This window comes from Shewanella sp. 38A_GOM-205m, from assembly GCF_000518445.1.
GTDB lineage: Bacteria > Pseudomonadota > Gammaproteobacteria > Enterobacterales > Shewanellaceae > Shewanella > Shewanella algae.
On record NZ_JADP01000002.1, the window covers coordinates 204,746 to 262,416 of the forward strand.

Consider the following 57,671-nt stretch of genomic DNA (forward strand, 5'->3'; position numbering starts at 1 on the left):
AGCTATGCGCCGTATAGCAAGAGTCATTGTGCGGTAGTACTGGAAACGGCTGATGGCGCCACCTTCTGTGGCCGTTACGCCGAGAACGCCGCCTTTAACCCATCCATGATGCCAATGCAGATGGCACTGTCGACCCTGCTGCGCCATAACCGCAGCTTCAGTGAAATCAAACGGGCACTGCTGCTGGAATCGGCCGATGGCAAAATCTCTCTGGTGGGAGCCAGCATGGACGCCCTGCACGCTGTGGCGCCTGTAGAGCTGGAACATATAGTGGTCAGCCCCGAGCCCAACTGATAGCAGACTCAAAACCCAAAAAGGACAGCAGAAGCTGTCCTTTTGTTATCTCCAATCGCCTGCCTTACTTGCTACGGCACTTCTCTTGGCGAGCCATCAGACTGGAAGTATCCCAGCGGTTACCGCCGATGGCCTGTACTTCACCGTAAAATTGATCAACCATGGCGGTCAGCGGCAAATGCGAGCCATTGCGTCTGGCTTCATTGAGGGCTATGCCTAAGTCTTTGCGCATCCAGTCCACCGCAAATCCAAAATCATACTCACCCTTCAGCATGGTCTTGTGACGATTTTCCATTTGCCAGCTCTGGGCCGCGCCTTTGCTGATCACCTCAACTACCTTCTCGCCATCGAGCCCGGCGCTCTTGGCAAAATGCATGGCTTCGGCCAAACCTTGTACCACACCGGCAATGCAGATTTGATTGACCATCTTGGTCAACTGCCCGGCGCCAACATCTCCCAATAGTTCGGCGCAGCGGGCATAGGCAGCCATCACAGGTTTTACCCGCGCAAATACCGCCTCAGAGCCGCCGGCCATAATGGTCAATACCCCATTCTCGGCGCCGGCCTGACCGCCGGAAACCGGCGCGTCCATAAAATCGATGTCCTTCTCGGCCAGCAAAGCGGCCAACTCCCGCGCCACGTCGCATGAGGCAGTGGTGTGATCGACAAAGATACTTCCCGGAGCCATACCATGTACTGCGCCCTCTTCACCCAGTACGACCTGGCGTAAGTCATCATCATTGCCGACACAGGCAAAGACAATATCCTGTCCCTCGGCGGCTTGGGCCGGAGTCGCGCAGCAGCGCCCACCAAACTCTGCCGCCCAGGCTTCAGCCTTGGAGAAAGTACGGTTGTAAACAGTGACCTGGTGCCCCTGTTTTTGCAGATGCCCAGCCATGGGATACCCCATAACACCTAGACCGAGAAATGCGACATTCGCCATGATATTTCCTTGATTGTTTTAAGTGCGGGAACAGGCTGGCCCGATTGCCGACCATGCTTCAAAACCTTTGGCGTAAAGCCAAGGTTTTGGTTTAAAGCAAAATTCTTAGTTTAAACCAAAGCCGAGAGTGACAATTCGAGCCGATGTTTAAGCCGCATTTTGCCATGGGGCAGCGTAAAGGAGAAGTTGATACGGGCAAACTCAGCATCCCGCATACAGAAAAGAGCCACGAATGTGGCTCTTGAAATCAACACTTAAGGATGAACGTGCGCTTCCATTTCCGCGCCGATTTTCTTGCGCATCTCCATCAACTTGATTGCCGAATCCCTGAGCTCTATGTCTCTTGCCGATGTCGGCTGCCATTCAGGTACAGGCGTAGGTTTACCTTCATCGTCTACCGCCACCATGATGACAATACAGTGAGTGGTCAGATGGCGCTCGGAATCCTTGGGATCGCCGGCCTTTACGTCCAAACCTATGTGCATGGAGGTGCTGCCGGTATAGATCACCTTGGCGCTCACCTCCACTATATTGCCCACATGAATAGGTTTGACAAATCTGATCCCACCGGCGTAAACCGTGATGCAGTATTTACCGCTCCAACCGGCCGCACAAGCATAGGCCGCCAAGTCAATCCACTTCATTACTGCGCCGCCGTGTACCTTGCCGCCAAAGTTGACGTCAGCGGGCTCGGCCAAAAACCTCAGGGTTATCTGTCTCTCTGTTCCTGCCATGGGATCCTCTCATCAGGCTTGGCGATCTGCTGACCGCACCTGGCTGAGAGTGTACGCGAAAATTTCGCAATCACCCAAACTTACATACCAGGAAACTTCCGCCAATCACCAGAGGTAAGGCCAGCCGATAAATCCAAAGCTGCAATTTGCTGCTGATAAAACGGGACAGATGAAACAGTGAGTAAATGCCCATCGCCAGCAGGAAGATGCCAAGCACCTCTACCCCGGCTATCACATCGGCATCGCCGCCGGCATAAACCGCTGCTGTCAACAAGGCAAACCAGAGCACTGTATAGGCAGCTATGGCCAAACTAAAAGTGCGAACACCAATTTCCATCGCCGGTTGCCAGCGGCTGTTTTCGCCCCGCACCAACTCGGTTAAATTGGCAGCAATCGCTCCGACTACGGCCATAACAGGAAACATTGCAGGATTGAGCATAGTGAAAACTCCAGAATCATTTGGCGGGATTCTGGCGCTATATTCAGGGAATGCCAATAGAGATGAACAAAGGTTAATTCTGGGTTTAGCTTGAGAATATGACTAACTGATTTTAAAGATAAAAAAAGCGCCATCTGGCGCTTTTTCAAGAGGTTGAATCTTAAACTCGCTTCAGCAACAAAGAGCCATTGGTGCCACCGAACCCGAAAGAGTTACATAGCACATGCTCTACTTTGGTCTGACGTGCGGTATGGGCAACAAAGTCCAGATCGCAACCTTCGTCCGGATTGTCCAGGTTGATGGTAGGCGGAACTACCTGATCTTTAAGGGCCAACACAGAGAAAATGGTTTCCACTGCACCGGCAGCCCCGAGCAAATGACCCGTCATCGACTTGGTGGAGCTCACCATCAGCTTATAGGCATGATCGCCAAAGATGGACTTCACTGCCGCCGCTTCGGCCTTATCGCCTGCCGGCGTAGAAGTACCGTGAGCGTTAATATAATCTATGCTTTCGGGAGCCAGGCTTGCATCTCTCAGCGCATTTTTCATGGCTGCCGCAGCGCCGGCGCCATCGGCTGGCGGCGAGGTCATATGGAAGGCATCGCCGCTCATACCGAAACCAACCAGCTCGGCATAAATCTTGGCACCGCGAGCCTTGGCGCGCTCATACTCTTCCAGCACCAGTACCCCGGCGCCGTCGCCGATAACAAAACCGTCTCTGTCTTTATCCCATGGGCGGCTGGCCGCCTGAGGGTCATCATTACGGGTAGACAAGGCCTTGGCCGCGGCAAAGCCACCCACGCCCAGAGGACAAGTCACATCTTCAGCGCCACCGGCAACCATCACATCGGCATCGCCATAAGCTATGGTACGGGCTGCGAAACCTATGTTGTGAACCCCGGTGGTACAGGCAGTTGTCACCGCAAAGTTAGGGCCGGTCATGCCGTACATGATGGACAGATGACCGGCAATCATATTGATGATGGTGCTGGGCACAAAGAAAGGGGAAATTTTACGTGGGCCACCGGCCATCAAGGCGCTGTGGTTTTGCTCAATCAACCACATGCCGCCCATGCCGGCGCCGATAGCGGTTCCGACTCGGGTCGGATCTTCTTTATCCATCTCCAATCCGGAATCACGCATGGCCTGAATGCCGGCAGCCATACCGTACTGAATAAAGAGGTCCATCTTGCGGGCGTCTTTACGGGACAGGTACTGCTCTACGTCAAAATCTTTGACTGAGCCTGAAAAACGGGTGCTGAATTCGCTGGCATCAAACTTGGTGATAGGCGCGATACCGCTCTGACCTGCCAGCAAGGCTTGCCAGGTGCTGTCCACTGTGTTGCCGACCGGGGTCACCAGACCCAGGCCAGTGATAACGACTCGACGTTTAGTCACTGTGTCCACCTTAGATTAACGGGTGAGTTACCATGATAGGCCAGGCTGTTGCAGCCTACCATTGCCGCCGGCCAGCAGCCGAATGGTCACAAGACACGATAATGCATCGGCTGATACTGGTACAACCAGAAACTGACGGGGCGAAAACAAAAACAGGCGGCAATTATGCCGCCTGTTTTCTGGAATTCTGGATTACTGATTCTTGGAAACGTAATCGATCGCTGCCTGAACGGTAGTGATTTTCTCAGCTTCCTCATCAGGGATCTCGGTATCAAACTCTTCTTCCAGAGCCATAACCAACTCAACAGTGTCCAGAGAATCTGCACCCAGATCGTCTACGAAAGAAGCTGCTGGCTTAACGTCTTCTTCTTTAACGCCCAGTTGCTCTACGATGATTTTCTTTACACGTTCTTCGATGTTGCTCATTAGTTTTCTTTCCTATTCAAATTACGCACTTGCGTAAGATTGCGAGTAGTTTATTAGATTTGACCAACATTGCAAGCCTAGAATTCGTGGTCTAACCACGATTTTAGGCCCTCAATTGCTGCAGATCACCACCCAATTGCGACAGTATCCCTGCCATTCGCCCTTAAACCATATACATCCCGCCATTTACATGCAAGGTTTCCCCTGTGATGTAAGCGGCGGCATCCGAGGCCAAAAAGAGCACGGCGTTGGCAATTTCCTGTGCCTGACCCAAGCGTCTCATTGGAACCTGGGACATGATGGCCTGTTGCTGATCTTCTGTCAGCTCATCCGTCATATCTGTCTGGATAAAACCAGGAGCAATAGCATTAACTGTAATTTGACGAGATGCAACCTCTCTGGCGAGAGATTTTGTAAATCCGATCAAACCCGCTTTGGCCGCAGAGTAGTTCACTTGGCCCGCATTGCCCATGGTACCTACCACAGAGCCGATATTGATGATACGACCATGACGTTTCTTCATCATTGAGCGCATCACTGGCTTGGATAACCTGAAAAGAGATGTCAGGTTGGTGTCCAGGATATCCTGCCACTCATCCTCTTTCATCAGCATCAATAAATTGTCACGGGTGATGCCAGCATTGTTTACCAGAATATCAACATCACCGGCTTTTTCTTTGATCGAGGCAAATAAATTTTCAACAGATTGTGGATCTGTGACATTCAGCACCAAACCATGGCCCTTATCGCCCAGATAAGCCGAGATGGCTTCAGCGCCACGCTCACTGGTTGCGGTACCGAATACTGTGGCACCGGCCTCGGCCAGAGTAGTGGCAATCGACTTGCCAATGCCACGACTGGCGCCGGTAACCAGGGCAATCTTGCCGCTTAAGTCTAATGTTACGCTCATGAAAAGCTCCTTATTCGATCAATGCAGCCAGAGAAGCGGCATCGTTGACTGCCTTGGCAGTAAGGGATTTATTAATGCGCTTGCAAAGCCCGGTCAAGACTTTACCCGGACCCACTTCATAGAGCTCAGTGACCCCCATGGCCGCCATGGCTTCAACGGTTTCAGTCCAGCGCACCGGGCTGTATAGCTGACGTACCAAGGCATCACGGATATCAGCGGCAGCTTGTGGCTGGGCGACATCCGCATTGTTAATCACGGGAATTTGCGGCTGGCTAAATTCGATGTTACCCAGTGCACTGGCCAGTTTATCGGCGGCAGGCTTCATCAAAGCGCAATGGGAAGGCACGCTCACAGGCAAGGCAACCGCCATTTTGGCGCCTGCTGCCTTACAGGCTGCGGCGGCGCGCTCAACCGCGGCTTTTTCACCGGCAATCACGACCTGGCCTGGGCTATTGTAGTTAACCGGGCTAACCACAGCGCCTTCGGCGCTGTCTTCACAGGCCTTGGCAATGGCGTCGTTATCCAGGCCTATGATGGCAAACATGACGCCGGTTCCGGCAGGAACCGCTTGCTGCATCAATTGACCACGCAGTTCAACCAACTTAACTGCATCGGTAAACTTGAGCACCCCGGCACACACCAGCGCCGAGTATTCACCCAAACTGTGGCCTGCCATCACGCTGGGCGCGGATTTGCCGGCCGCTTGCCAGGCGCGATACAGGGCGACACTGGCGCTCAGCAAGGCAGGCTGGGTCTTGTCAGTCTCGTTAAGAGTTTCGGCCGGTCCCTGCTGCACCAGTTGCCACAAGTCGTAACCCAGTACTTCACTGGCTTCACGAAAAGTCTCGGTCACGACCGGATAGCCTTCGGCAAGATCGGCAAGCATGCCAACAGCCTGAGAACCTTGTCCCGGGAACACGAAAGCGAAGTTTTCCATATTCATTTACCTATGATTGCAGGCAGCAAAGCTGATGCCGCTGCCCGAGTCCACTGATCTGCCCGGCAGATCAACTTGTATGCATTGAGACGTCCCGCTCACTTACGCGAAGAAAGCAGGCACTGAATATCAGAAGCGAACCAAGGCGCTACCCCAGGCAAAACCGGCACCGAAGGCTTCAAGCAGCAAGAGTTGCCCGCGCTTGATGCGGCCATCGCGCACCGCTTCGTCCAGTGCAATCGGCACTGAGGCAGCTGAAGTATTGCCATGTTTGGCCAGCGTCAGCACCACTTTATCAAGACTCATGTCCAATTTCTTGGCTGTAGCATTAATAATGCGGAAATTGGCCTGATGTGGCACCAGCCAATCTATTTCTGACTTGTCGACGTTATTCAATCTCAGGGTTTCTGTCACCACATGGGACAACTGAGTCACGGCGACCTTGAAGACATCGTTGCCCTTCATGGTCATAAAGCCCACGGCTTCGGAGGTTTCTCCGGCTCTGGGTGGAAAGGCACATTTGAGCAGATCGCCCTGACGGCCATCGGCGTAGATATGGGTAGAGATGATCCCCGGCTCTTCACTGGCGCCCACCACGGCGGCACCGGCACCATCACCAAAGAGAATAATGGTGGTCCTGTCTTCCGGCTCACAGAGTCTGGAAAGAACATCGGCGCCTATTACCAGCACTTTCTTGGCCGCACCGGTTTTCACGAACTGATCGGCAACCGACAGCGCATAGACAAAGCCGGAACAAGCGGCAGCGACATCAAATGCCGGGATGGTATGAACCCCCAACATGGCCTGCACTTCACAAGCAGCTGCCGGAAAAGCGTTTGCCGCACTTGTGGTGCCGCAGATAATCATATCGAGTTCACCGGCTTCGATGCCTGCCATTTCAATGGCCTTCAGCGCCGCCTGATAACCCATAGTGGCAACCGTTTCACTGGCATCAGCGATCCGACGCTCAGAAATACCCGTGCGCTCAACAATCCACTGGTCACTGGTTTCCACCATTTTTTCCAGATCCTGATTGCTACGCACCTGCGCCGGCAGATAACTGCCAGTTCCAAGAATTTTTGTATGCATAAGGAGAAATCAGCTGTTTATATCTAAAAGTATCGACTCGAGACGCTGCTTGATCATCTCAGGGAGTCGACGTCTTGCTTCAGTGACTGCCAAGCTAATCGCTTGTAAATAGGCAGTTTCATCCGCATTCCCATGGCTCTTGACGACTATTCCGCGCAATCCTATCAGACTTGCTCCGTTATAGTGGTCGGGGTTCATCTGTTTGAGCACGCTTTGAATACTGGGAGCCAATAATTTGGCCAACATGCGTACAAAAAAGCCTCGGGTCAGCCCTTCCTTAAGCTGATGGATCAACAGTCTGGCAATGCCTTCTGAAGTTTTCAGGGTAATATTACCGACAAAACCGTCGCAGACAATCACATCGACTTTGCCTCGGTAAATCTCATCCCCTTCGATAAAACCTTGATAATTGATTTGAGGAGTATGTTGCAACAACTGGGCAGCCTGCTGCACCTGATCGTTGCCTTTGATCTCTTCGCTACCGACATTGAGCAGCGCAACCTTGGGTCTGGGTTGTTTGGTCACTGCTTCGCAGAGTACTGAACCCATGACGGAAAACTGGAACAGAGTATCTGAATCACAGGAAACATTAGCCCCGAGATCCAGCAGATAGACTGGCTTATGATTGATGGTGGGAAGACAACTGACCAAAGCGGGTCTGTCTATACCCGGCAGCGTCTTTAGTACCACCTTGGCCATCGCCATCAGCGCGCCGGTATTTCCCGCACTGACACACGCCTGGGCCTCGCCTCTATGCACAGCATCCAGCGCCTGACGCATTGAGCTGTCACGCCGGCAACGCAAAGCATGCACTGGCCTGTCGGACATACTGACCACTTCAGTGGTATGCCTGAGTTCTATTCTATCTGTAATGTCTTGCCCGGATTGGGCGAGATATGGCTGTATCTGGTCTTGGTCACCAACCAGAATAAACCTGAGATCTGGATATAATTTAAGTGCCTGCAGGGCTGCAGGCACAGTCACGTGGGGGCCATGGTCGCCACCCATCGCATCTAACGCAAGCGTCAGACTCGTCATAAGACAATCAACAACTTACTTGTTGATTACCTTTTTGCCACGGTAGAAACCGTCAGCAGTCACATTGTGACGACGATGCAGTTCACCGCTGGTAGCGTCTACAGACAGCTGAGCAGTGCTCAGTGCATCGTGTGAACGGCGCATACCGCGCTTTGAACGAGATTTTTTATTCTGTTGTACAGCCATTGATCTGTCTCCTGGATTACTTGCTCTTCAGTTTTTCTAACACTGCAAACGGATTTGGACGCTCCTCTTGAGCGGCTTCAATCTCGCCTATAGCCACATCCTTGGAACCTGTATGACATTCATCTACGTCATGGGTAGGTATCAAGGGCATAGCCAGTATCAATTCATCTTCAATCAATTGATGCAGACGAACTTCGCCAATTTCATTACACTCAATAGGGTCATACGCATCCGGGAGCTCATCGATTTCAGCTTCATTCCGGCAAGGACTGAAACTAAACTCGACCGTAACCTCTGTGGTAAATAGTGTCATGCAGCGTTGACATAGCAGAGTGAGCTCCGTCACAGCCTTCCCTTTCAGGTAGACTATCCCCTGTAAATCCACACCACACTCAATTGACACTGTCACATCGGAACAGTCGCCGGCACATAATTCATTCAATCGCTTCAGTTGCGTACCAGGAACAACACCTTGATAGCTAAGGCGGCTGGTCGCAGCACGAATGGGATCAATTGAAACCGGTATCTTTACTGTTTGCATAAGGCGCGCATATTATAGTTTGAAACCGCCGGAGTCAAAGGAAAAATGATGATGAGGCTCGCAAAGGAAACAAAACCTGTGCGCTCCCAGCCATCATAGGCCTGTTCCAACGGGTTCGAAATTGACGGACGCAGAATTCTACCCAAGCATAGGGCTCTTCACAAGCCGTTGCCGCGCAAAATAAAGCCAGTCATCTCATCCCAAAGCCACTCTTGCCAGGCATTGGCAAATTTGGCGACAATATCCGGCTCCCACATCGCTTTGGAACCCAAGATATGACCCACCAAGATGACAGCACCAAGGCTGCGGTATCACCCACAGAACCTCAGTTGATTTTAGCCTCAACCTCCAGCTATCGAAAGGCACTATTGGCAAAATTGGATTTGGCGTTTGAGTGTGTAGCTCCCGAAGTGGATGAAACGCCCCAGCCTGAAGAAACCGCCTTTGATTTGGTCAAGCGTCTGGCGGCAGCCAAAGCGCAGGCCGGGGCAAAGCAGCTATGCAACGCACTGGTGATAGGTTCTGATCAGGTCGCTGTGATTGATGGTCAAATCGTCGGCAAGCCACTGACTGAAGAGAAAGCCTGCAAACAATTACAGGCTGCCTCGGGGAAAAGCATCACCTTTTATACCGGGCTGGCGCTCTTTGACAGCCGCAGCGGCCAAACTCAGGTGGAAGTCGAACCCTTCACTGTGCATTTCAGAAACCTGAGCCAAGATGAAATCGCCGACTATGTTCGCCGCGAGCAACCGCTCTGGTGTGCCGGCAGCTTTAAGTGTGAAGGCTTGGGCATCGCCCTGTTTCGGGCCCTTGAAGGACGGGATCCCAACACACTAATAGGTTTACCCTTAATCCTGCTCATCGAAATGCTCTCCCGTCAAGGTATAAAAGTATTGGGAGATGCTGCGGCGCCAGGAAGATGAAGGCTCAGGCGCTGCCTCTTACCTGTACCTATTCTCTCCTACAGACTTGCCAAAGCACATGTGGCACTGTGATGCAAGATGATACGGGTGTCGGATGGGTCCGAATCTTATCTCAACAAGGTAAATTGAAGTGCGTCAGCGCGGCTTTCGCTCTACACTAATAACAATTAATCAACATATCTCTTTTGATGATCCCTTGTAGAGTGAAAAGATGACAGATACCGAAGAAGCCTTGGCTCTACTGGCTGCTCCCTGCACAGATAAACGCTTTTTTCAACGGGCACTGCGCGCACTCGCCTTGGTGACCCAATGTCGCTGGGCCGGCTTTGGCCGACTCAAAAACGATTTCCAAGGCGAGATCATCGCCTTTTGTGACAACAAACAGTCTCTGCCTGCTTTTGAGTTTGAATTGGCTGGCTCTCCCTGTGAGTCCCTCTATCAACAACAGGAAACCAGCACTCACATACTCCACGCCCGTGATCTGCAGAAACGATTTCCCCATTTTGCCATGATCCGCGAGATAGGCGCCCAGAGTTATCAGGCCGAGTTGATCCTCGGCAGTGATGGCAAACCGGTCGGCCATATTTTTGTACTCGACACCCTCCCCCAGGCCGAAAGCGCCAAGTCAAAAGAGTTTTTCCGGATCTTGGCCCAGCGTATCGGTCTCGAATATCACAGAATGTTGGTCAGTCGCGAGCTCGCCATGCACAAGCAGATGATAGCCACCACAGATCATCTGTTGGCATTTATCGGTACCGATTACTGTTACCGTATGGTCTCCAAAGGGTATGAGCAGCTTTTCAACCGCGTTCAAGAGGAGATCATAGGTAAGCATATTGCTGAACTGCACGGTGTAAGCGCGTTTGAGAAGAAGATCCGGCCGCTACTTGAGCGGGCCTTTAACGGCGAAACGCTGGAAGCCAATCAGTGGTTGCATCCACCGCATCTGGCCGCGCCGATACTGATGAGTGTACGACATTCACCCTGCATCAATGATGCCGGCGAAATTTGCGGCGTCATAGTCTCGTCCCACAACATCACCCGTCTGTCGGCGCTGGCCTTGTCCAGCCTGGGCACTGAGCCATTGGATCTTAATAGCGGGAGCCTTGGTGCAAAGGACTTGAGCACAAAGAACCTGAACAAAGAGAATTTGAGCGCAGAGCCCCCAAACGCGAATAACCTGAGTACCCAATTGGGCCAGGAGTTGAAAACCGCCAATTCCTGAACTTGCACTTCACTTTATTTAGGGAAGGTGCGAACAAGTCCCATGTGTGCTCTGCGTCGGCTTACTGGCCTGGATGCAAGGCGTGGTTCGCAAGCAAATGGCCCTAGTCCTTTGCAAGAAGCACAACACAGCAGGCAGGCTTGTAAGCCACGCCCTTCGGGGCTTTCACAGCAACCGGCTTTCTGCGTTATCCGACTTCGACAGGCCCCGGCATGCCTTCAGTCAGATGCCTTGAACGCCAATTGTTGTGCAAGCCACTCTCTACAAAAGAGAAGGCCACGAGGACTTATTCGCACCTTCCTTAGCAGAATACAGAAAGTAAAAGGCCTGCATCTGCAGGCCTTTTCACTGTTCACTAGGGACTGTATTCCCGTAAGCATCATAGGTGATGTAAAAGCCCCAATGGCGTGTCGATAATAGCTTTGGGCGCTGCTTCATGTAAGCGTTCGCGACTATGGGCGCCATAACTGACCCCTATGGCATCCATACCGGCGCTGGCAGCCATATTGAGATCGTGTACCGAATCACCCACCATCAAGGCTCTCTCAGGCGCTATCTTTAATTCAGCCAATAGCTGTTGCAGCATGTCCGGGTGTGGTTTACTTCTCGCCTCATCGGCGCTGCGACTGGCATGAAAAAACTCTCCAATCCCAGTTTCCCGCAGTACACGTTCAAGACCTGCCCTTGCCTTACCTGTCGCCACCGCCAGCAGATACTTCTCACTGCGCAGCTGTGACAGCAGTGCCGGAGTTTCACTGAAAAGTGGGCTAGGCGTGGTATCAAGCTGCAGGAACTGCTGCTTATATTCCTCTCTGAGCGCCTGATATTCGCCAACGCTTCCCGCTGGATAGAGGCATTGCAAGGCCTCTGTCATAGATAGGCCAATAATGTCACGTACTGCCTGCTCCGAGGGTATAGGCAAGGCCATTACCCTTGCCGTATTTTCCATACAGCGGACAATCTTGCCTATTGAGTCCATCAGGGTGCCGTCCCAATCGAATATCAGCAGCTCGTATGCCTTCATGGCCTGTTTCCTTATTCTTTGCTATACCCGAGTAAGTTTCTCCAACAACTCAAGTAACTCAGGATCCAAAGGAGCCTGCACTGTCATTTCAGTCTCTGTGTCAGGGTGAATGAACTTAAGTTGCGCCGCATGTAGAAACAGGCGATTCAACCCGAGTGCCCGCATACTGTCATCAAACTTTTGCTCACTGTACTTTTCGTCACAGGCAATAGGATGACCGGCATACTGGCAGTGTACCCGGATCTGATGAGTACGACCGGTAACCGGGCTGGCCTGCACCAGTGTGGCACCGTCATAACGCTGCAAAATTTTGAAGCGGGTTTCCGAGGCCTTGCCTTCGGTATTTACCCGCACAATGCGTTCACCCGATTTGAGCGTCAGCTTCAGCAATGGCGCCTTAACCACCTTGTCGTGCTTTTGCCACTCACCGCGAACCAGCGCCTGATAGTCTTTTTGCATCTGCTTGTGCCTGAGCTGGTCATGCAAGTGCTTTAGCGCGCTGCGCTTCTTGGCAACCAAAAGCACTCCGGAAGTATCTTTATCCAGACGGTGCACCAACTCGAGAAACTTTTGTTGCGGCCGCAGGGATCTCAGCGCTTCAATCACGCCGTAATCCACACCACTGCCACCGTGTACGGCGATGCCGGCCGGTTTGTTCAGTACCAGAATATGCTTGTCTTCAAAAAGAATTCTGTCTTCTAGGCGCGATACCCGCTCCAGGTTGGCGGAAGGCGCCGTGCGGTAGTTTTCTTCACTGACCCTAACCGGCGGAATGCGTACCTGGTCCCCTTCGGCCAATTTGTATTCAGGCTTTATCCTTTTCTTGTTGACCCTGACTTCGCCCTTGCGCACTATGCGATAGATCATGCTCTTGGGCACGCCTTTGAGCTTGCTGAGCAGAAAATTGTCAATGCGCTGGCCAACATTGTCTTCGTCAATGGTCACCAGGCGAACTTGCTGATTGGGTGATGGCGTCTCGGTATTCATAACACTTATGTTGCGGTTCGGGGCGCGCTATTGTACAACATGTTGATGCTTTTGATTGCCGATTTTTTTGAATTCAGCTATATTTCAGCGGCGAACCCTGCGTATTGATGAGCCATTGCTCAATCTATGAACGGTTCGAACAGTGGAAAGCGCTTGAGCGATGTCTGACCTCCGAGGTCGCAAATAGTTGATTTGCAAACCGTACATAAAAGAACACTACTGAAAAAATTGTTTTTACGGTTAAACCTGGACGGAAACACGAAATTCAGACCACTTTCAAGCCGCCACTATGCTGTTTTCGAAAGTTAATGTTAACTCGTCATCAAACGACAAGGCTCGACTTCGGCATTACCGGATTATTATTGAAGAATTTATGGGGTTGGTTGATGTTTTACAACGAATTCCTTGTTTTTGTAATCATTGAAAAATAAGCCATAAATAGGATGCGACACGCAGCGAATGCGTCTAACAGCAATGCGCACCTCCCAGCCTGGAGGAACGCCGAGAGGCGTCGCCCGAATGAGACCAGGCCCGTAATGCAGCGACCAGTACGTTTGATGACCTCTTATTAAGAAGAATGACGTCATCATGAAACGGATGTTAATCAATGCGACTCAATCCGAGGAGTTGCGCGTTGCCCTGGTTGATGGGCAACAACTCTATGATCTGGATATCGAAAGCCCAGGCCATGAGCAGAAGAAAGCCAATATTTATAAAGGTAAAATCACCCGCGTAGAACCCTCTCTGGAAGCGGCTTTTGTTGACTATGGTGCCGAACGCCATGGCTTTCTGCCCCTGAAAGAGATCGCCCGCGAGTACTTCCCCAAAGGTTACTCCTTCCAGGGTCGTCCCAGCATTAAAGAAGTAGTCAGTGAAGGCCAGGAAGTCATAGTTCAGATAGATAAAGAAGAACGTGGTAACAAGGGCGCCGCCCTGACCACCTTTATCAGTCTGGCCGGCTCTTACCTGGTACTCATGCCCAACAACCCTCGCGCCGGTGGTATCTCCCGTCGGATAGAAGGTGATGAGCGCACTGAGCTGAAAGAGGCCATGGAAAACCTGGAAGTGCCCAACGGCATGGGGCTGATTGTCCGCACCGCAGGTGTTGGCAAGGCCGCCGCCGATCTGCAGTGGGACTTGAAGGTATTGCTGCACCATTGGACAGCGATTCAGGAAGCGGCCGAGAGTCGCCCTGCTCCTTTCCTGATTCATCAGGAAAGCAATGTTATCGTTCGCGCCATCCGTGATTACCTGCGCCGTGATGTAGGCGAAATTCTAATCGACCACCCACAAATTTATGCCGATGCCAAGCAGCATATCGCCCTGGTACGTCCTGATTTTGTCGACAGAGTCAAACCCTACTCATCTGAAGTGCCGCTCTTTACCCACTATCAGATTGAGTCACAGATAGAATCCGCATTCCAGCGCGAAGTTAGACTGCCTTCCGGCGGCTCTATCGTTATCGATCCCACCGAAGCACTGACCTCTATCGATATCAACTCCGCCAGAGCCACCAAGGGTGGCGATATCGAAGAAACCGCACTGAACACCAACCTGGAAGCCGCCGACGAGATTGCCCGTCAGTTGCGTCTGCGAGACTTGGGCGGCCTGGTGGTTATCGACTTCATCGATATGACTCCGGTCAGACACCAACGCGAAGTGGAAAACCGTCTGCGTGACGCAGTTCACCATGACCGTGCCCGTGTGCAATTGGGCCGTATTTCCCGCTTCGGTCTGATGGAAATGTCCCGTCAGCGTCTGCGTCCGTCTCTGGAAGAGTCCGCCGCTCACATCTGCCCACGCTGTAACGGCCAGGGCACCATTCGTGGTACCGAGTCGCTGGCTCTGTCGATTCTGCGCCTGATGGAAGAAGAAGCCATCAAGGAAAACACCTCTCAGATTGAGGCCATAGTGCCCGTGGATGTCGCGGCTTACCTGCTGAACGAAAAACGCAAGGCCATACGCATCACCGAGCAGCGCCATGATGTTGAAGTCTATGTGATCCCGGATCCACACATGATGACCCCGAACTACCGCGTGGTACGTCATCGCAAGGACGACCAGATCTCTGAAGTCAGCTACCAGCGTGTGGAAGAGCCGGAAAACAAACTGTATGAACCACGTAAACTGGAACGTGCTGCTGCACCCAAGCCAGCCTTGAGTGGTTTTGCTACACCTCTAAAGCAGGAAACTGCCGAAGCACCGCAGACAGCCAAACCGGCGGCCAAAGCCGCAGCGACTGAAGCGACCAAGCCCGGAATAATTTCCCGTTTCTTCGCCGCCCTGGGTGCCATCTTCTCCTCTTCCGAGCCACAAGCCGACAAGAAGCAGGAAAAGAGCACTAAAGACAATCAGGAAGGCAGTGGCCAGAACAACCGCCGTAACCGTCGCAATGACCGCAACGACAGACGTCGCAAGAGTGGTGATGACAAAGACGGTAACCGCGATTCACGCAGCCGCAACCGTAAATCGTCCGCCAATGAGCGCCCTGCCCGTGATAAAGACGAGCAAAGCAACAAGCGTCAGGCAAACGACACCGGCAAACCAACCCGTGGTGACCGTAACGACAAGGCTCCCAAGTCAGAATCGGTTGATGAACGCAAGAGCCGCAGTAAGGCCCGTGACGAAAGCGAGCAGGAACCAAAACAGGAAGCCGCCCGTGAGCGTCGCCAACGTCGCAACCTGCGTCGTAAGGTGCGCATTGAGGCCAGCGATGCACAGGAAGCCGTTGACAATACAGCAGAGGCAACCAGCGCCGAAGTGAAAGCCAGCGCCCAGGCCAAACCTGAAGTAAAGGTTGAGGCAAAAACCGAGGCCAAGCCAGCTCGCACCAAAGAAAGCGATGCCAAGGATAACGCCGAGCAAACCGACAAGCCGCGTCGCAGCCGTCGTAAGCCTGCCGCAGCTCAGGCTGAGTCCAAGGAAATGGAAGTTCAGGCCGAAGTTGAAGCCAAGTCAGAAGCCAAGAGCGAAACCGCTGCCGAGCTGAAGGGTGAAGAGTCAACTCAGGTTGCCACTAAAGCCCAAGGTGCAGAGGTTTCACAAGACGTTCAGGCTAGCACCGACGTCAGCACTGTTGCCAATGCCGAGCAAATCGCTGAAACCAGCGTTCAAGCTAGTGGTGTTCAAAGTGATGCCGAAGCCATTGAGGGCACTGAAGAAGACGACAAGCCCAAGCGCGAAGGCCAACGCCGTAGCCGCCGCAGCCCTCGTCATCTGCGCGCAGCCGGTCAGCGTCGCCGCCGTACTGAACAGGAAGGCGAAGAGTCTGAAAGCACTGAAAAGGCAAGCACTGAAAAAGCAGCCTCTGAAGTAGCAAATAACGCTAAAGAAGAGGTTGTCGCCGAGGCATCAGCGCCTGCCGCTGCCGTTGAAGTCGCCGCTGAGCAAGCAAAGCCTGCCGACAAAGCTCAAGAGCAAGCTGAACCTCAAGTTGTTGCCAAGCCGGCTCCTCAGGTTGAAGCCAAAGCTGAAGCAACAGCCGAAGCTCAGGTTGAGACCAAGCCTCAAGCCGAGGTCGCTGCCAAGGTAGAAGTCGTTGCCGATGCAAAAGCCGCCGAAGTCGAGGTAAAAACTGAGCCCAAAACAGCAGAAGCCGAGCCAGTGACAGCGCCTGAAGCCCAAGCTGAAAAAGCTGAAGTTGCAAAAGAAGCTGCGCCATCAAAAACGGCAGAGAAAGCGAGCGAAGCGCCTAAGGCAAAAGCTGCTGAAGAGATTGCATCCAAGCCCAAGGCAGAAACTGCATCGGCAAGCGTCGCCGCCTCTGCCCCTATGGCCAAGCCGGCTGCTATCAGCCGCCCTGCGCGTCAGGCAAGCAATGAAGCCAAGGAAAGCCCGGCAGCAACACCTGCAACAACCCAGGCAAGCGCCGCACCAAGAGTCAGTCGCTTCAGCACTATGGTTGGCTCAGATACAACCAAGCCACAGGTGGATCAACGTGCTCACGTTGAAGTGCCCAAAGGCCGTGAGTATCAGGCCAATGGCGAAAGCGCGCCACGCAAGAGCCATGGTAACAGCGCCGAGTCAGATATGGCCCGTCCCTGAACCTAAGTGTTGCTGAGAAAAAACCATGCCCTCGGGCATGGTTTTTTATTTTGATCTGCTTCACACTTCTGTCACAACAGAAATTTTGCTAGTATGCGCAACTTTGTTTTTAACCCTCAAGATGGGATCCCAAGCTGAATGTTTGAACTGATACGCCATAAAACCAGCAGTCACAAGGCGGATATACTCTCCGGCCTAACGGTTGCTATGGCGCTGGTGCCCGAAGCGGTAGCCTTTGCCTTCGTTGCTAAAGTAGAGCCTATGGTGGGCCTTTATGCCGCCTTTATTATGGGACTGATCACAGCCCTCATCGGCGGCCGTCCCGGCATGATCTCAGGCGCCACCGGCGCGATGGCCGTGGTCATGACCAGTCTGGTGGTGTCCCACGGAGTCAGCTATCTGTTTGCCGCCGTGGTGCTGGCCGGAATAATTCAAATTACCGCCGGAGCACTGCGTCTTGGTAAGTTCATTCGCATAGTGCCTTATCCTGTGATGATAGGCTTCGTCAACGGCCTGGCCATAGTAATATTCCTGGCGCAACTGGGGCAATTTCAAGTCAAAGTCGGCGAAGAGGAGATGGCCTGGCTACCCGGTGCAGATATCTGGCTGATGCTGGCGCTGATAGCCATGACCATGGCTATCATACATTTTCTGCCTAAGCTGACCACAGCCGTGCCTTCATCCCTGGTGGCCATACTGGCAGTAACCGCTCTGGTGGTGGGCCTGGATCTGGATACCCGCAACGTGCTCGATTATTTGCGCAATATGAGCGGTAATCCTGAGGCTACTATTGCCGGCACACTGCCAAGCTTTGCCATTCCGGCCGTGCCCTTCAATCTGGAAACCCTTTATATCATAGCGCCCTATGCCGTTATCCTGGCAGCTGTTGGCCTGATTGAATCTCTGCTGACCCTGACTGTGGTCGATGAGATGACCCAGACCCGCGGCCGTGGCAACAAGGAATGTGTCGGCCAAGGCGTGGGTAACGTCACCAGTGGCTTTTTCGGTGCCATGGGTGGCTGCGCCATGATTGGTCAGTCGATGATTAACATCAACTCAGGGGGCCGCGGTCGTCTTTCCGGGATCACCGCCGCCCTCACCTTGCTGTGCTTTATTCTGTTTGCCGCCGCCTTTATCGAGATGATCCCGCTGGCCGCCTTGGTCGGGGTCATGTTTATGGTGGTGCTGGGGACCTTTGAATGGGCCAGCTTTAAAGTGATGCGCAAGGTGCCCAAGCACGATGCCTTTGTTATCGTGCTGGTGACTGTGGTGACGGTATTTACCGATTTGGCGATTGCGGTATTTGTCGGGGTGATAGTATCTGCGCTGGTATTTGCCTGGGAGCATGCCAAACAGATCAGTGCTCAAAAGAGTATAGATGCCAACGGTTGGGCGGTTTACCGCCTCAATGGCCCACTGTTTTTCGGCTCGGCGGCTTCGTTCCTTGAGTTGTTTGATGCCAACAATGACCCCAAGGATGTCGTGGTCGACTTCCAGTCATCCCGGGTCTGTGACCACTCGGCTCTCGATGCCATAGACACCTTGGCCGAGCGCTATGTGAACCAAGGCAAACGCCTGCATCTTCGTCATCTTTCCAACGACTGCAAGCAGTTGCTGCACAAGGCCGGCGATCTGGTGGAAGTCAATCTGATTGAAGATCCCAGATACAAGATTGCCGACGACAAGTTAGACTCGTAAATTAACACTGTCCAGACCATAGAAAAACGGCAAGCTGAGGCTTGCCGTTTTTTTATTCTACTTCAGCTTGGCACTGAAACGCCGTCGCACCTTATCCAGCTTGGGTTTAATCACCAAGGCACAATAGGGCTGCTCACCATGGAGCGCAAAATAGTCGTTATGATAGTTCTCCGCCGGATAGAAACCATCAAAGGCGGTCAACTCTGTCACTATCGGCGCGCTAAAGACGCCTTCCTCATCCAGCGCCTTAATCATGGAGGACGCCGTCTCAATCTGCTTATCCGAGTGCGCGAAAATCACCGAACGATACTGAGGCCCCACATCGTTGCCTTGGCGATTCAAGGTGGTGGGATCATGACTGGCAAAAAATACCTCCAACAGCTCGGCATAGCTGATGACAGTGGGGTCAAAAACTATCTGCACCACTTCGGCATGGCCGGTTGCGCCGCTGCATACCGCCTTGTAGTTGGCATCTTTTGCCGCGCCGCCGGCATAGCCGGAAGTCACTTGCGTAACCCCGGCCAAACTTAAAAATACCGCTTCTGAGCACCAGAAACAGCCGCCGCCCAGGGTGGCCGTCTCCAAACGCTTTTCAGTTGCCGGCTGCTGAGCCTCGGCATCATCTATGGCCTCAAAGACCATGGAGACAGAATTGACGCAATGTCGCAAGTTCTTGGCCGTTAACCCCTCTCCTTCAAACACATGTCCCAGATGACCACCACATTGACTGCAAACGATTTCGGTTCTGCGACCATCGGCGTCGGGTATCCGGGTGACGGCACCAAAGATTTCATCGTCAAAGGCGGGCCAGCCACAATGGGCATTGAATTTATGCTCGGACAAATACAAGGGGGCACCGCATTTACGGCACAGATATCGCCCCTTGGCATTGTGTTGATACAGCTCTCCACTGAAAGGGCGCTCTGTGCCTTTTTCCTCTATGACATAACGCTCAAACTCGTTCAGGGGTTTCATTTAACGCTCCTCGATTGCTCTGCGTAACCCATAAGACCCGAATTGCAGCGGTTACCGTTCACTCTAGTTACATAGAGCCATAAAAGTGACTTGGATCACTTTACGTTGCCCCTATAAAGACATCAAGGTAGACTTGCGCCCGGGTCACCCAACTGCCAACAAAATGTCCATAGAGACACGAGTATCGGGTCAATAAAAAATAACCAAGAAAGATGATGATGAAACTGGAAACCATAGACTATCGCGCCGCAGATGCTGCCGAGCGCTTTGTAGAATCCCTGCGCAGCACCGGCTTTGGCGTGTTGCGCAACCACCCTATTTCACAACAGCTGGTGCAGGATATCTACCGCGACTGGCAGGACTTCTTCAACAGTGAAGAAAAGCAGGCCTTCATGTTCAAGCCGGAAACCCAGGATGGTTTCTTTCCGGCGAGCATTTCAGAAACCGCCAAAGGCCATACGGTCAAAGACATCAAAGAGTACTTTCACGTCTACCCCTGGGGCCGCATTCCTGAGCAATTGCAGGACAATATCCTCACCTACTACCAAGAAGCCAATGCGCTGGCCGCCGAGCTTCTGGACTGGGTCGAGGCGCACTCGCCTGCCGAGGTGGCAGCCAACTACCGCACTGCGCTGTCGCAAATGATAGCCAATAGCCACAAGACGCTGCTGCGGGTGCTGCATTATCCGCCAATGACAGGTGATGAGACTCCGGGCGCCATTCGCGCCGCCGCCCATGAGGATATCAACCTGCTTACCGTATTGCCCGCCGCCAACGAGCCCGGGCTGCAGGTGAAAAGCCTCGACGGGGAATGGCTGGATGTTCCCAGCGATTTTGGCAACCTTATCATTAACATAGGCGATATGCTCCAGGAGGCTTCCGCCGGTTACTTCCCATCGACCACTCATAGGGTGATCAACCCGGAAGGTGCCGATATGAGCAAGTCGCGGATCTCACTGCCGCTTTTCCTGCACCCTCGCCCCGACGTTGTGCTGTCAGAGCGCTATACCGCCGACAGCTACCTGATGGAGCGCCTGCGCGAACTTGGGGTTATCTAGCGCCTGCGGGCGCTTTTTTCAGTTCGGAATGCTACAATAGCGCTCTTTTTTCAGTTTTCAGCAGGATAAGCAATAGATGGCGATTCAATGGTATCCGGGACACATGCACAAGGCCCGCAAAGAGATAGAAGAGGTGATGCCTCAGATAGATCTGGTGATCGAAGTGCTGGACGCCCGAATACCCTACAGCAGTGAAAACCCCATGGTGGCCAAGCTGCGCCAGGACAAGCCTTGTATCAAGTTGCTGAATAAGTCTGATCTGGCCGATCCCGAGATAACCAATCGCTGGATTGAGTACCTGGAGCAGGAACAAGGAGTGCGGGCGAAAGCCATCACTACCCTGCAACCTGCCATGGTCAGAAAGATCCCCGAGCTGTGCCGCAAACTGGTTCCCGTGAGCGAAGGTGCGCTCAAGGATATTCGCACCATGATCATGGGCATCCCCAATGTGGGCAAGTCCACCATCATCAATACCCTGGCCGGCCGGGTGATTGCCAAGACAGGTAATGAACCTGCGGTGACCAAGGCGCAGCAAAGGATCAACCTTAAAAACGGCATAGTACTGTCCGACACGCCGGGGATCCTTTGGCCCAAGGTGGACAATGAAGCCTCGGGTTATCGCCTGGCGGTCACAGGTGCCATCAAGGACACCGCCATGGAATATGAGGATGTGGCCCTGTTTGCCGCAGCTTACTTCCTGCATGCCTACCCGGAGGCGATGATGGAGCGTTATAAGCTGACCTCCCTGCCCGCCACCGACATCGAACTGCTCGAAGAGATAGGCCGCAGGCGCGGCGCCCTCAGAAGCGGCGGTCATATTGATTTGCACAAGGCCTCGGAACTGCTGTTACATGAGTTCCGCTCAGGGAAAATCGGCCAGCTGTCCCTGGAAACGCCGGAAATGGCCCAGGCAGAAGAGGTCGAAGTGGCCAAGCTGCTGGCGGAGAAAGAGGCCCTGAAGCAGGCAAAGAAAGAAGCCGACAGGCTGAAGCGCTCCGGCAAACGCCATCAGGGTTAAGTTTCCCTCAAGAAGCAAACTTAGCGAAAACGGGCCACCATTTGTGGCCTGTTTTTGTTTGTCACTTATCCGACCAATTATCCAACTAAATTCCGCATAAGCTTAATGTTAGTCCTTTGCAGAACCGCTCAACGCACTGGCGGGATACTCTTGGGCCTGGCGGCCAGGATCCGGGCAAACAGTCCGGCAATGCTCAACTCCAACAGATCCAAAACCTGCTCAAATCCGCTGTCGCCACCATAGTAAGGATCCGGGACTTCCCTGATGGGAGTATCGGCAAAGTCCAGCATCAAGGCCAGCTTGTGTTTGTAAATCTGCGGACAAGCCTCATCTAGGGCCTGAAGATTCTCACAATCGGCCGCCAGAATAAGATCGAAATGAGCAAAGTCCCGCGCGCACACCTGCCGGGCTTTGATCCCTGAAAAATCCAGCCCGCGCCGCTCACCGGCAGCGCGGGCGCGCCTGTCCGGCGATTCCCCTGCGTGATAACCTATGGTGCCGGCAGAATCCAACTCCAGTGTCAGTCCCATGGCCTGAGCCTTGGCCCGGGCTACAGCTTCAGCACTTGGTGAGCGGCAGATATTGCCCATACAAACCATCAAGATACGGTTGATTTCACCCTCATTAACACTTGGCACACTTTGAAATTCCACCTTAAGGTTCCTTATTGGCTGACACGGAAGGATTGAGTTCTGCATCCGGGTCGGCTGCAGAGACTTTTGCCTCAATAACCCCTGCCGGGAAGCTGAGTCGATAGTCGGATCTTACCCTAAGGAAGCGGGCAAACCTAGGCTTGCCGCCCGAGGTCAGCCCGGAGAAAGCAAAGGTCACCCAGGTTCCGGGAAGTGGCGGTGAAGCCCTCTCGGCATCGGTGAAACCTGTTCCCAGACGAAAGCTTACCCCAGCCTCGGTTTCCACCAGCAAGGCGCCCATCATACCTTGATACTTGCCCTTTCCCGGAAGTATCGCCAGCACTCGCGCCTCGGCATCTTCCACAGGTTTGAGTTTTAACAAGGCATCACTGCGCCCCGCCAGATACATGGCATCGATGCGGTGCGCCATCAGGCCTTCGCCCCCTTTGGCCACCACCTGCTGTAACCACAGATGTAACTCTTGCGTGCTGCTCAGACGCCGCTGCTCGATGACATAGAGATAAGGGGTCAGTTGGTGATACTGCTTGAACGCCTGATAACGTTCGGCAAAAGCCATTTTCAGCCCAGGGGCATCGAACAGATAAAAACCCAGCTGGCGCCAGGAGTCTGCTTCGCCTAAACCTCTGGCCAGCAGCGATGCAGTATCAAAGCTGTGATAGCCGCCCCAAAGCTCTCCTTCGAGTGCCACGGCAGGAAAGTCCTTCACAAACCAAATTGGTGCAGGAATCACTCTGCCCGAGCGGCTCAGCAAACGCCTGCCGTCCCATCTGGCGCGGACACCATCGAGTTTTTCACTGACAAGAAAATCCTTGATTTCGGCCTTTTGTTGTTGCCAACGACCGGCCAGCTCCGGGGCCGGTAATTCTCGTTCGGCGCCCGCCGGAAACGAGAGCAGAAAAGACAAGGCCAGCAGAAAAGTTTGCAGCAGTAACAGCATGGCCGAAAAACGTTTAAGGTATGCTGTTGTCGGTAAAGATTGCGGATATTGCATAAGCCCTCCCTGGCTATCGGCCAATTGCCTGCTACATCCTATAGCAGAGACCAAAACTACAAAGATCAAAACTACCAAGAGTATAGAAAGTCGTGGCGGTTATGGTGATAACTAGTGTAACGATTATCGAAACGGCCCTCCCCCTTTGCCAAACCTTCCGCCTTGGCATAATAACGGCCAAACACCCGTGGTAGGTGCAGTAACTGTTATATCAGCGGCAAGATGAGCTGCTATAATGCCGCCGCACCTTGGAAACCTCAGCGCCACTGCACTAATAGCCAAACTAGTCACGAGTGACCAACGCGAGGTCAATAAAGGAAGTGACAAGTTGCAACCCCATTAACCCAGGAACCTTTCACGGTTCAGCGGGTCTTTATACAGCAACCGGCCATAGCCACAGATCAAGAATTGAGAGAATATGAAACCCGCCAACAATCACGGACTGAAACGCATTTTCCGCGCCACCGGCTTTTCCATCAAGGGCTTATGCTCAGCCTGGAAACATGAAGCCGCCTTTCGTCAGGAAGCCGTACTGGCATTGTTAATGATCCCGCTGGCGTTATATCTGGATGTGGCCAAGACAGAAAAATTACTGCTGATAGCGACGGTATTTATCGTCATTATTACCGAGCTGTTGAATTCGGCCATTGAAGCCGTGGTCGACAGAGTGGGCGATGAAATCCACCCCTTGAGCGGCCAGGCCAAAGATATTGCCTCGGCGGCAGTCTTTATCAGCCTGTGTTTATGCGGCCTGACCTGGGCCGTGGTTATCTGGCCTCTGGTGTTCTAAAGCGCTTTGGTATGTTGATGCACGCTTTGGTATTTTGAATGCTTCAGTAAGGAAACCGGGCAAAGAATCAAAACGCTCAATGCCCGGCCAAATTTAGAACTGACTTCTGAGGTAGTTGACCGCTTGCAGTATCTGCTCCAGGCGGTCGTTGCCCGGCAAGTAGGCTACGTAAACATTGCGCCTGAGCGGTGTTTTATCATCAATCACAAACAGCTCCCCTTTCGCCAGATAAGGTTCAATCATGTTTTGCGGCAAAAATGCACTGCCGCCATTATTGAGCAGAAAGTCCAGCGCAATACGGGCCGAGCCGGTATGCAGTACAGGAATGGGTAACTCGGCATAATCTCTGGCATGTTGGATATTGAATGCCGTGCCCCAATCGACCTTGATGTAATGCCTGTCCGTCAGTTCATCGACGGAGGAAGCCGCCTCTGTGCTCACCAGATGCAGCGACACCTCCCCTATCTGCAACAGCTCGAACTCTTCCAGCTTAGGGGGATCAAAGGCAATGGCCAGATCCAGCGTTCGGTCCATCAACTGTTTGGTCATCGCCGCCGGTGCCAGAATTTCGGTGCGCAGCGCCACTCCGGCAAGCCCCTGATGTAAGCCTTGCATATATCCCTGCAGATAAGCGTCCCAGATATTGGGCGCCGCGCCGATAACCAATTGCACCGATTGGTGCTCGCTCAGTGAAATATCCTGTTTGGCTCGCTCCCAGGCGGTCAGTACCGCTTCGGCATGCGCCAGCATCCGCACCCCGGCCGGGGTCGGTTGTATGTTATTTCGCTGCCGTTCAAACAGCTCGACCCCGAGAATGCTCTCCAGCTGCTTCACCCTGAAAGATACGGCACTGCGGGTCAGATAGAGGTTTTCGGCGGCCTTCCCAAAATGGCGGGTATGGGAAACTTCCAGAAATGTCTTGAGTAAATCCGTGTCCATAAAAAATTCTTTATCGTCATAGACAAATTTTTTTGATTTATAAATCAATCATACTAGCCAATACTCTGCTTGCAAATCTCCTCAAGAACCATTTTGTAAGGAATATCGCCATGTTGACCACGACTCCTTCACCATCGGCACTGCAAAGTGCATCTATGCAACAAGCCGCCAATGAGAGTTTCGTCAGCGAACGCCGTTTCTATGACGACAAGAACTTCCCCAAAGGCTTTCGCCGCAGCGGGGATTTTACTTACAACGAAGCAGAATTACTCGAAAAACATGGCGTTGCCATGCAGGCTCTGGCGGAGGGACGCCAAGCCCCCCGGAATCCGGAGGAGAGTCATTTTGTTGAAGTTGTCCGCGGAAATTCCGCTCCCGGTAGCTTGTTGGAAAAGATCTGGGTAAAGTATGTCAAGTTGGCTTCTGGGAAGCCTTTCTACGCAGTAGTCGGCACCACTTTAGTGAAAAAGGCCGATGCTGAGTATATCGACGATATGATAGATGACGATGTTCAGGATGAGCCTGAACTTGAGGATGACCAATGAAAATTAGGGTTTGCGACTAAATGCGTGGTTGGATTTTATATAAAGAGACCGCGACTCAGCTAAAACCTGAATTGTATGAAATAAACCGATTGTTGGAGGCCGCCAAGGCCGACAATATCGAACTTGAGGTCTATGCTCCCGATGAGTTTGACCTCACAGTGACCCGAGAGGACAACAAGAGTATTTTACTGAACGGGCAACCAGTAGAGTTGCCCGATTTTATTATTCCCCGTATGGGCTCGGGTACCACCTATTTTGCCTTGGCGATTATCCGCCACCTGGAGCGTCTTGGTGTTTATTGCCTCAACTCTTCCAAGGCGATAGAAACCGTTAAGGACAAGCTGTTTTCCCAGCAACTGTTGGCTGAAAAGAATCTGCCAACGCCCAAGACCATGCTGGTGAAATTCCCGGTGGATGTTGACTTGGTTGAACGTCATTTGGGTTTCCCTGTGGTGATCAAGACACTGTCCGGCTCGCAAGGCAGCGGCGTGTTTCTGTCACACAAGGCACGTGAGTTCGATGATCTGATGCAGCTTATCGAGGCTACCAACAAGAATGCCAACATCATTCTGCAGGAGTTTATCTCCAACAGCCATGGCCGGGACTTGCGAGTCTTCACCATAGGTGGCCGGGTAGCGGGTTGCTACGAGAGACGCGGCCAAGAGGACAGTTTCAAAGCCAATGTCAGCGCCGGTGGCTCAGCCAGCCCCTTTGCGGTCACACCTGAAATCGAGTGGCTGGCAACCCAGACAGCCAACATACTGGATCTGGATGTTGCCGGGATAGATCTGCTGTTTGACAACGGTCACTACAAGATTTGCGAGGCCAACTCCTCGCCGGGCTTTGAAGGACTGGAGTCCTGTCTCCACCTGGATATAGCAGCACAAATACTGCACTTTATCCGTATCCGTTTGGGCATGTTCAACAAGGACTCCAAGAAAAGCGACAGCAGCGAGTCCGAGGCCTGATCCGAACACGAGCTTTAATAACAGACTGAAGCGCTCCTTTATGGGGCGCTTTTTTGTGGTAGATCATAAAAAACCACACATTTGTAAACATTCTATTCACAAAAACCATCATTCTGGTTTAGACTCTTTGCAGTCGCGCGGATTTTCAGCATTCGAAAATACAAGAAGTGTCATCCTGCAAACTACAGCCGGCAAGCACTCGAACCGCGCACGTGCCGATTTATCCCGGAAAAGGAATCTCTGAGAAGGCACTTGGATTATCTGAGTAACGAAAAGAGATTACCCATTGTTGACACCACACTCTATTAACAATTCAGGTTTGAGACTGTCGCTGACACTCGCCCTGCTCTGCTGCGCCACAACCCAAGCCCAAGCCGGTGAGTGGAGCTTGAATATTGGTGGTTTCTACTCTCAGTCCGACACCAATATGCAAGTTACCGATCCCTTGGTCGGCAACGATTTCGATCTGGATTTTGAGTCTGATCTGCAGTTGGCGGAAAACGAGTTTCTGCCTCTGTTTGAATTGGGATACCGTTTCAACGATAGACACCACATCTATTTTGACTGGAAACAACTGCACCGCAGCGCCGAAACTCAGGCGGTCAGTCGGCCATTTCAGATCCAGATTGACGATACTGTCTATGACGTCAAGGCCGGTGGCCAGCTGGGCACCACGCTCAATATCGATATTGCCCGCATCGGCTATGGCTATGATCTGTTTCAAGGCAACGGCTATAACATAGGGGTCAGTGTAGGGCTGCATACCATGTTCATTGAAAGCAGCTTCGAAGGTTCAATCGGGGCCTGTGCCACCTCAGAGCTCAGCGGCAATATCTGCAGCGCCCAGCCCATTCCCAGAGTGGTGGATGAAAGCGTTACCGCACCTTTACCGAATATTGGCCTCTTTGGTGACTATGAGCTGGCACCCGGTTGGCAATTTAATCTGCATGCCCAATATTTTTCCGTGCGCCTTGATGATCTCAAGGGCTCACTGGTCGATATCAGAGCCGGCATGAAAACCACCCTGAGTGATCGTTGGGACATCACCTTGGCCTACAACTATTACAAAGTGGATGTGGATGTGCGTCAGAGCGCATCGGACGCCGCGGTAAAAGTGGCCGACTACAACCTCTACTATAGTTTCATCGGCCCCATGTTATCGATCAGCTACCGTTTCTGAACTTGTTCTCCGCTTGACGATACAATCACGCTTTTTCCTGACGCTTTTTGCTGACGCTTTTTCCTGCCCCCTTTCCCTGACCATAGTCGCTTATTGGCAGCTCGAGTCAAAGCTGTCATCCACTATCTTTTGCCGACAATCACCAAGTATTCCAGTCCTCTCGCCTGCCAAGCCTCTCAAAAAGTGAGTTTGATAAAAATCCACTCTTGCTCACAGTTACGCATCTGATAATGGTTATCATTTAACAGAAAGGATGAGGGAGGAGGCAAAGATGAGTAACAAGCTGGCAGTCACAGGGCTGAATGATCCTATCGCCCAAACACTTTTTATCCCGCTCTATATGAAGTCGTGCCAATCCAAACTGAAAGATGCCTTCTTCTCCGATCCTTGGGCCTGCGCGCTTATCGAACAATTTGATTATGATTTCTCAAGTTTTGACCAATCTGTATTGAGCTCAGTAGGGGTCGCCATCCGCGCGGGTTACTTTGACAGACTCACGGCGGATATTATCGCTGCGGCGCAGTCCTGTGTTGTAGTCAACCTCGGAGCCGGGCTCGATGCCCGCTTTCAGAGGGTTCAAAAGCTGATGGGAAACACGATGGAAGACAAGGCCTGGTTTTACAACCTGGATCTGCCTGAAGTGATTGCCCTCAGAGAGCAGCTCCTTCCTGCGGACAGTTGTGAGACATGCATCAGTGCTTCTGTATTTGATAGCGATTGGATGGATGAACTCAATGCCCGTCATCAGGGCGCAACCTTTGTTTTTATTGCTGAAGGCCTGCTGATGTACTTCGACAATTGTCAGGTACAACAGTTGCTTCAAGAACTGGCCAGCCGCTTTCCTGGTTGCCATATTCTATTCGACGGTATCAGTCGCTGGATGAGGGACAATTCAGATAACCACGACAGCGTAAAATATGCCGGTGTCGGTTTTAAGTTGGCGCTCGACTCGCCACGGGAGATTGAGCAATGGCATGGAAAGCTAAAGGTGATTTCAGTCGCGCATTACGCCGATTTCAAAGAGTGGAAACGAGTGGGTTTCTTCAATTATCTGCTGTCCAAATACATTCCCAAATACTTCCACTCCAGTTTTCTGGTGCATGCCTGTGTCGAGCAGCCATAAAAATAAAGGCATTCAATTAATTACGCTTTCAAAGTGACAAGAAGCATGGACAGGTGTAACCCTTTTTGAGTCACACCTGCCACCAAACTCAGCGCTGATCCTGAGCCCGGCGCTTCTTGAAGTCCGAATCTTCAAGCCATTGGGGCCAGTCATTGTTATTGGCCAACCGCGCCAGGATATCGCTTATCAAGGCCAAGTCCTGCCGAACCCCATCCAGACTCCAGCTTGGGTCATAATCATCGGCTGCCTTATGATATTTGTGGGCAATATAATCCGGGTCTGTATCCCCCAAACTCATAAACAGCAAGCCGGGTACCCCTTCCTTGGCCAGAGCGAAATGGTCCGAGCGGAACATCAAGCCATTTTGCGGTCGGGGATCGGCCTTGACACTGCGTCCCTGCCCTTTGGCAGCATCATTCAAATACTGCTCCAGCTCTGACACACCCTGACCATAACGCAGGATGTAATCCACGCCTTTACCCATATTCATGCCATCTATATTGAGAAATGCCACCAGCTGCTTGGTGGGAACCGGAGGATTTTCGGCAAAGTACTGGGCACCAATGAGTCCGGTTTCCTCGGCAGTAAAAGCGCTGAACAGAATCGAGCGTTTCGGGGCATCAATGCCCTTTTGCTGTTTGAAGTGCTTTGCCAGTGCCAGAACACCGGCCACACCTGAGGCGTTATCCACAGCGCCGTTGAGCACCACTTCCTTGCCATCTTCAAAGGTCTTTCCCAGGTGATCCCAGTGAGCGTGCATCACCAAGTATTCATTTTTGTGCTCGGTTCCAGGCAACAGGGCCGCCACATTGTGGGATTGCGCCAGTTCTATCTTGTTGTTCAAGGTCAGATTGGCCTTGAGTTTCAACGGCACCGCCTTGAAGCCTTTATTGACCGCCTGTTGCTTCAAGGTGTCAAAGTCCAGACCCGCCTGGCTGAACAGCTTCTTGGCGCTATCGTGCTGGATCCACCCCATCACGCCAACCGATGATGCGTTATTGTCTTTATCCACGAGGGTGTACTTGGTATTGGTGTTGCTGTTACGCACCACCCCCCAACCGTAAGCGGCGGGCGCAGTTTCATGCACAATAAACACGGCTTCGGCGCCCTGGCGGGCCGCTTCTTCATATTTATAGGTCCAGCGACCGTAATAGGTCATGGCATTGCCCTTGAATACCTGGGGATCCTGAGTGGCAAAGCCGGGATCATTGACCAGTACAATCAGGGTCTTACCACGAACATCCAAGCCTTCAAAGTCATTCCAGCCGTATTCCGGGGCATTGATACCGTAGCCGACAAATACCACCTCGCTGTCTTGCAGCTGCACCTTGGGTGTCACTCTTTGAGTGCGGGCAGTGAACTCCTCGCCGTTGCTGAAACTCATTGAGCCCAGCTTTAACTGCATATTCTGATCTGCGGTGATCCTGGCCATGGGAACGGCTTGCAGGTAACTGTTGCCAAACCCGGGCTCAAGCCCCATCTCCTTGAAGGCCTCGGTAAGGTAATCCAAGGTCAGCTGTTCACCGGTCGACAGAGGCGCACGGCCTCCAAAAGCATCGCTGGCAAGGGTTTTCACATCCTGGCGATAGCTGGATTCATCCAGTTCAAAGGGGGCGGCCAACGCCAGAGCCGGCGTTAACAGTGTGGCCAACAGGCCACACACAGAGGTAAATTTCACGACTTCATTCCTTGCTATTATCTATTTTGTTCAGCCATTGTAACAGCGGGGCAGCATTCGGCAATCAGCGCAACAAGGTGACATTCTGTGAGCCTTTGGATCCACAAGCGGCTTAATTTATGTCAAGCTGAATAGGTAATTGCATTGACAATGAGTTCCCCTATGACCATGACTCTGCTTCAACAAGCCGCCCAATACCTGAAAAAAGCCTTGCCGTTGATGTTAAAACATCAGATACCGACAACGCCGGTCAACTATGCGCTCTGGTATGCCTATGTCAGCGAGCGCAACCCGGCACTCAATGCCAGCCTGGATGAAGCCGTCAGCCAGTACAACACCTGTCCGCCCTCCACGGCGGAACTCCTCTACCGTCATCATCTGGCCCCGGAAGATGAACTGGATGTCAGAGATATGCGCCAGAGTATGGAGGCGATAGCGACCGAGCTGTCTCAGTCACTCAAGGATACCAGCTGCGATGCCGACAGTTTTCGCGCCAAAATCGAGCGTAACTTTGGCCTTATCAGCCGCTTGGATCAGGACGCCATGGATCTTGAGCAGGTAATGGGCATGGTCCGAGCCCTGGTGAAAGACTCGGATGATATTCGCAGCAGCACGGATTATTTGAGCTCGCAACTGAGCAAGGCCCAGCAGGAGATAGACAGTCTGCGGCTACAGCTGCAAAACACCGAAAAAGACATATTGTTTGATGCCCTCACCGGCTGCCTTAACCGCCGTGCCTTCGATGCCGACTTCGATAGCTTGTTGAGTCAGTCGCCGAAGGGCTGCTGCCTTATTCTGGTGGATGTGGATCACTTCAAGCGTTTCAACGATGAATATGGGCATCTTTTGGGGGACCAGGTGCTCAAGGCGGTGGCCAAGCGTCTGCAGGATAGTTGCCGTGACGGCACCAAGTTGTATCGTTTCGGTGGTGAAGAGTTCGCTATTCTGGTGCCGACCAGTCAGCTGAGAGTGGCCCGCCAACTGGCCGAAGCCATGAGACGGGCACTGGAGAAGGTTAGCGTAAGAGACAGGCGCAAAGGCCAGCTCCTCAGCAATATCAGCGCCTCCTTCGGGGTTGCCGAGTGGCAGCAACTGGATACCCGCCAATCCCTTACCGAACGCGCCGACACCTTGCTCTATGAAGCCAAGCGTTTGGGCCGCAATCGGGTGATGCCGATATCAGGCTGAAACCGCCAGTGTCTGCAAGGCTTCTGCCTGCACCACAAATCTGAGCTCGGCGCCGCCGCTCAGGCTGTCGAAGGGATAACAGGTGATCAGCGTCAATAGCCGCTCATCACTGCCCATCAACCAACGTGTCTCAGATTCATGCACAACTGCGGTAGCCCGTATTCGATAAAAATGGATCTGGCCGTCCATGCCCTGCAAGCGGATCTCCTGCCCCACCCTGGCCCCGGCCAGAATCGCGAAATGGGTATCCCTGTGACCAGCAATCACGGTATTGCCTGTCTCTCCGGCGCCGGCTCCCGAGAGCATCTGCGCCGGTCCAAAGGCCAAGTTACGGCCACTGGCCCCGGCCAGCACATAGAGTGGCTCATGCTTGCCTATCCACAATTTGGCCGTGGGGTGGGTATCGGCCCAGGACCAGGGTTTGTGTGCCTGGCCGTCCGCCAGACTCTTGGCCCAGGCCTTTTCAATCAAAAACTGGGCGAACATGGCTTTGGCTTGCATATATCCTCCTTTAAACAGCATGGCCGAACCTGCCACAACCAGAACAACTATCACTATTGAGCAGATATCGCTAAAACGCCCCCTATTGACCGAGGGCATAGCGCCTGCTGTCAGGGCCTGCTCAGCCTGGCTCATCGCCCAGCCCCCTCACAAGCACGGCGGCCAAAAGCCCTGGGGAAAGCCGCCAGCATCAACGCCGCCAGCAAACTTGCCAACCCCAGCAGCAACATCAGCCGGCTGTCGGTGGCGGTCTGCGGCAACTTACCCTGCCAGCCCTTGGGCGCATGACTGGCCACTTGCCCTTCCCGGGTCGCCGCGGCGTCCGGATTGACCGGGGTGACATCCACTGCCACCAGGCTGGTGTACGGACTGACCAAGTGGTACTTCAGCGACAGCGCTGTGACCTGGCGTTCAATGCGTTCACTGTTGGCAGCATCTTTGGCCAGCTCCAGCGCGGCTATCTGTTTTCTGGCCCAGATAAGATCCAGCCCTTTGGGATCAGCCTTGGCATTGAGCGCCAGCTCCTGCTGCCAGAATTGGCCATCGATAAGACCGGATACGATAACTGCCTTGTGGGCATTGCTACGCTGTTTGATGCTCACCAATACCGGCTCACCCTGATAGAGATCCGGAATTTGTGCCGGCCAGTAATCCGGCACTGTGCCGTCAGGGTAGCGCAGCGACACATCTGTGATCCTAGGAGCGGAGATTTTTTCCAGCAAGGCAACCACCTTTTGCTCCACCTCCTGCATCTTGCCTATATAGGTAAAGCTGCCACGCCCCAGCTCTGCGGCGCGCTGCATAAAGTGGGAGTTGGGGGCACTGCCTATGCCTACGGTAAACAGGCGGTTTTCGCCGAGCCTGTCTTTAATCAGTTCAAATAGCGCCTGTTCATTGCCTACGGCGCCATCCGTCATGAAAATCACTTGCCTGAGCGCCTTACTCTCACCTTGCGAACCAATGTTATTTTGAGCGGCAAAATCATTATTCAATGCCAGCTCAAGCGCCTTGGCCATCTCGGTACCACCGTTGGCTTCCAGGGCGCGAATAAACTGCTGCGCCCAACCTATATTGTGGGCCGTCGCCGGCAAAGAGTTGGCCGCCATGGTTTGCACTGCAGAGTTGAATTCAACAACATTGAAACTGTCCTCCGGTTTGAGACTGCTCAAGGCATACAGCAATGCCTGTTTGGCCTGAACTATTGCATCTCCCCCCATGGAGCCCGAAGTATCTATCACCAGAATAAGCTCCCTGGGCAAGGGCTTGGCCACCTCTTTGCTCTGTGGAGGCATCAACATCAATAGACTGTATTCATCCCTGGCAGCTTGGCCTTCGGCCTGCGCTAAAGAAGGTGCTGGGGTATGGGTCTGGCCTTGCTGGCTGAACAGCGCCGCTGCGGGCTTGGCGCCCGTATCCGCTTGCCATTGCAACACAAAGTCGCTGTCGGCCTTGGTATTGTCTTGTTGCAGCTGCACCCGAATACGGCCATCACTCAGGGTTTGTTGAGAAATAGCATGATAAGGGGATTCCAGCGACAGCAAGGGAAAACCAGCATCCAGGATAATATCCAAACTGAGACGATTCTCCTGGCCACCGCTTTGCGCTTGGGTGCTTATAGGCTCAGAGCTTTCGCTATCTGTACCGGCAAACATCTTTTCAAGGCCCGCGGCTTCAATCACAGGGCTCAACAACCGCGCCGCCTCTTCCACGCCCTTGAAGCTTTGCAGCATGCTTTGAGGCAGATAACGGGGCGTGTGGGTCATGGGAAAGCGCAGGCTGAACTGACCATCACGGTAATCCAATGCTTGCTGGTAGCTGAAGCTGACTTTAAGGGTTTCCCCCGGGGCCAAATTAGCCACCTGAGTGGTGAACAGGTTGGGCCGCTCCTGACTCAGTAAACTGGCGCGCTTGCCCTGAGCCTTGGCCTGCTCAAAAGTGCGCTTGGCCTCTTCCTTTGGTTGAATAACCCCCTCGATGATCCGCTCACCTATTCTCAGCTGCATGCTGTCCACCGCCGCCTCATTGGGCAGCGGGAACAGGTAACGGCCGTGGATCCACTCCTGGCTATCATTGGTGAATGACTGGGTGACGCTGACTCTGTTACTCCAGCCGCTGATGCTCATGCTGACTTCGGTTGCCAGTGCCGGGGCCTGGGTGTCGCCGAAGGCGAGCACCCCGGCACCTGGCCACTGCGGGTTATCAATCAGTTGAAGGGTACTTTCCTGAGCCTGGGCACTTGCAGGCTCTTCGGTAAGTTGGGGGCCATTCTCGGCCCAGGCTTCAACCGAGCTCACCAGGTTAAACACCAGCAGTGCCAGCAGGGCAAAGCCTGAAAATTGCAGGGCGTTAACGGCCCTGCATAAATAAGTATCAGAATCGCTGTGACTGGCGGCGGGCATTCTCTGAAACTGCTCGTTTTCCTGCCGAGGGATATCCATATTCATTTTGTCGCTCCCTCTCAATTACTGCTTTGTTGATTGGCTGCCAGAGCAGCTCCCTGAGTCTGCAATTTCAGCGTGACCCGACGGTCAAAGAAGTCGCTCTCGCGGCTCTGTTTGGCACTGAGGGGTGAACTGGCGCCAAAAGCCTGGGTTTGCAAACGCTCTTCGGCAACGCCTTGGCTAACCAAATAACTTTTCACCGCCTCGACCCGCTGCTCGGACAGCGTCTGGTTGTAATCAGAATTACCGCGGCGATCGGCGTAACCGGTCAGATCCAACATCAGCTCAGGCGACAGGCTCATGGCATAGGCCAAATCGTCCAGCTGGCGGGCAAAGTGGGGTTCGATTTCGGCGGTGCCGGTACGAAACTGCACATTCATACCCACTATCAACTCTTCGAGCTGAGCAGCCCGGTCGCGGGAAAGCGCATTGAGGCGACTCTGGGCATCGGCGTATTGCAACGATAACTCCTTCAGCGCTCGCTGCTTCTCACTGAGACTCGCCAGTTGTTCGGTTTGCTCGGCCAGCTGTTGCTGCTGACTCTTGAGCTGCTCGTCATCGCCCACAGACTTACCCACTATGCCGCCGGTGAAGGCACCGATAACGGCCCCCACAGGCCCCCCAACCACGGCGCCCAGCAGTGCGCCTGTGCCAAAGCCAACCAACTCTTCGTTGTGGTCTCTCTCCTGAGTCGGTAAGTTTGGCTGGCTGTCGGCGTGCGCCAGAGAAGAAGTCAGCAACAGTGATGCCATGATCAGGGAGGCTATGGGGGTGGGGGTCTTTTTCATCATCTCGATTCCTTTTGTCTTGTAGAGCCTGCTGCCCAGTTGGCAGCGTTCCTCGTCGTTGAGATGATTAAACCCCATTTAAATGGCAAGTCTGGGGAGCAAAAATGGCACTTTGGCTATCAATTGTGGCAACAAAATGGCAATTGGAAGCGATCGCTTTTTTCACGGCTAAAATCCTGTATAGTCACGGCTATTCACGGCTCGGCAGGAACAAGAGGCAGATGAAACGCATTGCCATAGTGGAAGATGAAGCTGCAATAAGAGAAAACTACAAAGATGTGCTGCAATCACAGGGTTACTCTGTGCAGACTTACGCCAACCGCCCCGAGGCCATGCAGGCCTTCAACACCCGCTTACCGGATCTGGCCATTATTGACATAGGTCTGGAGCATGAAATCGATGGTGGCTTTACCTTGTGCCAGTCGCTGCGGGCGATGTCGGGCACCCTGCCGATTATTTTTCTCACCGCCAGAGACAGCGACTTCGATACGGTTTGTGGCCTGCGTCTGGGTGCCGATGACTACCTGAGCAAAGATGTCAGTTTTCCCCATTTACTGGCGCGGTTGGCGGCGCTGTTTCGCCGCTGCGAACTCGCCGGCAGCAGCGCTCCGGCCGACACCCTGATGGAGCGCGGCGCCCTCACCATAGATGCCAACCGAATTCAGGTATATTGGCAACAGCAGCCGATTGAATTGACAGTGACCGAATTCTGGATGGTGTACGCCCTGGCCAAACATCCCGGCCATGTGCGCAGCCGCACCGAATTGATGCAGGAAGCCAAGATTTATGTCGATGACAGCACTATTACCTCCCATGTAAAGCGGATCAGGCGCAAGTTTATCGCCGCCGATCCGGCCTTTGACTGTATAGATACCGTCTATGGCATGGGTTATCGCTGGGATCCCGAATCTTGAAGTTTCCCTCCTATCACCCGCCAATAGGCCTCAGAACCAAGACTCTGGTACTGTCGCTGTTTTTGCTGTGCCTGCCCTGGCTTGGCTATCAGTATGTGTGGGAGATGGAGAAATATCTGCGTCACGGCCAGGAGAAAACCCTGGAAGGAACCACTCAGGCCCTGGCTACGGCGCTGCATGAAAGACCCAGGCTGTTCGACAGCCAGGCCAGTTTCCTCAATCAAGTGGAAAAGGGCCGCGATCTCTACGCCTACCCGCTCAACGGCCCCATTCAGCTGGATGGCCGCCTCAATGATTGGGAAGCTTACCGCCATCGCGCCATGACCTATGGCGAAGAACACACCCTGATGCGCTTGAGTGACAGCCAGTCAACGCTGAGCTTTACCCATATGGTAGGTAAATATGGCGGCTACCTTTACGGCTTTTTCGAGGTAACAGATCCAAAGGTGATTTACCGCGGCCGCAACAGCCTGAGTGTGGATCGCAACGACTATCTGGCTATCGCCACCCTGGCCCCGGATGGCCGTTTTCGCCGCTACACCATAGCCAACAAGCACGATGGCTGGCTCAGCGCCTTCGAGTTGCCTGAAAATCCAGCGCTCAGCGCCCCGGTGACACCAGAGGTCCGCATTCAGGGCCAGTGGTTGAAAACCGATAAGGGTTACAATATTGAACTCAGAATGCCGCTGGAGATGGTGGGCAGTAAACTCAGTTTTGCCATTCATGATGTCAACGACAAAAAGAGCCGCAGGCTCGAAGCCATAGTTGGTACCTCGGCCACTGACCGCGCCGACAAGCTGGGGACGGTTCTGGTACCATCACCGGAAATTGAAAGTATTATCAAAGGTATGGGGCATAACAGCTCGCGGATCTGGGTGGTGGATGTCCATGGCCGGGTGCTGGCCAAGTCGGGCGATATTCGCGCCGATTCCAGTGTCTGGACCCGCTCGGTCGAGGAGGAGCGGCAACCGGAAAGCTTCTTTGGCAAACTGGAACACGACTATCTACACCCCATCTACTACACAGTGCTGACCAAGCCACCTATGGATTTTATCGACTCACTGCAGGACTCGACCGAACTCGGCGGCAGCCATATTCGCCGGGCGCTGAATGGCCAGATGGCCTCCACCTGGCGCCTGACACCGGATAACAAGGCGGTGGTGTTGGCGGCGGCCAGCCCCATCTGGATTGACGATAAGGTGATGGGCGCCGTGGTTGCCGAGGAAACCACCCATGGTATCCGTACCCTGCGTAACCGGGCACTGGAGAAGCTGTTCAATGTGATCCTGACCGTGATGGCCATGGGAACCCTTGCACTGTTTGTGTTTGCCTCCGGGATCTCCAGCCGCATTCGCAAACTCAGGGATCAGGCCGAGCGCGCCATCGACAGCCAGGGGCGGGTTCGCGACACCATTCCACCTTCAAAAGTGCGCGATGAAATTGGCGATCTGTCGCGCAGTTTTGCCAATATCGTCAACCGATTGGGGCAATATACCCACTATCTGGAAAACATGTCCTCACGGCTATCCCACGAATTGAGAACCCCGGTGGCCGTGGTGCGCAGCTCGTTGGAGCACTTGAGTCTGCAGCAACTGGACAAGGACACGGCCAAGTACGTCGACCGCGCCCAGGAAGGGGTCAACCGCTTGTGGCTGATCCTCGCCAACATGAGTGAAGCTACCCGGCTCGAGGAGTCCCTGTCCCAGGCCGAGATAGATGAATTCCCGCTGACCAAGGTAGTGGCAGGCTGCGTCGCCGGGTATCAGATGACTTACAAGGAACAAGGTTTCGTGCTGGTGTTGCCGGATGAACCTTTGACCATGCGCGGCGTGCCTGAATATATCGCCCAGCTGATGGATAAGCTGGTCACCAACGCCATTGAGTTCAGCAAAGCCGATACCGATATCCGCATCAGCCTAAAGGTGCAGGGCAAACAGGCCCTGCTCAGGGTGGAAAACCAAGGGCCACTGTTACCGGAAAACATGACCGAGCAGATCTTCGAGTCCATGGTCTCAGTGCGGCCACAAACGATGCAGTCCAAACCTCATCTGGGACTGGGACTTTATATCGCCAGGCTTATCACCGCCTTCCATGGCGGCCATATCAGTGCCAGCAACCTGAGCGACGGCTCAGGTGTCGAAATTCGGGTCAGCCTGCCGCTGCTTTAAGCCGCAGGCAACTTGAACAAGTCTCAAGCCCGCCGCACTGGCAATGACACGATTCAATGTTAATATGCCTCAAAGGGGCGCTCGCCCCGCCATCACAGACAAGAGTTGCATCCATGAAGAAAGCCACCAAGCTGGTCTCACTCGGCCGGGACAAAAAGTGGAGCAAGGGAGTGATCAATCCTCCCGTGTTTCGAGCATCAACCGTCGTATTTGACAGCATGGAACAGATGCGCCACGCCACGGCCAATCGCGCCAAAGGGGAGATGTTCTATGGCCGCCGCGGCACCCCGACTCACTTTGCCTTTCAGGCGGCCATTGCCGAACTCGAAGGTGGTTTTGGCACTGCGCTCTACCCTTCAGGCTCTGCGGCCATCAGTGGCGCCCTGCTGTCTTTTCTGGAGGCCGGTGATCACTTGCTGATGGTAGACAGTGTCTACGAGCCCACCCGGGATCTGTGCGACAAGCTGCTCAAGGGGCTGGGGATTGAAACCAGTTACTATGACCCCTTGATTGGCACCGGTATCCGCGATCTTATCCGCCCCAATACCAAAGTGCTGTTTCTGGAATCTCCCGGCTCCATCACCATGGAAGTCCAGGATGTGCCGACCCTGTGCCGCATCGCGCATGAGCATCAATTGGTCACCATGCTGGACAACACCTGGGCCTCCCCCATCAATTGTCGCCCGTTTGAGATGGGCGTCGATATCTCGATTCAGGCCGCTACCAAGTACATAGTGGGTCACTCGGATGTGATGCTGGGTACGGCGACCGCCAATGAAGCACACTGGGATACCCTGAGGGAGAACAGCTATCTCATGGGCCAATGCACCTCTGCAGACGATATCTTTCTGGCGGCCAGGGGCCTGAGAACCCTGGGGGTGAGAATGGCGCAACATGAAAAAAATGCTCTCAAAGTGGCCAATTTCCTGGCGCAGCGCCCGGAAGTGGATCACCTGCGCCACCCGGCGTTTACCAGTTGCCCGGGGCACGAGTTTTTCCAGCGTGACTTCAGCGCCGCCAACGGCTTATTTTCCTTCGTGCTCAAAGAGGGTAACCGCCAGGCGATGACCGCCTTCGTCGAAGGGATGGAGCACTTCAAGATGGGATTTTCATGGGGTGGCTTCGAGAGTCTTATTCTGGCGATATCCGGCATAGAGAAATTGCGCACGGCAACCCAGTGGGACAGCAGTAAGCCCCTGGTGAGACTGCATATAGGTTTGGAAGATCCGGACGATTTGATTGCCGACCTCAAGCGAGCCTTCGAGCGTTATCACGCCGCGATGCAGGCTTAATCAGCAAAAAGCCCGCTTGAATGCGGGCTTTTTAAGCTTATCGCTGTTAGCGTCAGTCAAAGTCCAGCTCATCTGCCGACACTCCTACGCCCAATTCACGGGATAAGGCCATCTGCTCACGAATATCCTCTATTCGCCTGCGTGCAGCGCTTATCCGTATGTCTTTTTTACTGACCCGGTTATTGGATGTCAGTGTTCCCTCTTGGGCCGCTTCGCTCTTGCCTCTACTCACAGATTGATTAAATGACATGTTCTTCCCTTAACTTCACGCCGGTTCTCTCCAGCTGTCTCAAGAGCGCTTCCTGCTCACTTGGGGCAAAGCCGGTAACCCGGAGTTAAAAACGACACATCCGGTATTAAACACACCGGCAACCCTCACATCATGCATTATTAAAGAGCCCGTTCCTATCGGAAAGTTCCCTTATTTTAATTCCGTTCAGGAAAAACTCAGGCGTATAAAAAATAAACAAGTGCAAACGCTCAATTAATTAACGCACGGCACACCTTATAAAGGCATAGAAACATTTGCTTACTATTATCAGTGATACAAACTTGTTTAAATAAAAACATATATTTAACAATGTATTTTAAAGAGCAATAAGATCAAAAATAACATATTGATTTTAAATAGATTAACCCTTAACCTTTAGTTGTTTTATAAATGTTAATTTTAAATTAATTTTAAATTAATAAAAATAGACAAGTGTTGCCAAATCTAGGTTTAAATTGAATCATATCTTTGTCACTGAAACATTTGACAAACAAAATAAAAACATTGCCACGCAAGGCAATTTACAATAATAATCAAGGAGAGAGATATGACATCCATATCTACAACAGCCAAGGCCGTTCGCTTCGGTCTTCTGGCTGCTGCAACCAGTATTGCTTGTACAGGTTTCAGTTATGCTGAAGATAAGCCTGAAACATTTGAACGTATTGAAGTCACAGGTTCAAAAATCAAGCGTATAGGGGAGATAGCACCAACACCCGTCACAGTGATCACAGGCGATGGCCTTATCGAAGCAGGTGTTACCAACGTAGCAGATCTGCTGCATAAGATGCCTAACACTCTGGTTGGTCTGTCACCGGAAACCACCAACAACACTGTTTTTGCCAGTGGTCTGAATAACACTGACCTGAGAGGACTGGGCTCCGACCGTACTCTGGTGCTGGTTAACGGCCGGCGCTTTGTAGCCGGCTCGCCAAGCTCAGGCGCCGTGGATTTAAACAACATCCCAACCGCCATGGTTGAGCGTATTGAAATTACTACAGGTGGCGCTTCTGCAGTTTATGGCTCTGATGCCATTGCCGGGGTGGTCAACATAGTGACCAAAACCAGTTTTGATGGCTTGGCTATCGATGCTTCTACCACCCGTCCTACCGAAGATGGTGGTGAAGAGGAATACGCCTCGCTGACTTTCGGCTCTGACTTGGGTAAAGCCAACTTTGTGACCAACATCAGTTGGTCACGTCAGGGGCAGATTTCATACATGGACAGAGAGTTCCTGCGTGAAGCGCCGATTGTGGTTCGCAATCAGAATGCCAATGGCCCGAATGATCCGCAGGCAGTAATGTGGGGCTATGGTCAACAGGTACTGGCTTCATACAGCAAGACAGGAACTTTTGTCTCCAACGGCACCCGTTATACCTTCAGCGATGACGGTCAAATTCGGCCAATGGATCTGGGTCAACCACTGCCGCCGCTGACCAGCGGCCGGGTGGACTATCTCGGTGGTGAAGGCTACAACTTTGCCGAGAACTCTTTCATCAAGACACCACTGGACAGGATCAATTTCTTTACTGTGATGAACTATGACATCAATGATGATCATAAATTTACCATGGAGGCCAACTACACCAAGTCTGAAGCCTATGGTGAAAGTTCACCTGCATTCCTCAACTTCCGTCTGTACGATGACAATGCCCTGCTCTCACCCGAAGCGGCGGCTTTGGTGACGGCCGGCGAATCCACTGCTGGCGCCGGGGTAAACGTAGGCTATCTGGCATCTGATTTCGGCAACCGTAAATACAGTCAGGACAGAACCACAGCGCGTTTGGCACTGGGTGTTGAAGGTGCGCTGTCCGATACCTGGTCCTATGACGTTTACGCCACTGTTGGCCATGTTCAAGCCGACACCGAATGGTATGGCGAAATGTTCGAGCAGCGCTTCTATGACGCTGTCGATGTGATTAAAGATACCGACGGTAATCTGGTATGTCGTGACGAATACGCCCGAGCCAATGGCTGTAAGCCTCTGAACGTATTTGGCCGCGGCCAATATGATGAAGCCGCCTACAACTGGGTCAGCACAGATGCCATTCGCCGCTCATCGATAGATCAATACGTCGCCGGTGCCTCTGTCAGCGGCGATCTGTTTGAACTGCCAGCCGGCTTTATCGCAGCGGCATTCAGCGTTGAATACCGTAAGGAAACGGCTGAAACCCTACCGGATCCGGCAATGCGTGAAGGTTTGCTGTTCAACAACCAGTCTCAACCACTTTATGGTGAGTTTGATGTGACCGAGGCATCAGCCGAATTGTCCATCCCGCTGCTGCAGGATGTGATGTTGGTGCAGGATCTGACGCTGGAAACCGCTTTCCGTTATATGGACTACTCCTCCTCCGGCTCTGATACTGCCTGGAAAGTGGGTATCAACTGGGCGCTGAATGATGATCTGCGCATCCGTGCCAACCGTTCCAAGTCTGTACGGGCACCTAACATTGCCGAACTGTACACCCCATCCAGCCAAACCTTCCGCACGATCAACGATTATTGTGCTGCCAGCTTCAGGAACAGGATCAACCCTGATTACCTGGACAATGTGTTGGCCAACTGTGCGGCTCAAGGGATCCCGACCGACTTTGAACCATCCCAGGACTGGTACGGTTCAACTCGTCCAGGCTTTATTGTGGGTAACCAGGACCTGAAAAACGAAGTTGCAGACGACATCACTCTGGGCTTTGTGTACACCCCGTCTTACCTGGAAAACTTCAGCCTGACGGTGGATTACTGGAAGTTTGACATGGAGAATGTGATCAACAGCTTCAACGGTGCTGAAGTGGTCAAGTACTGCTATCAGTCCAGTACCATAGATAATGACTTCTGTCCTTTGCTGGAACGTGATCCCGATACCCATGAGATAGTGAACTACTATGAGAAGCCGGTTAACTCGGCATCCAGTATCACTTCAGGTTTCGATATTGAAGCCAACTATCGCCTTGAAACCAGCTTCGGTGACTGGGGCTTCCGCCTGTTCAGTACTTATCTGGAAGAGCGTTCATTCAACTCTACCGGATTCGCCGATGATGAAGTCAAGGAAGTGGGTGAGCAGGAGCGTCCACGCTGGCGTCACCGCTTCACCACAGACTACACCTACAATGACTTCTCTGCCGTGCTGACAGCCAACTATCGCAGCGGCACTGTGCTGGACAACGAATGGTCACCCAATCAAAACAACTATAACGACATCCCGTCTTATACCACTTTTGATTTGACCAGCCGTTACAACATCACAGATGCATTGCAGGTTCGCGCTGGCATACTCAACATGTTTGACCGCACCCCACCTCGCCAGCCAGGCGTATATAACCAAGGTGCTTACTACGACATGCTGGGTCAGCGCATCACCCTGGGTGTGAATTACAAGTTCTAATCCAGTAGCAACCCCAAAAAAGCCTCGATTTCGAGGCTTTTCTTTTTTATATCTTGACCTATCAGTTTACCGCCTTGGGCCTTGGCTCATAGGCATCGGTTCCCCACAGCGGCACAGTGGACAGGGCGTGCTTGTGGCTGCCGTTGGTTTCTTTGGTGGAATAGGACAGATACAGGAGTGTCTGGTGTTCGCTGTCATAGATACGCCTCACCTTGAGGCTCTTGAACAAGATGCTCAAGGACTCGGTAAACACTATCTCGCCCTTCTTCCCCAGTTCGATACTGGCCAGTTGCGCCTTGGTTATCGGTCCTGTCTGGCGACAGCTGATACTCATATCCGATGGGTCGGCAAAATCCAGATTGGCCTCTATGCGGCTGATATGACAGGTAACACCGGGCAGTTTGGGATCTGTCTTGGCATCTATGATCACATCTTTGGTGGTAAATACGCCCAGGCTGACCTTACCCACATCATCGCCGCACCCGGCGAGCAAGCCTGTTGCCGCAGTCACGACTAAGGCGGCCAAGAGTGGCGTTTTTTTCAGTGCCATGAAGAGTCCTCTTTCAATTAAAGTGCAATTTAACGGTACAGGCGCTCGGCCCAGCGGGTCAAGCCGGCCACCACTGAGCCGAAGTGATCGCCACTGACCAAAGCCACATCCGGGAAACGCGCGCGGATCTGCTCGGTAATATACGGGCTCTTGGCGCTGCCACCTGTGAGATAAATGACATCCGGCTGACATCCCCCTTCCGCCAAAGCCTGGGTGATAAGCTTGTGCACCGTTTCGAGCGATTCATCGATGGCGGCCACAAAGGTGGCGGCATCGACATTCACACTCAAGGGCTGCGGTTTGGGCGCTTCGACAAAGCCTATATCCATAGCGGCTTGCTTACTGTCGCTCAGGGCGATTTTAAGCTGCTCGGCACTACGTACCAAACGATAACCCAGCTGATCTTTTTGCACCTTCAATAAGCGCGCAAGTTTCGCCTGCTCTTTGGCATCCCGTTGCAGCTCTTCAATCAGCTTGCGACTACTCAAGGCAGAGAACTCCCGCTGGGCACTGACATCGTTGACGGCGACCGCGTTCCAGAAGGGTTGCCTTGGCATAGGCTTGCCTGTGATCAGCGCACTGCCGAGCCCCAAGTGCGGCATAAAACCGGCCATTGCCAAGGCGATATCCAGATCGTTACCCCCTACCCTTTGACCACTGTGGCCCAGGCAGTCGTCACTGCGATCTTTCTTGTCCTTAAGCTCGGGCCCCATACGCACAAAGGAGCAGTCGCTGGTACCGCCGCCAATATCCACCACCAGCACCCGCTGCTCCCGGGTGAGTGTCGACTCAAACTCAAGGGCTGCCGCCATAGGCTCATACAGAAAAGCCACATCGGTGAACCCGGCGCGCCGGGCCCCCAGAGTCAAAATGGCCTCGGCTTGCTTGTTGCTTTGCTCGCCGCCAATGCCCTGAAAGTTAACCGGTCGCCCGATCACCACCTGGGAAATAGCCTGTTTCAGGCTCTGCTGCGCCCGGGTATGAATTTCCTGCATCATCAGGGTGACGATATCTTCAAACAGCGCCATCTGATTGCTGAGCAGGCCCGAAGCGCCGAGGAAGGACTTGGGCGAGCGAACATAGAAGCCCTCTTCCGGCATCTCCATATAGGTTTCAATCGCCTGATTGCCGATGAATACCGCTTGCTCGTTGGCAAGCAAATCCAGTTCCAGGCGTGCCGTTCGGGCGCGACTCAGCTCGGCGGCGCGTTTGGGTTTGAAATCAGCCTGGGCCGCCAAAGGCAAGCGCTGCAGCACAGATTCGGAAATGAGTTCCCGCTCCATGGCATAAATGGTCGACGGCATATAGTTGCCATCCTCGGCCAGAGGCAAGAGCCGGGTCTGGACCCCATCCATCACACCAATGGCGCAGTTGGCACTGCCATAGTCAAAACCTGCAAACATTCCGTCCTCCTGCTTTCGCTGGCTCGAAGTGGCCCGGGCGCCGCTTTTTGCTTTGAAGACAAAGCCTCAGCGCCCCTTTCCCGGCCAGGAAACCGGCCGAGAAAAAAGAGCGCAACATAGCATAAGCCGGGCAGAAAGCCCAATCGCCAATATCGCTCTCTTTGACCAAAGTAGGGGCATTGTCATTCTTTCGACATAAATTCGCTCTACCTTTAAGGAATGTTTCTTGCGTTCTTGCCTTCTTGCAAAGGACAAAGGGCTAAGGCCATTTGCTGCAAACCGCGCCTTGTATCCAGGTCTATAATCCAACGCAGAGCACACATGGGACTTGTTCGCACCTTCTTTAGCGCCGGCGCAACCGCGAATTCAAACCTGAGCCAGGCCGAAATAGCGTTAAACCAAGAAACTGCGCCCTGCCTTTATTCTCTGATTACAAGCGGATATCGGAGTGTTATTGTATATCTGCCGGGCTTTCTCTATGTCCGGCGTCTGCTCACGAGGAGTCTTTGCCGTGTCACCGTCCGTCGAAAAATTTTCTCTGGATAAGGAGCTTTCCTGGCTGTCTTTCAATGAAAGAGTCTTGCAGGAAGCCGCCGATCCTCTGGTGCCTCTGGTGGAACGGGTTCGCTTTCTGGGCATATTTTCCAACAACATGGATGAGTTCTTCCGGGTCAGGGTTGCTGCGGTGCGTCGCTCGATTCTGTTATCCAGCCTGCAGGAAGGTCACAACTCCAGCCGCCATTTGATGGCCAAGATCCAGACCAAGGTATTGATACTGCAAGAGCGTTTCGACGCCATTTACGGCGAGTTAATGCGGGAACTGGCAAGACACAGCATCTTTCTCATCAATGAGAAACAGCTGAGCGATTTTCATAGCCAGTGGCTGAAGAAACACTTCAAGGATCAGCTCAAGCGCCACATCACGCCGCTTATCCTCAGCAACCGCTCCGAGCTGTTCAAACAACTCAACGATGACACCACCTATCTGGCGGTGTGCCTCTACAGCCGGGAAAAGCGTCAGTACGCCCTGGTGGAAGTGCCCACCAAGAATGTGCCGCGTTTCATCCAACTGCCGGCAGAAACCTCAAAGCGCCGCAAGCATTTGATTTTGCTAGACAACATAATAAGGCACTGTGTCGATGAGCTATTCGCCCCCTTCTTCGAATATGAAGAGATTGAAGTCTTCTCCATGAAGCTGACCCGCGACGCCGACTTCGATCTCACCGATGAGCTGGAACAGAGCCAACTGGAAAAGCTCACCAAGGGCCTGAAAAAGCGCCTCACCGCCGAGCCTGTGCGTCTGGTGTATGATAAAGAGATGCCGGAGCATATGCTGAGTATGCTCACGGCGCAGCTGAATATCTCCAATACCGAGTGCCTGATACCCGGCGGCCGTTACCACAGCTTCAAGGACTTTATCGGCTTTCCCAATCCGGGACGCAAATACCTGGAAAACGACAAGCTTCCGGCACTGGACTCAGCCGGATTCAGTGTCTGTGCCAACAAGTTTGACGCCATTCGCCGCGGCGATATCATGCTCTATTATCCCTATCACAAGTTTTCCCACTTTACCGAGCTGGTGCGCCAGGCGGCCTATGATCCTGCCGTCAAGTTCATCAAAATCAGCCTCTATCGGGTCGCAAGAAAGTCCCATATCATCCAGTCGCTGATAGATGCAGCGAAAAACGGCAAACAGGTCACCACAGTGATTGAACTCAGGGCCCGTTTCGATGAGCAGGCCAATATCGAGTGGAGCCGGGTGCTCGCCGAGGCCGGTGTCAAGGTGCACCATGGGATCCCAAGCTTGAAGGTCCATGCCAAGATGTGCCTTATCGGCCGCGAGGAAGCCGGTGCAATGCGCCTCTATGGCCACATTGGCTCGGGCAACTTCAACGAAGGCACGGCCAGGGTGTATACCGACCTTTCGCTGTTTACCGCCAATCAGGAAATTGCCGCCGAGATAGAACAGGTATTTGAGTTGATTGAGCACCCTTACAGACGGGATAACTTCCAGCATCTGATAGTTTCCCCCTATGATGCGCGCCAGAAGCTGACCGGCCTTATCGAGCAAGAGATCATCAATGCCCAAAGCGGCATCAAGGCCGCCATAACCCTCAAGCTCAATAATCTAGTGGATGAGGCGATGATTCAAAAGCTGTATGAAGCTTCCAGCGCCGGCGTCAAAATCCGTCTGCTTATTCGCGGTATGTGCGCGCTTATTCCCGATATTCCCGGGATCAGCAACAATATTGAGGTCTTCAGCATAGTGGACCGATTCCTTGAGCACTCACGGGTGATGCTGTTCCACTCAGGCGGTGAAAACAAACTCTTTCTCTGCTCCGCCGACTGGATGGGGCGTAATATCGATAACCGTATTGAAGTCAGCACCCCGGTATATGATCCCGGCTTGAAGCAGATGATCCTCGATACCCTGGCGCTGCAATTTACCGACAACATCAAGGCGCGGGTGATCAACAAAGATCAATCCAACCCCTACCGTAAGCGGGGCAACAAGCGTAAGGTAAGATCCCAGATAGCCATACATCAGTATCTGGGCAACTACGAAAAACAGCGGCAACTGGATCTGGCCAAGCCCCAGGAACCGACGCAATAGCAAAATGAGGACCACCTTGACTGCAACACCCAAGCATTTTGTCGCTGTGGATATGGGCTCCAACAGCTTTCATCTGGTGATAGCCCGCGAGCAGGATGGCAGCATTCAGATCCTGCATAAAGAGAAACGTCTGGTACAGTTGGCCGAGGGGCTGGATCAGGACAACAGGCTGGATAATGACGCTATAGCGCGCGGTCTCGCCTGCCTCAAGGATTTCAACCTCAGGTTTTCTACTCTGGATCAGGCCAGAGTCAGACTGGTGGCCACCCACACTCTGAGAGTCGCCCGTAACCGTGAGGCCTTTATCGAGGCCGCCAGGGCCATTATGCCCTACCCGGTCGAAGTGGTCTCCGGCCATGAAGAGGCGCGCCTTATCTACAAGGGCATAGCCCACAGCCAGGAGCTGGCAGAGCGCAACCTCATCATAGATATCGGCGGAGGCTCCACCGAAGTGGTGCTTGGCCACAAGACTCAGGCGCAGATACTCTCCAGCCTGCGCTGTGGCTGTGTCAGTTACAACCAGAAATACTTTGTCGACGGCAAGCTGACGCTGGATAACTTTCGCGCTGCCCAGGCAGCAGCCGATAAACAGTTTGCCTCACTGGCCAAGGAATATTTCAGTGGCCAGTGGGATCTCACTCTCGGCAGCTCAGGCAGTGTCAAGGCCATCTGCGAGGCGATGCAGCACTTCTTCAACGATGAAACCATCACTCTGCCCAGGCTCAAGCAATTGAAACAGCAGTTGCTGGACTGGGGGCATGTGGATCAAATTGAACTGCCGCAGGTGGACAGCAAACGTGCACCTTTGCTACCTGCGGGGCTGGCTATCCTGATCAGCTTCTTCAAGAGGCTGCCGGTCACCGAGTTGCAGTTTGCGCAAGGGGCTCTGCGCGAAGGCGTACTATACGAACTTGCCGGGATCAGCCAATTCGGTGATGTCAGCGGCCGCACTGTCGAGAGCATGGCCAAACTCTATCATGTGGACTTGAACCATGCCGCCAAGGTGGCCACTTCCGCCAAACAGCTGTTTGATGCCGTGGCCGACGGTTGGCAACTCGAGCCCTGGCGCTCCCTGCTGGAACATGCGGTGAAACTGCATGAGATAGGGATCCATATCAACTCCCGCGCTCACCACAAACACGGCGCCTACATCATAGCCAATAGCGATCTGCCCGGTTTCAGCCAAGAGCAGCAACAGCTGCTGGCACTGCTGATTGGCAACCAGCGCAAGAAACCCAACCTGGAGGCGCTGGCACAACTGGAGCCCGCTCAGAAATTACGCCTAATCCGCCTAATGGCGCTGCTGCGGCTCGCCGTGTTGCTGAATCTCGGCCGTATCGCCCGCAGCTTGAAAATCACCCGGGTAAAACCCACGGCAACAGGGATGCAGATAAGCCTGCCCGAACCGCGTCAACGTATCAGCCTGTTTGCCAAAGACTTGCAGCGGGAGCAAAAGCAGCTCGCCCAGTTGGGCTTTGAGCTGCAGATAAGTTATGCCGATGTGTGACTAGGCTCTTCTTATATCCGTAACTGTGGTCAATTAATGGCTGGGGTTAATCAATGACTGTGGCTGTGATGCCCGCCTTCAAGCTGCTGACCATCTGCCGAGTAGAAACCTGAGCTGCCATGTTGAATAAAGCCCTGGGTGATCATCTTGGCAATAAAAGGGTCTGACTCACTGTCGCCCACATCGGCAAAGTCGAGGTCCTGGAAACCTGAGGTAAGCCGCTTGAAACTCTCCAGGCTCACAGGTGTCAGTTTGCTGAGCCGATAAACAATACGCTGCTCACCTTGAGTGATGGTCATCTCGGCCGGCAGTTCCAACTCGCTTATCCAGCTCAGTTGCAAAGACTGCGGCTCGTTAACGCCACTTTTGTTCGCGTGACTATGACTTTCTTCATGACTTTCTTCATGACTCTTGCTCCTAAGGGAATAGCTCTGACGGGTGAAGCAACTATCCTGCAGGCTTTGGCCCTTTTCAAATTGACTCAAGGCAGCGGGCGATATCAGGTGGAACTGCCTATCGAGATCGGTGTGAATATTCAGCGCCAAGAGATCGCCGCGGCGATAGCTAATAGAGCGTTTCTCCTGGGGGAAATAACGCACATACTCGCCATTTTTATGCCAAGCCTCATAGCTGACAGGGCTGCGCTGATAGATGATGGTATCGTCAAAGCGCGTCAGGGTCAGTTGCTGCTGCCCGGCCTGCTCACCGCTGCCAACAGTGATCTGATAGCTGGCTTGAAAACGACCGGGTTTGGCGGCACAAACATTAGCATTATCGCCAATTGAGCCGCCCGCTTTGACATGGGCGTGCTCCTGGCTGCCAGGCTGGTTGCTGACAGACTGAGTATTGGCCATGGCAAACTGCCCCAGAGAAGCTGTGATCCCCAAAGCGAGTGAAAACGTAAGTGGATGACAAAAAACGCGAGGGGCTGTGCAAAGAGCTGTGCGAGGAGCGATATGAAGCGCTACGCGGGAAAAAAAGGGTAACGCTGGCTTGAATGTTACACGGGACATAATAAACCTACTGATATTACTCTAAAACAAAAGACTAAAACCAAAGACCAAAACCAAAGAAGCAGCCAGACCCCCTGCCTGAAACTAGGGGCAGGCAGGGGCATCAGGCTGCGAAACGCTAAACCTTATTGCGCCGCGGCGGCCTCGGCCTTATTGACCAAATCACCGGCAAAGTTCATCACATGGAAGATGTGGTTCTGCTCAACCGTACCCTGGACCAGGCTGGCACCCGGGCCGCGAGCGAAGATGGCCACATCTTCACCGGCATGGGTTTCACTTTCCAGCGGCACCAATGCCTCCTGATGGAACCCCACACTCTGGGTGTCTATGTAATTCAGGTCCACCCGACCAGGCTCGGCGGCATAGTTGTAACGCTCATCGCCACCAGTCGCCAGCGAGCCAAAGCCCAGGCCATTGGCATAACCAACCGTGGTATAAGGCATGCCGTTGGCATCGGTAGAGTTGGTGACCGACGGCTGACCGTTGGCATCGTTACTCTTCACCAGGCCCAGGATAGGATTACCTCGGGTCGGATAACCGGCGATAGTGAACACATGGCTGTGGTCGGCGGTAACCATCAGCAAGGTGTCATTGGCCGAAGTCTTCTCCATGGCGACACGTACCGCCTCAGACAAGGCTATGGTGTCGTGCAGGGCACGGGCCGCATTACCGGCATGGTGAGCGTGGTCGATACGACCGGCTTCAACTATCAGGACAAAGCCTTTGTCGTTCTTTTTCAGAATATCGATACTCTTGGCCGTCATCTCTGCCAGGGAAGGCTCACCGGTAACACCGGCCTCGATTCTGTCGTAGTCATATTCCATATGAGAGGAGTTAAACAGCCCCAGCGCATGCTCTGTGGTGCCGGTATCCATCGCCAGGAAGCTGTCACGGTCGGTAACGTAACTGGCGTTGGGGTACTGAGACAACCACTCGGCGGTCAGATCGCGACCATCGTTACGCTTACCCGCTTTGCCTTCAGGATCGATAGTGGTGTTGGGAATAAACGCGCGGCGACCACCGCCCATAACCACATTGATCCCTTTGCCGTTATTGAAGTCCAGCATCTGGGCGGCAATGTCTTTACAGCCGTTGCTGACGGCTTCGGCCGGCAAGTTGCTGTCCGCTTCCCAGTCGCGATCCGGCACATGGGCATAAGTGGCCGCTGGGGTAGCGTGAGTGATACGTGCCGTTGAAACCACACCGGTAGCCATACCCGCCATGGCGGCCAGCTCCAGCGAAGTCACCAGGTTTTGACCGCTGGCGGAGGAACAGACACCGCGCTCGACACCTTCAGCCTGTGAGATCACGCCGACGTCCGTCTTCACCCCGGTGACCATGGCCGTCATGGTGCCGGCCGAATCCGGGGTTTGACCATCAACGTTATATGTCTTGGCCAGGCCAAGATAAGGCAGAGTCTCAAAGGAGAGTGAGTTTTCCTCTCCGGTTTGCCCCTTGAGTTGACCATCGAGGATCCGCGCCGCCGTCACAGTTGAAACGCCCATGCCATCGCCGACAAACAAGATGATGTTTTTCGCCGCCCCCGCCTGGGTGTTATTGCTCATATTGGACGCCTTGGTGACGTGGTTTTGACCATCGACATACCATTGATTAACGGCGGTCCAGTCTTTTCCGTCACTGCCGTTGCTTCCATCCGTGCCCGGGGTACCTGCGGTGCCATCCTTGCCGTTGTCACCGTCACTTCCACAGGCCGCCAAACCGAGAATCGCGGCCAAAGACAGTACCAGTAATTTCTTATTCATTTCCTTGCTCCCAATTAATACTTAGTACCGCCAAGCTCTTGGGCTTGATTGATAATGTGGAAAATCACGTTCTGTTCCATTACACCCTGCACCAGATTGGCGCCGGGGCCTGTGGCGTGCAGACTGATGTCTTCACCGGCGTGGGTTTCACTTCCCATAGGAATAAGAGCTTGTTGCATAAAATCTTTGTCTTGAGTGTCCACTGAGGTTAGGTCGTCACGGTTCCCCACAACTGCGCCCGGGCCATTGGTGTAACCCAAGGTGGTGTATGGCTTACCATCGAGGGCAGTAGAAAGGTTTCCACCCACGCCGTGTACCAGACCCAGAATAGGGTTACCCCGCTTCGGATAACCTGCGATGGTGAACACATGGCTGTGGTCGGCGGTGACCAGAATGAGCGTCTCTTCCGGGTTGGTGTTTTCGACCGCCGCCTTAACGGCGTTGGAGAGTTCCACCGCATCGACCAGGGCGCGCTTGGCGTTACCGGCATGGTGACCATGGTCGATACGACCCGACTCGACAATCAGCAGATAGCCCTTGTCGTTCTTCTGCAAAATCTCGAGAGATTTTGCAGTCATCTCAGTCAATGAAGGTTCGCCGCCCAGATCATCGGCGCGGTCCGCTTCATATTCCATGTGGGAGGAGTTGAACAAGCCCAGCAGGTGATCTGTGGTGCCGGCATCTATGGCATCAAACTCTGCGCTGTTCCATACATAGGCGGCGTTGTCCAGGTTGTCGACCCAAGCCTTGGTCAAGTCCAGGCCATCCTTACGCTGCCCTTTCTTGTTCTCGCCATCAGTCACTGTTTCAGGGATAAAGGCGCGGCGACCGCCGCCCAAGGCGACTGACAGGGCATTGTCTTTATCGCGCATCACCATCTGGTAGGCGATATCTTTACACTCATTGGCTACCGCCTCGGCAGGCAGGTTGGCGTCAGATTCCCAGTCACGCTCCGGGCTATGGGCATAGGTTGCTGCCGGAGTGGCATGGGTGATACGTGCAGTGCTCACCACACCGGTAGATAAGCCTTTGGCATTGGCCAGATCCACCAGAGTCACCAGCTCATTACCTTTGGATGACAGGCAGTTGCCACGAAGGCTCTGTTCGGATACCGAAATCACCCCCGCTTTGGACTTTACCCCGGTCGCAATGGCCGTCATGGTGCCTGCACTGTCCGGTGTTTGCTGGTTGGTGTTATAGGTCTTGATCAATGCGGTATGGTCAAACTTCTCAAAACTCAAGAAGTTCTCTTCACCACCCTGGTTACCGGCCAGCTGCTGCCCTTGGTAGATACGCGCAGCAGTCAAGGTGGAGATCCCCATACCGTCACCGACAAACAAAATGACGTTTTTGGCTTTTGCTTTTGTTTCTAATGTAGCCTTGTCTGACACCCGCTGGGCGCTTTCCTTATACCAATGGCTGTCAGTTTGAACACTGGGTAACACGGCGCTGTTGGCCGCCATGGTTACCAGGCTGCAAGAGATCAACGCAGCTAATCTATTTTTCATCACTTTCATCATCCGTATTGGGTTGAAGTAAATTGTTCGCTATTAAAAATAAAGCGGCCTGATTGTCAGGGATCCAGATGACAGATTTGATTAATCAAGATTGCAGTTATGTGAAGCTCTGCGTTTAAACGACACAAATCAAAGGAAAAGCTGGCTTTTTGGCCAAGAAACCTGAATGGGGATTGGATGGGGAGAAAGCTGCTGTTTGTTCCGGTTATAGAAAAACCATAGTGACATGGATAACCAGGACTCTAAACTAAGGAAAGAACGAATAAGAAAAAAGGAGCCTGTGGGCTCCTTGGATGATTAGATTTCTTACCGCTATCAAGAGGTTTGCTTGGCCTGCTCTTTCTGACGCTGTTTCTGCTCACGGCGCTTATGGATCACTTTTTTGACATCGGCGCCTATATGGGCCTCACCGCGGCGCTTGGCCAGTTGCATCTGCCGCTCACGCTCGATAAAGCGCCGGCGCTGCTTTTCATCCAGCTTATCTATGCAATGGGGACAGCTGACACCCTGCTCATAGGCCGGGCTCTGCATATCGGCCTCGGTTATCGGCATCCGGCAGGCATTACATTGATCGTACTGGCCTTTTTGCAACTGGTGATCCACTGAAACCCGGTTGTCGAAGACAAAGCATTCTCCCTGCCACAGACTCTGCTCTTCGGGCACTTCTTCCAGGTATTTGAGGATCCCGCCTTCAAGGTGATACACCTCATCAAAGCCTTGTTGCTTAAGGTAGGCGGTGGACTTTTCACAGCGGATCCCGCCGGTGCAAAACATGGCTACCTTCTTGTGCTTGGCCGGATCCAGCTGCTGCTTCACATATTCCGGGAACTCGCGGAAAGTCTCGGTCTCGGGATTGACGGCATTCTTGAAGGTACCAATTTGCACTTCATAGTCGTTGCGGGTATCAACCAGCAGCACATCGGGATCGGAGATCAGCGCATTCCAGTCTTTGGGTTTGACATAAGTGCCGACCACTTCTCTGGGATCTATGCCTTCCACCCCCATGGTGACTATCTCTTTCTTGAGTTTGACCTTGGTGCGGTAAAACGGCATCTCATCATCAAATGAGCGCTTGGAGACGATATTATCCAGGCCATTCTGGGCATCCAACCAGGCCATCAGGGTATTGATGCCGCTTTCCGAGCCGGCCACTGTGCCATTAATGCCTTCTGCAGCCAGCAGCAAGGTGCCGCGAATGCCATTGTCTTCCATGGTCTCGAGCAACGGCTGACGCAAAGCCTCATAATCCGGCAGGGAAACAAACTTATATAAAGCGCATACAACTATTTTGGACATCATTACCTCAACTTCTGCTGGCTGGAACCTAATTTCCAGTGCATAACAGCCTCACCTTCTGGAACCTTCCTTAGGTGATCGGCCTCCCAAAATGGGGGCGCCATTCTACCCCAATCACAGTAGCGAAAATAGACAGCAAAAGTAGGGTTATTAGGCGATTTCTGAAGCAAGTAGCCGTATCGTAACGACTTAATCCTATACACGTCTTTGGGCATGGCGACCTTGCCTGTCACCCGAGTCATTCCTACAATGGCTGTTTTATTGAAATGCCAAGGGACTCTTGTGACTCAAGTAAGCAGTCAAACTATGCTGTACAGCTTTCGCCGCTGCCCCTATGCCATGCGCGCCAGACTGGGCTTGATTGCCGCCGACCAGTCTGTTGTGGTGCGGGAAATTCTGCTGAAAAATAAGCCGCAGGAGATGCTGGCCCTATCGCCCAAGGGCACAGTGCCTGTGATGCAACTCGCCGGTGGAAGGGTGCTTGACGAGAGTCTGGATATCCTCTTCTGGGCATTGGCGCAAGCCGATCCCCACTCATTGCTGCCGCAAAACCCTGAGGAAGAAAACCTCATCTCAGCCCTGATTGCAACCAATGACAGGGCATTCAAGCCTTTGCTGGACAGATACAAATACTTTGACCGTTACCCTGAATTCAGCCAGCAAAGCTATTTCGAACAAGCGCTCGAGTACTTGCTGCCACTGGAGCAGAGACTGGCTGAGGCTCAAGGGCAGCAAGAGCAAGCCATGTTGCTCGGGCGTATGAGCGCGGCGGACCTCGCCATCTTCCCTTTTGTGCGCCAATTTGCCCATGTGGATAGAGCCAGGTTCAATGCAGCCCCCCTGCCCTGTCTGACTCAATGGCTGCAGGCCTGGCTCGAGCACCCCTGGTTTATCCGCGCCATGAAACCCAAGCCACTGTGGCTGGAAAGCGGCGAGCAACAGCCGCTTTAGCGCCTGCCGAGCAATCTTGGCAGGCGTTTGCGTGCTATCGAGAGCCCGCCAGGTTTTACAGGTGTGACGGTCTGGGGGCGCTGGTATCATCGCCGGCCAAACGCCGCACTTCGGGGGCCTGGCCCTCAGCGACCGCTTGTTTGTAGTTTTGATGCATACGCACCGCCAAGGCCAAATCAGGCCTGATGATCAAACCATCCTCCGCCACATCTATGCCACTGGCTTCACACCAGCTGAGCAGTTGACGTTTACGGCCCGCCAGTACCAGGCTGACACCGCGGCGCTTCAACAGGTGCGCCAAATCGGCAATCATGGCCATCACACTGATATCCAGATGACTGAAACAGGCCACCGCATCGACTATCACACAGTCCACCGGCTCGGGCTGCTCTTTTAACCTGGCCAGCAACTGGCGTTTGAAATAACCTGCGTTGAAATAGGTCAAGGGTGAGTTGAAACGGTAGATCATGATCCCAGGGATCGCCGTAGCCTTGTCACTGCGGTCGATACTGCGCAGCACCCCTTTGCGATCGACACCGAGCAGCTGCTCCGAGGGTTTCATCACTACCCGGATAAATTGGAACAAACCCAGCAGCACTGCTAAGGTGATCCCCGGGATCACCCCGATAAAGAGCACGGCCAACAGGGTGATCAGTGCCAGGGTAAAGGCGCCGTTGTCGCGCTTTCTCAGCTTCCAGATCCCCTTGATATCAATCAAAGAGAGCGATGCGATAACCAGCACCACCCCGAGCGCCGCCGAAGGGATATATTGCAGCGGCGCAGTCAGGAACAGGGCCACCAGGGCTATCAGCAGCGCCGCTATCACAGAAACCAGCTGCGACTTGCCGCCATTGGCATCATTGACCGCGGTGCGCGAATCGGCGCCACTGATGGCAAAACCCTGAGACAGCGCCGAGGCGATATTGGCTACCCCAAGCGCGCGAAACTCTTTATCAGGATCTATATCGTAGCCGTTTTTGGCGGCAAAGCTGCGCGCCGTCAGCATCATGGAAACAAAGCTCACCATGGCAAGGTTCAGCGCCGGCATCACCAGTTCACGGCTGAGCCCCAAATCAAATACCGGTGCCTGAAACTCCGGCAGCCCCCCTTCAATAGTGCCGACCACCGCCAGTTGATACTGCTGCAAATCAAACAGCCATACCAATAATCCTGCCACCGCAATCGCTACCATGGAGGCAGGCAGTTGCGGCCGCAGACGCTTGACCAGCAGGAACACCAGCAAGGTGGCCAGACTCATGCCCAATGTTGGCCAGTGAGTGCGCGACAGATACTCGGCGCCGCCTGCCAGGCGCTCCAGCAAATAGCGGGAGTCGAAGCTAAAGCCAAAAATCTTCGA

At 53.3% G+C, this 57,671-nt stretch carries 49 protein-coding genes (2 of these 49 running past the window's edge); 20 read left to right on the top strand and 29 right to left on the bottom strand.

The features are described 5' to 3' along the window. Positions 1-294, top strand: partial view of a cytidine deaminase gene (gene cdd / locus N512_RS0102650; protein WP_025009553.1) — the end only. Its footprint begins 603 nt before the window's first position; 294 of the gene's 897 nt are visible here — the last part of the coding sequence; its start codon lies off the left edge, out of view; its stop codon occupies positions 292-294. Positions 295-358: 64 nt separating this feature from the next. Here the strand turns inward: cdd and N512_RS0102655 are convergent, their stop codons facing one another. The 11 genes from N512_RS0102655 to yceD form a co-directional block, all read right to left on the bottom strand. After that, positions 359-1,237 (bottom strand): NAD(P)-dependent oxidoreductase, encoded by an 879-nt coding sequence (locus N512_RS0102655; protein WP_028779316.1) that lies wholly within the window; start codon positions 1,235-1,237, stop codon positions 359-361. A 254-nt stretch (positions 1,238-1,491) separates the two neighbouring features. After that, positions 1,492-1,971, bottom strand: a complete 480-nt coding sequence (locus N512_RS0102660) for an acyl-CoA thioesterase (RefSeq protein WP_025009552.1) — start codon at positions 1,969-1,971, stop codon at positions 1,492-1,494. Between the two features lie 70 nt (positions 1,972-2,041). Then, positions 2,042-2,410, bottom strand: a complete 369-nt coding sequence (locus tag N512_RS0102665; protein ID WP_025888946.1) for a hypothetical protein — start codon at positions 2,408-2,410, stop codon at positions 2,042-2,044. A gap of 160 nt (positions 2,411-2,570) precedes the next feature. Next, the gene (fabF, locus tag N512_RS0102670) at positions 2,571-3,809 is read right to left on the bottom strand and encodes a beta-ketoacyl-ACP synthase II (protein WP_028779317.1); all 1,239 of its coding nucleotides are present in this window, start codon (positions 3,807-3,809) and stop codon (positions 2,571-2,573) included. 192 nt (positions 3,810-4,001) lie between these two features. After that, the gene (gene acpP / locus N512_RS0102675) at positions 4,002-4,235 is read right to left on the bottom strand and encodes an acyl carrier protein (RefSeq protein ID WP_006081231.1); all 234 of its coding nucleotides are present in this window, start codon (positions 4,233-4,235) and stop codon (positions 4,002-4,004) included. Positions 4,236-4,398: 163 nt separating this feature from the next. Continuing rightward, positions 4,399-5,145: a 3-oxoacyl-ACP reductase FabG gene (fabG, locus tag N512_RS0102680; RefSeq protein WP_025009550.1), complete on the bottom strand. Its 747-nt coding sequence runs from the start codon at positions 5,143-5,145 to the stop codon at positions 4,399-4,401. Between the two features lie 10 nt (positions 5,146-5,155). After that, positions 5,156-6,082 carry an ACP S-malonyltransferase gene (gene fabD, locus N512_RS0102685; RefSeq protein WP_028779318.1) on the bottom strand — a complete coding sequence of 309 codons (927 nt, stop codon included), beginning with the start codon at positions 6,080-6,082 and terminating at the stop codon, positions 5,156-5,158. A 129-nt stretch (positions 6,083-6,211) separates the two neighbouring features. Next, positions 6,212-7,171 (bottom strand): beta-ketoacyl-ACP synthase III, encoded by a 960-nt coding sequence (locus tag N512_RS24295; RefSeq protein WP_025009548.1) that lies wholly within the window; start codon positions 7,169-7,171, stop codon positions 6,212-6,214. A gap of 9 nt (positions 7,172-7,180) precedes the next feature. After that, positions 7,181-8,209 (bottom strand): phosphate acyltransferase PlsX, encoded by a 1,029-nt coding sequence (gene plsX, locus N512_RS24300; RefSeq protein ID WP_025009547.1) that lies wholly within the window; start codon positions 8,207-8,209, stop codon positions 7,181-7,183. Between the two features lie 15 nt (positions 8,210-8,224). Then, positions 8,225-8,395, bottom strand: coding sequence for a 50S ribosomal protein L32 (gene rpmF, locus N512_RS0102700; RefSeq protein WP_025009546.1), 171 nt, complete (start codon positions 8,393-8,395; stop codon positions 8,225-8,227). A 16-nt stretch (positions 8,396-8,411) separates the two neighbouring features. After that, positions 8,412-8,936 (bottom strand): 23S rRNA accumulation protein YceD, encoded by a 525-nt coding sequence (yceD, locus tag N512_RS0102705; protein WP_025009545.1) that lies wholly within the window; start codon positions 8,934-8,936, stop codon positions 8,412-8,414. A gap of 275 nt (positions 8,937-9,211) precedes the next feature. Between yceD and N512_RS0102715 the strand changes: the two genes are divergently transcribed. Beyond that, on the top strand, positions 9,212-9,859 hold the full coding sequence (locus N512_RS0102715; RefSeq protein ID WP_051472616.1) for a Maf family protein: 648 nt from the start codon (positions 9,212-9,214) through the stop codon (positions 9,857-9,859). 211 nt (positions 9,860-10,070) lie between these two features. Further along, a complete protein-coding gene (locus N512_RS22065; RefSeq protein ID WP_051472617.1) occupies positions 10,071-11,084 on the top strand; it encodes a PAS domain-containing protein in 1,014 nt (337 codons plus the stop codon). Between the two features lie 379 nt (positions 11,085-11,463). Here the strand turns inward: N512_RS22065 and N512_RS0102725 are convergent, their stop codons facing one another. Both N512_RS0102725 and rluC read right to left on the bottom strand, forming a co-directional pair. After that, positions 11,464-12,108 carry an HAD-IA family hydrolase gene (locus tag N512_RS0102725; protein WP_028779320.1) on the bottom strand — a complete coding sequence of 215 codons (645 nt, stop codon included), beginning with the start codon at positions 12,106-12,108 and terminating at the stop codon, positions 11,464-11,466. A 21-nt stretch (positions 12,109-12,129) separates the two neighbouring features. Beyond that, entirely contained in the window at positions 12,130-13,095 is a 966-nt protein-coding gene (rluC, locus tag N512_RS0102730) for a 23S rRNA pseudouridine(955/2504/2580) synthase RluC (protein WP_025009543.1), read from the bottom strand. 588 nt (positions 13,096-13,683) lie between these two features. Between rluC and rne the strand changes: the two genes are divergently transcribed. Continuing rightward, complete coding sequence (rne, locus tag N512_RS0102735; RefSeq protein ID WP_028779321.1) at positions 13,684-17,139, top strand: ribonuclease E; 3,456 nt, start codon at positions 13,684-13,686, stop codon at positions 17,137-17,139. A gap of 138 nt (positions 17,140-17,277) precedes the next feature. Then, complete coding sequence (locus N512_RS0102740) at positions 17,278-18,837, top strand: SulP family inorganic anion transporter (RefSeq protein WP_028779322.1); 1,560 nt, start codon at positions 17,278-17,280, stop codon at positions 18,835-18,837. 57 nt (positions 18,838-18,894) lie between these two features. On the opposite strand, the gene N512_RS0102745 is transcribed toward N512_RS0102740, so the two are convergent. Next, positions 18,895-19,812, bottom strand: coding sequence for a bifunctional methionine sulfoxide reductase B/A protein (locus N512_RS0102745; protein ID WP_025009540.1), 918 nt, complete (start codon positions 19,810-19,812; stop codon positions 18,895-18,897). Positions 19,813-20,030: 218 nt separating this feature from the next. Here N512_RS0102745 and N512_RS0102750 point away from each other — a divergent pair, with 218 nt between their 5' ends. Next, complete coding sequence (locus N512_RS0102750) at positions 20,031-20,870, top strand: isopenicillin N synthase family dioxygenase (RefSeq protein WP_028779323.1); 840 nt, start codon at positions 20,031-20,033, stop codon at positions 20,868-20,870. A 76-nt stretch (positions 20,871-20,946) separates the two neighbouring features. Further along, entirely contained in the window at positions 20,947-21,888 is a 942-nt protein-coding gene (ylqF, locus tag N512_RS0102755) for a ribosome biogenesis GTPase YlqF (RefSeq protein ID WP_028779324.1), read from the top strand. A 128-nt stretch (positions 21,889-22,016) separates the two neighbouring features. On the opposite strand, the gene N512_RS0102760 is transcribed toward ylqF, so the two are convergent. Together N512_RS0102760 and N512_RS22070 are read right to left on the bottom strand one after the other, a co-directional pair. Further along, entirely contained in the window at positions 22,017-22,487 is a 471-nt protein-coding gene (locus N512_RS0102760; RefSeq protein WP_037474027.1) for a low molecular weight protein-tyrosine-phosphatase, read from the bottom strand. A 55-nt stretch (positions 22,488-22,542) separates the two neighbouring features. Beyond that, a complete protein-coding gene (locus tag N512_RS22070; protein ID WP_231473492.1) occupies positions 22,543-23,532 on the bottom strand; it encodes a DNA ligase in 990 nt (329 codons plus the stop codon). Between the two features lie 418 nt (positions 23,533-23,950). Between N512_RS22070 and N512_RS0102770 the strand changes: the two genes are divergently transcribed. Then, entirely contained in the window at positions 23,951-24,322 is a 372-nt protein-coding gene (locus N512_RS0102770) for a diacylglycerol kinase (protein ID WP_025009535.1), read from the top strand. 93 nt (positions 24,323-24,415) lie between these two features. Here the strand turns inward: N512_RS0102770 and hdfR are convergent, their stop codons facing one another. Beyond that, a complete protein-coding gene (hdfR, locus tag N512_RS0102775; RefSeq protein ID WP_025009534.1) occupies positions 24,416-25,261 on the bottom strand; it encodes an HTH-type transcriptional regulator HdfR in 846 nt (281 codons plus the stop codon). 110 nt (positions 25,262-25,371) lie between these two features. Between hdfR and N512_RS0102780 the strand changes: the two genes are divergently transcribed. From N512_RS0102780 to N512_RS22075, 4 genes are all read left to right on the top strand, one after another. Then, complete coding sequence (locus N512_RS0102780) at positions 25,372-25,806, top strand: DUF413 domain-containing protein (RefSeq protein ID WP_028779326.1); 435 nt, start codon at positions 25,372-25,374, stop codon at positions 25,804-25,806. A gap of 20 nt (positions 25,807-25,826) precedes the next feature. After that, positions 25,827-26,774 carry an ATP-grasp domain-containing protein gene (locus N512_RS0102785; protein WP_025009532.1) on the top strand — a complete coding sequence of 316 codons (948 nt, stop codon included), beginning with the start codon at positions 25,827-25,829 and terminating at the stop codon, positions 26,772-26,774. 286 nt (positions 26,775-27,060) lie between these two features. Then, positions 27,061-27,954, top strand: a complete 894-nt coding sequence (locus N512_RS0102790; protein WP_443018262.1) for a hypothetical protein — start codon at positions 27,061-27,063, stop codon at positions 27,952-27,954. Between the two features lie 271 nt (positions 27,955-28,225). After that, entirely contained in the window at positions 28,226-29,077 is an 852-nt protein-coding gene (locus N512_RS22075) for a class I SAM-dependent methyltransferase (RefSeq protein ID WP_037473955.1), read from the top strand. Between the two features lie 88 nt (positions 29,078-29,165). Here N512_RS22075 and N512_RS0102800 read toward each other — a convergent pair whose 3' ends face one another. Beyond that, positions 29,166-30,755, bottom strand: a complete 1,590-nt coding sequence (locus N512_RS0102800) for a M28 family metallopeptidase (protein ID WP_028779328.1) — start codon at positions 30,753-30,755, stop codon at positions 29,166-29,168. 162 nt (positions 30,756-30,917) lie between these two features. On the opposite strand from N512_RS0102800, the gene N512_RS0102805 reads away from it, so the two are divergent. Beyond that, positions 30,918-31,943 carry a GGDEF domain-containing protein gene (locus N512_RS0102805; RefSeq protein ID WP_028779329.1) on the top strand — a complete coding sequence of 342 codons (1,026 nt, stop codon included), beginning with the start codon at positions 30,918-30,920 and terminating at the stop codon, positions 31,941-31,943. Here N512_RS0102805 and N512_RS0102810 read toward each other — a convergent pair. Genes N512_RS0102810 through pdsO form a run of 3 tightly spaced genes read right to left on the bottom strand, consistent with a single transcriptional unit; the run spans position 31,935 to position 35,676 of the window. Next, on the bottom strand, positions 31,935-32,543 hold the full coding sequence (locus N512_RS0102810) for a class GN sortase (RefSeq protein WP_037474035.1): 609 nt from the start codon (positions 32,541-32,543) through the stop codon (positions 31,935-31,937). The two genes, N512_RS0102805 and N512_RS0102810, sit on opposite strands and share 9 nt — an antisense overlap. Before the next feature lie 32 nt (positions 32,544-32,575). Then, positions 32,576-34,888 carry a marine proteobacterial sortase target protein gene (locus N512_RS22080; protein WP_051472618.1) on the bottom strand — a complete coding sequence of 771 codons (2,313 nt, stop codon included), beginning with the start codon at positions 34,886-34,888 and terminating at the stop codon, positions 32,576-32,578. Positions 34,889-34,902: 14 nt separating this feature from the next. Further along, positions 34,903-35,676, bottom strand: coding sequence for a sortase-associated OmpA-like protein PdsO (pdsO, locus tag N512_RS0102820; RefSeq protein ID WP_028779331.1), 774 nt, complete (start codon positions 35,674-35,676; stop codon positions 34,903-34,905). A 218-nt stretch (positions 35,677-35,894) separates the two neighbouring features. Here pdsO and pdsR point away from each other — a divergent pair, with 218 nt between their 5' ends. The 3 genes from pdsR (at position 35,895) to N512_RS0102835 (ending at position 40,047) form a co-directional block, all read left to right on the top strand. Continuing rightward, a complete protein-coding gene (gene pdsR / locus N512_RS0102825; protein ID WP_025009526.1) occupies positions 35,895-36,587 on the top strand; it encodes a proteobacterial dedicated sortase system response regulator in 693 nt (230 codons plus the stop codon). Then, complete coding sequence (gene pdsS / locus N512_RS0102830; protein ID WP_037473958.1) at positions 36,584-38,755, top strand: proteobacterial dedicated sortase system histidine kinase; 2,172 nt, start codon at positions 36,584-36,586, stop codon at positions 38,753-38,755. Before pdsR ends, pdsS begins: the two co-directional genes overlap by 4 nt. A 113-nt stretch (positions 38,756-38,868) precedes the next feature. Then, the gene (locus N512_RS0102835; RefSeq protein WP_028779333.1) at positions 38,869-40,047 is read left to right on the top strand and encodes a cystathionine beta-lyase; all 1,179 of its coding nucleotides are present in this window, start codon (positions 38,869-38,871) and stop codon (positions 40,045-40,047) included. A gap of 52 nt (positions 40,048-40,099) precedes the next feature. Here N512_RS0102835 and N512_RS0102840 read toward each other — a convergent pair whose 3' ends face one another. Then, entirely contained in the window at positions 40,100-40,297 is a 198-nt protein-coding gene (locus tag N512_RS0102840; RefSeq protein WP_025009524.1) for a PA3496 family putative envelope integrity protein, read from the bottom strand. A 568-nt stretch (positions 40,298-40,865) separates the two neighbouring features. Here N512_RS0102840 and N512_RS0102845 point away from each other — a divergent pair. Beyond that, a complete protein-coding gene (locus N512_RS0102845) occupies positions 40,866-43,700 on the top strand; it encodes a TonB-dependent receptor plug domain-containing protein (protein WP_028779334.1) in 2,835 nt (944 codons plus the stop codon). Positions 43,701-43,761: 61 nt separating this feature from the next. Here the strand turns inward: N512_RS0102845 and N512_RS0102850 are convergent, their stop codons facing one another. Both N512_RS0102850 and yegD read right to left on the bottom strand, forming a co-directional pair. Then, on the bottom strand, positions 43,762-44,250 hold the full coding sequence (locus tag N512_RS0102850; RefSeq protein ID WP_051472619.1) for a CreA family protein: 489 nt from the start codon (positions 44,248-44,250) through the stop codon (positions 43,762-43,764). 29 nt (positions 44,251-44,279) lie between these two features. After that, positions 44,280-45,653 (bottom strand): molecular chaperone, encoded by a 1,374-nt coding sequence (gene yegD, locus N512_RS0102855; RefSeq protein ID WP_028779336.1) that lies wholly within the window; start codon positions 45,651-45,653, stop codon positions 44,280-44,282. A gap of 478 nt (positions 45,654-46,131) precedes the next feature. Between yegD and ppk1 the strand changes: the two genes are divergently transcribed. Further along, positions 46,132-48,267 (top strand): polyphosphate kinase 1, encoded by a 2,136-nt coding sequence (gene ppk1 / locus N512_RS22085; protein ID WP_443018263.1) that lies wholly within the window; start codon positions 46,132-46,134, stop codon positions 48,265-48,267. 16 nt (positions 48,268-48,283) lie between these two features. Beyond that, on the top strand, positions 48,284-49,774 hold the full coding sequence (ppx, locus tag N512_RS0102865; protein WP_028779337.1) for an exopolyphosphatase: 1,491 nt from the start codon (positions 48,284-48,286) through the stop codon (positions 49,772-49,774). Between the two features lie 50 nt (positions 49,775-49,824). Here ppx and N512_RS22090 read toward each other — a convergent pair whose 3' ends face one another. From N512_RS22090 to trhO, 4 genes are all read right to left on the bottom strand, one after another. Then, complete coding sequence (locus N512_RS22090; RefSeq protein ID WP_051472621.1) at positions 49,825-50,628, bottom strand: hypothetical protein; 804 nt, start codon at positions 50,626-50,628, stop codon at positions 49,825-49,827. Between the two features lie 284 nt (positions 50,629-50,912). Continuing rightward, positions 50,913-52,550: an alkaline phosphatase gene (locus N512_RS0102875; RefSeq protein WP_028779338.1), complete on the bottom strand. Its 1,638-nt coding sequence runs from the start codon at positions 52,548-52,550 to the stop codon at positions 50,913-50,915. A 14-nt stretch (positions 52,551-52,564) separates the two neighbouring features. Then, on the bottom strand, positions 52,565-54,067 hold the full coding sequence (locus N512_RS0102880) for an alkaline phosphatase (RefSeq protein WP_028779339.1): 1,503 nt from the start codon (positions 54,065-54,067) through the stop codon (positions 52,565-52,567). 315 nt (positions 54,068-54,382) lie between these two features. Next, entirely contained in the window at positions 54,383-55,363 is a 981-nt protein-coding gene (gene trhO, locus N512_RS0102885) for an oxygen-dependent tRNA uridine(34) hydroxylase TrhO (protein ID WP_028779340.1), read from the bottom strand. A 306-nt stretch (positions 55,364-55,669) separates the two neighbouring features. On the opposite strand from trhO, the gene N512_RS22095 reads away from it, so the two are divergent. Continuing rightward, positions 55,670-56,314: a glutathione S-transferase gene (locus N512_RS22095; protein WP_037473963.1), complete on the top strand. Its 645-nt coding sequence runs from the start codon at positions 55,670-55,672 to the stop codon at positions 56,312-56,314. Positions 56,315-56,369: 55 nt separating this feature from the next. Here N512_RS22095 and N512_RS22100 read toward each other — a convergent pair whose 3' ends face one another. Continuing rightward, positions 56,370-57,671, bottom strand: partial view of a SulP family inorganic anion transporter gene (locus N512_RS22100; protein WP_044734343.1) — the 3' portion only. It continues 486 nt past the right edge of the window; the window shows 1,302 of its 1,788 coding nt (coding positions 487-1,788); the start codon falls outside the window, past its right edge — the gene reads right to left on this strand; it ends in the stop codon at positions 56,370-56,372.

Coding starts and splice junctions, on each gene's coding strand:
- N512_RS0102655 (WP_028779316.1), bottom strand. CDS start 1,237: ATGGCGAATGTCGCATTTCTCGGTCTAGGTGTTATGGGGTATCCCATG.
- N512_RS0102660 (WP_025009552.1), bottom strand. CDS start 1,971: ATGGCAGGAACAGAGAGACAGATAACCCTGAGGTTTTTGGCCGAGCCC.
- N512_RS0102665 (WP_025888946.1), bottom strand. CDS start 2,410: ATGCTCAATCCTGCAATGTTTCCTGTTATGGCCGTAGTCGGAGCGATT.
- acpP (WP_006081231.1), bottom strand. CDS start 4,235: ATGAGCAACATCGAAGAACGTGTAAAGAAAATCATCGTAGAGCAACTG.
- fabG (WP_025009550.1), bottom strand. CDS start 5,145: ATGAGCGTAACATTAGACTTAAGCGGCAAGATTGCCCTGGTTACCGGC.
- fabD (WP_028779318.1), bottom strand. CDS start 6,082: ATGGAAAACTTCGCTTTCGTGTTCCCGGGACAAGGTTCTCAGGCTGTT.
- N512_RS24295 (WP_025009548.1), bottom strand. CDS start 7,171: ATGCATACAAAAATTCTTGGAACTGGCAGTTATCTGCCGGCGCAGGTG.
- plsX (WP_025009547.1), bottom strand. CDS start 8,209: ATGACGAGTCTGACGCTTGCGTTAGATGCGATGGGTGGCGACCATGGC.
- rpmF (WP_025009546.1), bottom strand. CDS start 8,395: ATGGCTGTACAACAGAATAAAAAATCTCGTTCAAAGCGCGGTATGCGC.
- yceD (WP_025009545.1), bottom strand. CDS start 8,936: ATGCAAACAGTAAAGATACCGGTTTCAATTGATCCCATTCGTGCTGCG.
- N512_RS0102715 (WP_051472616.1), top strand. CDS start 9,212: ATGACCCACCAAGATGACAGCACCAAGGCTGCGGTATCACCCACAGAA.
- N512_RS22065 (WP_051472617.1), top strand. CDS start 10,071: ATGACAGATACCGAAGAAGCCTTGGCTCTACTGGCTGCTCCCTGCACA.
- N512_RS0102725 (WP_028779320.1), bottom strand. CDS start 12,108: ATGAAGGCATACGAGCTGCTGATATTCGATTGGGACGGCACCCTGATG.
- rluC (WP_025009543.1), bottom strand. CDS start 13,095: ATGAATACCGAGACGCCATCACCCAATCAGCAAGTTCGCCTGGTGACC.
- rne (WP_028779321.1), top strand. CDS start 13,684: ATGAAACGGATGTTAATCAATGCGACTCAATCCGAGGAGTTGCGCGTT.
- N512_RS0102740 (WP_028779322.1), top strand. CDS start 17,278: ATGTTTGAACTGATACGCCATAAAACCAGCAGTCACAAGGCGGATATA.
- N512_RS0102745 (WP_025009540.1), bottom strand. CDS start 19,812: ATGAAACCCCTGAACGAGTTTGAGCGTTATGTCATAGAGGAAAAAGGC.
- N512_RS0102750 (WP_028779323.1), top strand. CDS start 20,031: ATGAAACTGGAAACCATAGACTATCGCGCCGCAGATGCTGCCGAGCGC.
- ylqF (WP_028779324.1), top strand. CDS start 20,947: ATGGCGATTCAATGGTATCCGGGACACATGCACAAGGCCCGCAAAGAG.
- N512_RS0102760 (WP_037474027.1), bottom strand. CDS start 22,487: ATGGTTTGTATGGGCAATATCTGCCGCTCACCAAGTGCTGAAGCTGTA.
- N512_RS22070 (WP_231473492.1), bottom strand. CDS start 23,532: ATGCAATATCCGCAATCTTTACCGACAACAGCATACCTTAAACGTTTT.
- N512_RS0102770 (WP_025009535.1), top strand. CDS start 23,951: ATGAAACCCGCCAACAATCACGGACTGAAACGCATTTTCCGCGCCACC.
- hdfR (WP_025009534.1), bottom strand. CDS start 25,261: ATGGACACGGATTTACTCAAGACATTTCTGGAAGTTTCCCATACCCGC.
- N512_RS0102780 (WP_028779326.1), top strand. CDS start 25,372: ATGTTGACCACGACTCCTTCACCATCGGCACTGCAAAGTGCATCTATG.
- N512_RS0102785 (WP_025009532.1), top strand. CDS start 25,827: ATGCGTGGTTGGATTTTATATAAAGAGACCGCGACTCAGCTAAAACCT.
- N512_RS22075 (WP_037473955.1), top strand. CDS start 28,226: ATGAGTAACAAGCTGGCAGTCACAGGGCTGAATGATCCTATCGCCCAA.
- N512_RS0102805 (WP_028779329.1), top strand. CDS start 30,918: ATGACCATGACTCTGCTTCAACAAGCCGCCCAATACCTGAAAAAAGCC.
- N512_RS0102810 (WP_037474035.1), bottom strand. CDS start 32,543: ATGCCCTCGGTCAATAGGGGGCGTTTTAGCGATATCTGCTCAATAGTG.
- N512_RS22080 (WP_051472618.1), bottom strand. CDS start 34,888: ATGAATATGGATATCCCTCGGCAGGAAAACGAGCAGTTTCAGAGAATG.
- pdsO (WP_028779331.1), bottom strand. CDS start 35,676: ATGATGAAAAAGACCCCCACCCCCATAGCCTCCCTGATCATGGCATCA.
- pdsR (WP_025009526.1), top strand. CDS start 35,895: ATGAAACGCATTGCCATAGTGGAAGATGAAGCTGCAATAAGAGAAAAC.
- N512_RS0102835 (WP_028779333.1), top strand. CDS start 38,869: ATGAAGAAAGCCACCAAGCTGGTCTCACTCGGCCGGGACAAAAAGTGG.
- N512_RS0102840 (WP_025009524.1), bottom strand. CDS start 40,297: ATGTCATTTAATCAATCTGTGAGTAGAGGCAAGAGCGAAGCGGCCCAA.
- N512_RS0102845 (WP_028779334.1), top strand. CDS start 40,866: ATGACATCCATATCTACAACAGCCAAGGCCGTTCGCTTCGGTCTTCTG.
- N512_RS0102850 (WP_051472619.1), bottom strand. CDS start 44,250: ATGGCACTGAAAAAAACGCCACTCTTGGCCGCCTTAGTCGTGACTGCG.
- yegD (WP_028779336.1), bottom strand. CDS start 45,653: ATGTTTGCAGGTTTTGACTATGGCAGTGCCAACTGCGCCATTGGTGTG.
- ppk1 (WP_443018263.1), top strand. CDS start 46,132: ATGTCCGGCGTCTGCTCACGAGGAGTCTTTGCCGTGTCACCGTCCGTC.
- N512_RS22090 (WP_051472621.1), bottom strand. CDS start 50,628: ATGGCCAATACTCAGTCTGTCAGCAACCAGCCTGGCAGCCAGGAGCAC.
- N512_RS0102875 (WP_028779338.1), bottom strand. CDS start 52,550: ATGAATAAGAAATTACTGGTACTGTCTTTGGCCGCGATTCTCGGTTTG.
- N512_RS0102880 (WP_028779339.1), bottom strand. CDS start 54,067: ATGAAAGTGATGAAAAATAGATTAGCTGCGTTGATCTCTTGCAGCCTG.
- trhO (WP_028779340.1), bottom strand. CDS start 55,363: ATGTCCAAAATAGTTGTATGCGCTTTATATAAGTTTGTTTCCCTGCCG.
- N512_RS22095 (WP_037473963.1), top strand. CDS start 55,670: ATGCTGTACAGCTTTCGCCGCTGCCCCTATGCCATGCGCGCCAGACTG.